General features: G+C 31.1%; 53 protein-coding genes (2 of these 53 only partly in view). 42 read left to right on the top strand and 11 right to left on the bottom strand.

Features of this window, described 5'->3' with window-relative positions:
* Nucleotides 1–828 carry the 5' portion of an NAD(P)/FAD-dependent oxidoreductase gene (locus BN3265_RS08155; protein ID WP_058991080.1) on the bottom strand. It extends 354 nt beyond the left edge of the window, so the window shows 828 of its 1182 coding nt (coding positions 1–828); its start codon is at nt 826–828; its stop codon lies off the left edge, out of view.
* A gap of 143 nt (nt 829–971) precedes the next feature.
* Between BN3265_RS08155 and BN3265_RS08150 the strand changes: the two genes are divergently transcribed.
* From BN3265_RS08150 to BN3265_RS08135, 4 genes are all read left to right on the top strand, one after another.
* A complete protein-coding gene (locus BN3265_RS08150) occupies nt 972–1463 on the top strand; it encodes an AMMECR1 domain-containing protein (RefSeq protein ID WP_058991079.1) in 492 nt (163 codons plus the stop codon).
* Nucleotides 1464–1473: 10 nt separating this feature from the next.
* Nucleotides 1474–1887 carry an EamA family transporter gene (locus BN3265_RS08145; protein WP_058991078.1) on the top strand — a complete coding sequence of 138 codons (414 nt, stop codon included), beginning with the start codon at nt 1474–1476 and terminating at the stop codon, nt 1885–1887.
* Nucleotides 1888–2217: 330 nt separating this feature from the next.
* Complete coding sequence (gene ileS, locus BN3265_RS08140; RefSeq protein WP_058991077.1) at nt 2218–5328, top strand: isoleucine--tRNA ligase; 3111 nt, start codon at nt 2218–2220, stop codon at nt 5326–5328.
* Between the two features lie 52 nt (nt 5329–5380).
* The gene (locus tag BN3265_RS08135) at nt 5381–5839 is read left to right on the top strand and encodes an NUDIX domain-containing protein (RefSeq protein WP_058991310.1); all 459 of its coding nucleotides are present in this window, start codon (nt 5381–5383) and stop codon (nt 5837–5839) included.
* Between the two features lie 304 nt (nt 5840–6143).
* Here the strand turns inward: BN3265_RS08135 and BN3265_RS08130 are convergent, their stop codons facing one another.
* The 3 genes from BN3265_RS08130 to BN3265_RS08120 are packed head-to-tail and all read right to left on the bottom strand — an operon-like array spanning nt 6144 to nt 8504.
* Nucleotides 6144–6848, bottom strand: a complete 705-nt coding sequence (locus tag BN3265_RS08130; protein ID WP_058991076.1) for an ABC transporter permease — start codon at nt 6846–6848, stop codon at nt 6144–6146.
* Between the two features lie 8 nt (nt 6849–6856).
* The gene (locus BN3265_RS08125) at nt 6857–7609 is read right to left on the bottom strand and encodes an ABC transporter permease (RefSeq protein WP_058991309.1); all 753 of its coding nucleotides are present in this window, start codon (nt 7607–7609) and stop codon (nt 6857–6859) included.
* A gap of 1 nt (nt 7610) precedes the next feature.
* On the bottom strand, nt 7611–8504 hold the full coding sequence (locus tag BN3265_RS08120) for an ABC transporter ATP-binding protein (RefSeq protein WP_058991075.1): 894 nt from the start codon (nt 8502–8504) through the stop codon (nt 7611–7613).
* Between the two features lie 124 nt (nt 8505–8628).
* Here BN3265_RS08120 and BN3265_RS08115 point away from each other — a divergent pair, with 124 nt between their 5' ends.
* From BN3265_RS08115 to BN3265_RS08085, 7 genes are all read left to right on the top strand, one after another.
* Nucleotides 8629–9324, top strand: a complete 696-nt coding sequence (locus tag BN3265_RS08115; RefSeq protein ID WP_058991074.1) for a response regulator transcription factor — start codon at nt 8629–8631, stop codon at nt 9322–9324.
* 2 nt (nt 9325–9326) lie between these two features.
* Nucleotides 9327–10622 (top strand): sensor histidine kinase, encoded by a 1296-nt coding sequence (locus BN3265_RS08110; RefSeq protein ID WP_058991073.1) that lies wholly within the window; start codon nt 9327–9329, stop codon nt 10620–10622.
* A gap of 104 nt (nt 10623–10726) precedes the next feature.
* Nucleotides 10727–11839 (top strand): ABC transporter ATP-binding protein, encoded by a 1113-nt coding sequence (locus tag BN3265_RS08105; protein WP_058991072.1) that lies wholly within the window; start codon nt 10727–10729, stop codon nt 11837–11839.
* On the top strand, nt 11832–12629 hold the full coding sequence (locus BN3265_RS08100) for an ABC transporter permease (protein WP_058991071.1): 798 nt from the start codon (nt 11832–11834) through the stop codon (nt 12627–12629). The genes BN3265_RS08105 and BN3265_RS08100 overlap by 8 nt, the downstream gene beginning before the upstream one ends.
* Nucleotides 12619–13416: an ABC transporter permease gene (locus BN3265_RS08095; protein ID WP_058991070.1), complete on the top strand. Its 798-nt coding sequence runs from the start codon at nt 12619–12621 to the stop codon at nt 13414–13416. Before BN3265_RS08100 ends, BN3265_RS08095 begins: the two co-directional genes overlap by 11 nt.
* Entirely contained in the window at nt 13413–14492 is a 1080-nt protein-coding gene (locus BN3265_RS08090; protein WP_058991069.1) for an ABC transporter substrate-binding protein, read from the top strand. Before BN3265_RS08095 ends, BN3265_RS08090 begins: the two co-directional genes overlap by 4 nt.
* Before the next feature lie 122 nt (nt 14493–14614).
* Nucleotides 14615–15796, top strand: coding sequence for a type III PLP-dependent enzyme domain-containing protein (locus BN3265_RS08085; RefSeq protein WP_058991068.1), 1182 nt, complete (start codon nt 14615–14617; stop codon nt 15794–15796).
* A 313-nt stretch (nt 15797–16109) separates the two neighbouring features.
* Here BN3265_RS08085 and BN3265_RS08080 read toward each other — a convergent pair whose 3' ends face one another.
* Nucleotides 16110–16823 carry a GntR family transcriptional regulator gene (locus tag BN3265_RS08080; RefSeq protein WP_058991067.1) on the bottom strand — a complete coding sequence of 238 codons (714 nt, stop codon included), beginning with the start codon at nt 16821–16823 and terminating at the stop codon, nt 16110–16112.
* A gap of 125 nt (nt 16824–16948) precedes the next feature.
* Here BN3265_RS08080 and BN3265_RS08075 point away from each other — a divergent pair, with 125 nt between their 5' ends.
* The 9 genes from BN3265_RS08075 (at nt 16949) to BN3265_RS08035 (ending at nt 23406) form a co-directional block, all read left to right on the top strand.
* A complete protein-coding gene (locus tag BN3265_RS08075; protein ID WP_058991066.1) occupies nt 16949–17170 on the top strand; it encodes a putative Se/S carrier protein in 222 nt (73 codons plus the stop codon).
* A 33-nt stretch (nt 17171–17203) separates the two neighbouring features.
* Entirely contained in the window at nt 17204–18349 is a 1146-nt protein-coding gene (locus tag BN3265_RS08070; protein ID WP_058991065.1) for a double-cubane-cluster-containing anaerobic reductase, read from the top strand.
* A 176-nt stretch (nt 18350–18525) separates the two neighbouring features.
* Complete coding sequence (gene moaA / locus BN3265_RS08065) at nt 18526–19473, top strand: GTP 3',8-cyclase MoaA (RefSeq protein WP_082664119.1); 948 nt, start codon at nt 18526–18528, stop codon at nt 19471–19473.
* A complete protein-coding gene (gene moaC, locus BN3265_RS08060; RefSeq protein ID WP_058991063.1) occupies nt 19474–19944 on the top strand; it encodes a cyclic pyranopterin monophosphate synthase MoaC in 471 nt (156 codons plus the stop codon). It begins immediately after the preceding gene.
* A complete protein-coding gene (locus BN3265_RS08055) occupies nt 19925–20416 on the top strand; it encodes a MogA/MoaB family molybdenum cofactor biosynthesis protein (RefSeq protein ID WP_058991062.1) in 492 nt (163 codons plus the stop codon). Before moaC ends, BN3265_RS08055 begins: the two co-directional genes overlap by 20 nt.
* A complete protein-coding gene (locus BN3265_RS08050) occupies nt 20403–20864 on the top strand; it encodes an MOSC domain-containing protein (RefSeq protein WP_058991061.1) in 462 nt (153 codons plus the stop codon). Before BN3265_RS08055 ends, BN3265_RS08050 begins: the two co-directional genes overlap by 14 nt.
* The gene (gene modA / locus BN3265_RS08045) at nt 20854–21702 is read left to right on the top strand and encodes a molybdate ABC transporter substrate-binding protein (RefSeq protein ID WP_058991060.1); all 849 of its coding nucleotides are present in this window, start codon (nt 20854–20856) and stop codon (nt 21700–21702) included. The genes BN3265_RS08050 and modA overlap by 11 nt, the downstream gene beginning before the upstream one ends.
* A gap of 2 nt (nt 21703–21704) precedes the next feature.
* Entirely contained in the window at nt 21705–22379 is a 675-nt protein-coding gene (gene modB / locus BN3265_RS08040; protein WP_058991059.1) for a molybdate ABC transporter permease subunit, read from the top strand.
* Nucleotides 22372–23406: a sulfate/molybdate ABC transporter ATP-binding protein gene (locus BN3265_RS08035; RefSeq protein WP_058991058.1), complete on the top strand. Its 1035-nt coding sequence runs from the start codon at nt 22372–22374 to the stop codon at nt 23404–23406. The genes modB and BN3265_RS08035 overlap by 8 nt, the downstream gene beginning before the upstream one ends.
* 965 nt (nt 23407–24371) lie before the next feature.
* On the opposite strand, the gene BN3265_RS08030 is transcribed toward BN3265_RS08035, so the two are convergent.
* Genes BN3265_RS08030 through selD form a run of 4 tightly spaced genes read right to left on the bottom strand, consistent with a single transcriptional unit; the run spans nt 24372 to nt 27377 of the window.
* Nucleotides 24372–25505 (bottom strand): aminotransferase class V-fold PLP-dependent enzyme, encoded by a 1134-nt coding sequence (locus tag BN3265_RS08030; protein WP_058991057.1) that lies wholly within the window; start codon nt 25503–25505, stop codon nt 24372–24374.
* Nucleotides 25492–25761, bottom strand: a complete 270-nt coding sequence (locus tag BN3265_RS08025) for a putative Se/S carrier protein (protein WP_058991056.1) — start codon at nt 25759–25761, stop codon at nt 25492–25494. Before BN3265_RS08025 ends, BN3265_RS08030 begins: the two co-directional genes overlap by 14 nt.
* The gene (gene yedF, locus BN3265_RS08020; protein ID WP_058991055.1) at nt 25761–26345 is read right to left on the bottom strand and encodes a sulfurtransferase-like selenium metabolism protein YedF; all 585 of its coding nucleotides are present in this window, start codon (nt 26343–26345) and stop codon (nt 25761–25763) included. Before yedF ends, BN3265_RS08025 begins: the two co-directional genes overlap by 1 nt.
* Nucleotides 26346–26357: 12 nt before the next feature.
* Nucleotides 26358–27377: a selenide, water dikinase SelD gene (gene selD / locus BN3265_RS08015; protein ID WP_058991054.1), complete on the bottom strand. Its 1020-nt coding sequence runs from the start codon at nt 27375–27377 to the stop codon at nt 26358–26360.
* A gap of 458 nt (nt 27378–27835) precedes the next feature.
* Here selD and dpaL point away from each other — a divergent pair, with 458 nt between their 5' ends.
* The 20 genes from dpaL to BN3265_RS07915 all read left to right on the top strand — a co-directional run bounded on the left by dpaL (nt 27836) and on the right by BN3265_RS07915 (nt 54693).
* Complete coding sequence (gene dpaL, locus BN3265_RS08010; RefSeq protein WP_058991053.1) at nt 27836–29080, top strand: diaminopropionate ammonia-lyase; 1245 nt, start codon at nt 27836–27838, stop codon at nt 29078–29080.
* 16 nt (nt 29081–29096) lie between these two features.
* Nucleotides 29097–30311 carry a knotted carbamoyltransferase YgeW gene (gene ygeW / locus BN3265_RS08005; protein WP_058991052.1) on the top strand — a complete coding sequence of 405 codons (1215 nt, stop codon included), beginning with the start codon at nt 29097–29099 and terminating at the stop codon, nt 30309–30311.
* Nucleotides 30312–30339: 28 nt separating this feature from the next.
* Complete coding sequence (locus BN3265_RS08000) at nt 30340–31659, top strand: YgeY family selenium metabolism-linked hydrolase (RefSeq protein ID WP_058991051.1); 1320 nt, start codon at nt 30340–30342, stop codon at nt 31657–31659.
* Between the two features lie 273 nt (nt 31660–31932).
* Complete coding sequence (ygfK, locus tag BN3265_RS07995) at nt 31933–34968, top strand: putative selenate reductase subunit YgfK (protein WP_058991050.1); 3036 nt, start codon at nt 31933–31935, stop codon at nt 34966–34968.
* 9 nt (nt 34969–34977) lie between these two features.
* Nucleotides 34978–36300 carry a putative aminohydrolase SsnA gene (ssnA, locus tag BN3265_RS07990; protein ID WP_058991049.1) on the top strand — a complete coding sequence of 441 codons (1323 nt, stop codon included), beginning with the start codon at nt 34978–34980 and terminating at the stop codon, nt 36298–36300.
* Nucleotides 36301–36507: 207 nt separating this feature from the next.
* Nucleotides 36508–37878, top strand: coding sequence for a uracil-xanthine permease family protein (locus tag BN3265_RS07985; RefSeq protein WP_058991048.1), 1371 nt, complete (start codon nt 36508–36510; stop codon nt 37876–37878).
* Between the two features lie 98 nt (nt 37879–37976).
* Nucleotides 37977–39383 (top strand): uracil-xanthine permease family protein, encoded by a 1407-nt coding sequence (locus BN3265_RS07980; RefSeq protein ID WP_058991047.1) that lies wholly within the window; start codon nt 37977–37979, stop codon nt 39381–39383.
* A gap of 338 nt (nt 39384–39721) precedes the next feature.
* Nucleotides 39722–42037 (top strand): xanthine dehydrogenase subunit XdhA, encoded by a 2316-nt coding sequence (xdhA, locus tag BN3265_RS07975; RefSeq protein WP_058991046.1) that lies wholly within the window; start codon nt 39722–39724, stop codon nt 42035–42037.
* Between the two features lie 12 nt (nt 42038–42049).
* Complete coding sequence (gene xdhB / locus BN3265_RS07970; RefSeq protein ID WP_058991045.1) at nt 42050–42934, top strand: xanthine dehydrogenase subunit XdhB; 885 nt, start codon at nt 42050–42052, stop codon at nt 42932–42934.
* Entirely contained in the window at nt 42927–43526 is a 600-nt protein-coding gene (xdhC, locus tag BN3265_RS07965) for a xanthine dehydrogenase subunit XdhC (RefSeq protein WP_058991044.1), read from the top strand. Before xdhB ends, xdhC begins: the two co-directional genes overlap by 8 nt.
* Nucleotides 43527–43540: 14 nt before the next feature.
* Entirely contained in the window at nt 43541–44914 is a 1374-nt protein-coding gene (gene hydA / locus BN3265_RS07960) for a dihydropyrimidinase (RefSeq protein ID WP_058991043.1), read from the top strand.
* A gap of 10 nt (nt 44915–44924) precedes the next feature.
* Nucleotides 44925–47561 (top strand): selenium-dependent xanthine dehydrogenase, encoded by a 2637-nt coding sequence (gene xdh / locus BN3265_RS07955; RefSeq protein ID WP_209436023.1) that lies wholly within the window; start codon nt 44925–44927, stop codon nt 47559–47561.
* Nucleotides 47562–47827: 266 nt separating this feature from the next.
* Nucleotides 47828–48535, top strand: a complete 708-nt coding sequence (yqeC, locus tag BN3265_RS07950; protein WP_148363012.1) for a selenium cofactor biosynthesis protein YqeC — start codon at nt 47828–47830, stop codon at nt 48533–48535.
* A complete protein-coding gene (locus BN3265_RS07945; RefSeq protein ID WP_058991042.1) occupies nt 48525–49097 on the top strand; it encodes a nucleotidyltransferase family protein in 573 nt (190 codons plus the stop codon). Before yqeC ends, BN3265_RS07945 begins: the two co-directional genes overlap by 11 nt.
* A complete protein-coding gene (gene yqeB / locus BN3265_RS07940) occupies nt 49084–49905 on the top strand; it encodes a selenium-dependent molybdenum cofactor biosynthesis protein YqeB (protein ID WP_058991041.1) in 822 nt (273 codons plus the stop codon). The genes BN3265_RS07945 and yqeB overlap by 14 nt, the downstream gene beginning before the upstream one ends.
* Nucleotides 49886–50662 (top strand): XdhC family protein, encoded by a 777-nt coding sequence (locus BN3265_RS07935; protein WP_058991040.1) that lies wholly within the window; start codon nt 49886–49888, stop codon nt 50660–50662. Before yqeB ends, BN3265_RS07935 begins: the two co-directional genes overlap by 20 nt.
* A 68-nt stretch (nt 50663–50730) precedes the next feature.
* Entirely contained in the window at nt 50731–51717 is a 987-nt protein-coding gene (locus tag BN3265_RS07930) for a molybdopterin-binding protein (RefSeq protein WP_082664118.1), read from the top strand.
* The gene (locus tag BN3265_RS07925) at nt 51714–52877 is read left to right on the top strand and encodes a M20 metallopeptidase family protein (protein ID WP_058991039.1); all 1164 of its coding nucleotides are present in this window, start codon (nt 51714–51716) and stop codon (nt 52875–52877) included. Before BN3265_RS07930 ends, BN3265_RS07925 begins: the two co-directional genes overlap by 4 nt.
* Before the next feature lie 8 nt (nt 52878–52885).
* On the top strand, nt 52886–53326 hold the full coding sequence (locus tag BN3265_RS07920) for a hypothetical protein (protein WP_058991038.1): 441 nt from the start codon (nt 52886–52888) through the stop codon (nt 53324–53326).
* Nucleotides 53327–53403: 77 nt separating this feature from the next.
* Nucleotides 53404–54693, top strand: coding sequence for a M18 family aminopeptidase (locus BN3265_RS07915; protein WP_058991037.1), 1290 nt, complete (start codon nt 53404–53406; stop codon nt 54691–54693).
* Between the two features lie 212 nt (nt 54694–54905).
* On the opposite strand, the gene BN3265_RS07910 is transcribed toward BN3265_RS07915, so the two are convergent.
* Nucleotides 54906–55310 (bottom strand): hypothetical protein, encoded by a 405-nt coding sequence (locus BN3265_RS07910; RefSeq protein WP_058991036.1) that lies wholly within the window; start codon nt 55308–55310, stop codon nt 54906–54908.
* 27 nt (nt 55311–55337) lie between these two features.
* Nucleotides 55338–55880, bottom strand: a complete 543-nt coding sequence (locus tag BN3265_RS07905) for a MarR family transcriptional regulator (protein ID WP_058991035.1) — start codon at nt 55878–55880, stop codon at nt 55338–55340.
* Between the two features lie 202 nt (nt 55881–56082).
* Between BN3265_RS07905 and BN3265_RS07900 the strand changes: the two genes are divergently transcribed.
* Both BN3265_RS07900 and BN3265_RS07895 read left to right on the top strand, forming a co-directional pair.
* Nucleotides 56083–57483, top strand: coding sequence for an APC family permease (locus BN3265_RS07900; RefSeq protein WP_058991034.1), 1401 nt, complete (start codon nt 56083–56085; stop codon nt 57481–57483).
* On the top strand, nt 57473–57671 hold the 5' end (the start) of the coding sequence (locus tag BN3265_RS07895) for a MalY/PatB family protein (RefSeq protein ID WP_058991033.1). It continues 1010 nt past the right edge of the window; only the first 199 of its 1209 coding nucleotides appear in the window; it begins with the start codon at nt 57473–57475; its stop codon lies off the right edge, out of view. Before BN3265_RS07900 ends, BN3265_RS07895 begins: the two co-directional genes overlap by 11 nt.

The raw sequence follows: 57671 nt of genomic DNA, 5'->3' as shown, positions 1-57671 counted from the left end.
ACAGTCTCCTGCTGCATAAACATTATCATCGCTTGTTTTTAAGTTTTCATTTACAAGGATTCCACGTTCAATTTCAAGTCCAGATTTTTCTGCGATTTCTAAATTATTTCTTACTCCTGTTTGAACTAAAATTGTATTTGCTTCGATTTCTTCTCCATCTTCAAGTTTTATTCCACAAACTTTACCGTCTTTTTCTAAAATTTCTGCAGTATTTTTTCCTGTAGAAGTTTTAATTCCTGCATCATTTAACTCTTTTTCTAACTTTTTGGAAAGTTCATTATCAAGTTGTTTTCCTAAAATATAGTCAAAAGTTTCAATAACTAGAACTTCACATCCTGTATTTTTTACAGAAAAAGCAGCTTCAAGACCCAAAAGTCCTCCACCAATTACTACAACTTTCTTGTTTTCTTTTATGTGGTTTTTGAAAGAATTTAAATCTTCAACACTTCTAATTGCAAAAACTCCATCGGCATCAATATTTTTTATTGGTGGTACAAATGGATGAGATCCTGTTGCTATAAGAGCTTTTCCATATTCAATCTCTTCTCCGTTTTTTAAAACTGCCTTTTTATTTTCAAGGTCAAGTTTTTCTACTTCACATTCAAGTTTTTCTTCTATATTATTTTTCCCATACCATTCTGGTTTTTTCACCAAAATTTCATCATTTGTAAAATCTTTACAAATTAATTCGGATAATTTTGTTCTCCAATAAGTATGGTCAGTTGCTTTTGAAATTATAATTATAGAAGAATCCTCTTCTTTTTTTCTAATTGTTTCAGCAGCCTTTAGGCCAGCTATTCCATTTCCAATAATTAAATAATCGTACATTTATTCTTCTCCTTTTGTTTATTTATTAACTAATATTTTTTCTCTTCCTATTAATTTACCCATTTTAAAATAATTTATCTATAAATTGGGTAAATTAATAAAGAAAAGAAAATAAAGAATTAAAATAAAGAAAGATTATTGGTATGGATGATTATGTAAAACTTGCTTATGATGCAATTGAATATTATTTAGAAAACAAAACTTATTTAAAGGATTTTGACGCAAAATTTAAGGAAAATTCAAACGGTATTAGGGTTGAAGTGAAAATTTGTGGAAGGCTTAAGGGGATTTCTGGATCAATTTTTCCAACTAGGAAAAATTTGGGCCTTGATATAATCCATGAAGCAGTAAACGCAGGATTTTTTGATTTAAAATTCAATCCGATTACAAAAGAAAATTTAAAAGATTTAGAGATAAAAGTTTTTGAATATTTTGATGTAGAAAAATTTAGATTTATTGAAGATTTTAAAGATTATGATGGGATAATGCTAACTTTTATGGAAGAAAATTATTATTTTTACAGAAAAGATTTTGATTCTGATATAGAAATGTTAGAAAAAGCCCTAGAAATTTCAAATGTTGACAGCTGGGATAATTTTTCTATTGATAAATTTAGGATTAAAATTCATCATTAAAGGAGGTATTATGTGGCTTTTACTTGCAATTTTCTCATCAATTTTTGCAGCTCTTACATCAATTTTGGCAAAGGTTGGAATTGATGGAGTAAATTCAAATCTTGCAACTGCAATTAGGACTTTTGTAGTTTTAATAATGAGCTGGGGCATGGTTTTTATTACTTCTTCGTTTTCTGGAATTTATAATATTAGCAAAAAATCCTGGGTATTTTTAATTTTATCAGGTCTTGCAACAGGCTTTAGTTGGCTTTGCTATTATGGCGCCTTAAAATATGGAAATGCCTCAAAAGTTGTTCCGATTGATAAAATGAGTGTGGTTTTGACTTTAATTCTTGCATTTTTATTTTTGGGCGAAGAATTTACTGTAAAATCTATCATTGGATGCATTTTAATTACAGCTGGGACACTTTTTATGGTTTTATAATATACTTTCTATTAATTTATAAATATATATTTTTTCATATAAAAATCAATTTGACTTTTTTCTTTAAAAATAGTAAATTAGTCAGTAGATATAAGCAATTAAAAGAAGAGTAGTTTTAAAAAATAATTTACAGAGAGGCCTTTAGGTGAAAGTGGCTATGCATTTTTTATTATGAAGATCATCTTTTAGCTTAATAAATGAAAAAATTAGTTTATTACGTAAGATAGGCGTTAACTTCATACTCAATTTTTGGGTGGACCGTCCCTTCTGGGGGCGTTTTTTTATTATAATTTATTTTAAAAGAAAAATTTATGAGAAAGAAAGGGAATTATGGCAAGTTTTAAATCATTAGATACAAAAAATACTAAACAAAGAGAACTTGATCTTTCCAAATACTGGGCAGATATCGACCTATTGGATAAGACTTTTACAACAAGAGAAGATGCAGATGAATATATAATTTATGACGGACCTCCAACTGCAAATGGAAAACCAGGAATTCACCACGTTATAGCAAGAACTTTGAAGGATATGACTTCAAGATATAAAAATATGATGGGCTTTAAGGTTTTGAAAAAAGCCGGATGGGATACACACGGCCTTCCTGTTGAAATCGAAGTTGAAAAAGAATTAGGTTTTACAGAAAAAGATCAAATCGAAGCTTACGGAGTTGAAAAATTCAATCAAAAATGTAAGGATTCAGTTTTTAAATATTCAGATATGTGGAGAGATATGTCAGATAGGATGGCTTTTCTTTACGACATGGACAATCCTTACATAACTTTGGACAATGATTATATAGAAACTGAATGGTGGCTATTAAATCAAGCTTTCAAAAAAGGATTAATTTATGAAGGGGCAAAAGTAATGCCATATTGCCCAAGATGTGGTACAGGTCTTGCAAGTCATGAAGTTGCTCAAGGCTATCAAATGGATAAGGCTATAACTTTAATTTGTAAATTTAAGAAAAAAGATGCCGAAAATGAATATTTCCTAGCTTGGACAACAACTCCATGGACTCTTCCATCAAACGTAGCTTTAACTGTTCATCCAGAACTTGACTATGTAAAAGTAAATGATAAAACTGATGGTTGCTATTATTATTTGGCAAAATCTTTGCTTGAAAAAGTTATGGCAGATCATGAGTATGAAGTTGTTGAAGAGATGAAGGGAAAAGACCTTGAATATGTTGAGTACGAACAACTACTTCCATATGTAAAGCCAGATGGCAAGGCATTTTTCCTAACTTGTGCTGATTATGTTTCAGCAGAAGACGGAACAGGAATTGTTCATACAGCTCCAGCCTTTGGTGAAGATGACTACCAACTTGGAAGAAAATATAATTTACCATTCGTTCAACCAGTAGACCTTGAAGGATGTTTTACAGAAACTCCTTGGAAGGGCAAATTTATTTTTGATACAAACGAAGAAATTTTCTTACACTTAAGAGATGAAGGAAAAGTTTATAAAAAACAAACAATCGAACACAATTATCCTCACTGTTGGAGATGTAAAACTCCACTTGTTTATTATGCAAAACCATCTTGGTATATAGAAATGAGCAAACTTTCTGAAAAAATGGTTGAAAATAATAACGGAGTTAATTGGTATCCACAAACAATCGGGGATAAAAGATTTGGAAATTGGCTTGAAAATGTAAAAGATTGGGCAATTTCAAGATCAAGATATTGGGGAACTCCACTAAATCTTTGGAGATGTGACGATTGTGGTCATGTTGAATCAATCGGTTCAAGAAAAGAATTGGCTGAAAAAGCAAGAGAAGATATAAGTGAAGATATAGAACTTCACAGACCATATGTTGATGATGTAACAATAACTTGTCCAGATTGTGGAAAAGTAATGCACAGGGTTCCAGATGTAATTGATGTTTGGTTTGACTCAGGAGCAATGCCATTTTCACAAGTTCATTATCCATTTGCAAAGGGAGAAGATTTAGATGATTATTTCCCAGCAGATTTTATCTGTGAAGGAATCGACCAAACAAGAGGATGGTTTTATTCACTAATGGCAATTTCAACAATTATTACAGGAAAGGCACCTTACAAAAATGTTTTGGTAAACGACTTGGTTGTTGATAAAAATGGACAAAAAATGTCAAAATCAAAAGGAAATACCCTAAATCCATTCGAATTATTTGATAAATATGGAGCAGATGCAGTAAGATTTTATTCTTTATATGTATCACCTTGTTGGGTTCCTACAAAATTTGACGAAAAAGGCCTAATCGAAGTTAAAAATAATTTCTTCAGAACAATTGAAAATGTTTATAATTTCTTTGTTCTTTATGCAAATACAGATAATATCGGTCTTGATGATATCAAAAATTTCAAAAATGTAGAACTTGAAGAAATCGACAAGTGGTTATATTCAAGATTAAATTCACTTTTAAAAGCTTATTACGAACAAATGGAATCTTTTGATTACAATAAGGTTGTTCATTTGGTAAATGATTTTGTTGTAGAAGATTTATCAAATTGGTATATAAGAAGAAATAGAAAGAGATTTTGGAGAGAAGATTTAACAGAATCCAAAAAAGCAGTTTATAAAACATGCTACGATGTTCTAGTAAGTCTTTCAAAAATGACAGCTCCAATAGCTCCATTTATTTCAGAAGAAATCTACAGAAATTTAACCGATGGACTTTCAGTTCATGTTGAAAAATTTGATGAGGTTAATGAAGATTTAATTGATGAAAAATTAGAAGAGAAAATGGATCTTGTAAGAAAAATGGTAACACTTGGTCGTGCATCAAGAGAAAAAGAATCAATCAAGGTTCGTCAACCTCTAGAAAAAATAATTGTAGATGGATCATTTAAAGATACAATCGGTGATTTAACAGGTTTAATCAAAGAAGAATTAAATATAAAAGAAGTTGAATTTGCAGATGATCTTTCAGACTTTATGGATTATTATCTAAAACCAAACTTCAGAAAAGTTGGACAAATTTTTGCTAAAAACGTGGGAGCTTTTGGAAAATTCTTGGCTGGTGTTGATGCAAAAGAATTTGTAGAAAAGGTTGAAAATTCTCCACAAGAAATCGAAATAAACGGAGAAAAATACACAGTTGAAAAAGATTATCTTGACGTAAGAATCCAAGCAAAAGAAGGATTTGATGTTGAAATGGACGGAAATGTCTTTGTAGTTTTGGATACAGAAATCACAGAAGATCTTAAAAAAGAAGGATACGCAAGAGAATTTGTATCAAAGATCCAAAACCTAAGAAAAGATAATGGCTATGAAGTTACAGATAGAATTGATATTTTCTACAGTGCAGACGATGAATTAAAAGCTGCCTTAAAAGAATTCGAAGAAGAAATCAAAAAAGAAACTTTGGCAGATACAATGGAAGTTAAAGAACTTGATACAGAAGATTTTGAACTAAACGACAAAAGCGTAAAAATTGAGCTTGAAAGAAAATAAAAACAAAAGGAAGTGAGGAAACTTGCTTCCTTTTTTTATGATTGGAGAAAAAATGAAAATTAGACTAATGAATATGGTAAAAATTTACGATGAAAAAAATAAAAAAGTCCTAGTATTAGATAAAAAGAAAAAATACGGCCGGGAAGGTCTCACCTTTCCTGGCGGAAAAGTTGAAAAAAACGAATCATTTGAAAATTCAGTAATAAGAGAGGCAAAAGAGGAGACAAATCTAGACATAAAAAATCCCAAACTTGTTGGAATAATAACATGGACCTTTACAAACGATGAGGGTGAATTTCAAAAAGATGTGGGACTTTTATATCAAACAAGTGATTTTTCTGGAAAATTAATTGAAGATAATAGGGAAGGAAAATTATTTTGGAAAGATTACGACGAATTTAAAAAAATGGATAAGATGAGCGAGTCGATGCCAGAGATTTTAAAAATTTATGATGGAAAATATAGGGAAATTTATTGGGATGTAGATGAGGATAGGAAAAAATTTCATTAATTTTTAATATAGGAACAAAATATCTTAACAAATCCAGAATAAATAAAAACTCTTACTAATATGTTAAAGTAAAATAATAAAATTGACTGAAAATCTTAGAAAGATTCAATAGATGATAAAATTCATTTACAGCTAAAGGACAGATTTATACCAAATAATTAAGCCTAGTAATAAATTTGATTTGACAAATATCCTAAGAGATTATTTTTAATTTTTAAATTTCATGTGTACAAACAAACTGACCTCAAAAGTTATAAAAATTAACTTTATGAGGTCAGTTTTTTTATGAAAAATATAGGAAAATTTATTTATTTTCATATTTTAAAAATCTCTTAGAAAAATATAAAAATATTATTATCTCTCCTATTGCAAAAAATCCTAATAAGGCTAGATCATGCGGACTTATAAATCTAAAGTTATTTGATTCAATTGCCAAAAAGCTAAGTCCAATTATTTTTAAAGATTTATAGGCAGTTGCAAAGCCAAACATTGTAAAAATTATTGACAGAAGAACTATTATTCCAAAAGATTTTATCCTTATAGATAAAGCTCCAAAAATTCCAATAAGAGGCAGAGATAAAAATATGCTAAGGATTGTATAGTAAAAATAAATTTTAAAGTTTACGCTTGGGAAATTCCCTATAAATTTTCCACCAAGATAAAAAAGTGCCAAAAAATATAATTGACAAAGGCTTATTATTATAAAGGCTAAAATTAATTTTCCTATTACAAATGATATATTTTTCTTTGGGCTTAATCTTATAAATTTTAGTCCTGCCTTGTGTTCTGTTGACCATAAACTTGCTATTATTATTGCAATTAATGGGATATAGAAAAATGAAAAGTAAAATAAACTTACTTGAGTCCAAAGGCTTTGCCAATTGTGAGTTAAGATTTCCCTATTTCCCATGTAATTTATAAGTCCAAAGGCATTGGCGAGTAGAGGAATTACAAGACTTACCAGCAAAATATTTATAAATTTTATTTTTTTAAATTCTAATTTTAACATTTTTCCTCCTAGTCCTTGTATAAGTTGTAAGATTTCATTGTCTTTATATAGTAAATGCTTGATATTAAAAAAATTAGGGCAATGATTAAGGTATAGAAATTTATTGGATTTAATACTTGAACAAATTTCCCTCCTTCTTTCACATAAGAAATATTTAAAAGACTTGCCATCCAAGCAAATGGATTTATAAAAGAGAGAATTTCAGATGTAAGCATGCTTATTACTCCAGTAAGACCTCCTACTATAGAAATAAATGATAGGGTGTAGACTTTTTTTGTTTTCATCTCTATTATCATAAAAAATCCCAAGAAAAATAAATTTATTATAAGAGCTGATATATTTACAATTAAAAATCTTAAAATCATTTCATTATTAAAAGTGAAATTTTTTGACTTCATTGCTAAAATAATAAAAGTTAAAGCTTCAATTATTTGTAAAAAAATTAGCCTAAGGGATAAATTTTTAAATTTTTTAAGAAGAATAGAATTAACTTTTTCTCCAAGAATTATTTGCATCTGCCACATCTTGTTTTTTTCTTCAATTTCAATTACCTTTTTTACAAGAGATGAAATTAGAATGGGGTTTATTAGTAGAGATATAAATAAATAAGTATCCATTATATAGGAAAGTGGGAGTTTACTTTCTAAAAAAGATTTTGAAAAACTTTGACCTGTTACTATTAGCATTTGTGAGATAAAAACTATTAATATTAAAAAATTTATCCCAAGCCTTTTGAATTTTTTTCTTTCTAAGTTTTTCATATTAGGACCTGCTTTCTTCAATAAATAATTTTTCAAGACTTTCTTTTTCTTCCTCAATCCTATAAATATCAAGCTTTCCATGTAAAAAGTTTACTATTTCTCCAATATCTTGGTTTGATTTTTTTCCTAAAATTATCTTTTTATCTTTTAAATAAGTCCCATCAAGATCTAAAAGTTCGAGAGCTTTCTTGTTATCAGATGTAACAATTGATATATATGGGGGATGAAGCCTCCTATATTCTTCTAGGCTTCCATTGTAGGTTAATTTTCCTTCTTTGAGGATACCAATGTGGGTTGAAATTTTTTCGATTTCATCAAGAATATGTGAAGAAATTAGGATACTTGTGGAAGTATTTTTTACAATATTTTTAAATAAATTTCTCATCTCTTCAATTCCTTGAGGATCAAGACCATTAATCGGTTCATCTAAGATTAAAAGTTTGGGATTTCCAATTAAGGCTATGGCAATTCCAAGTCTTTGCTTCATACCCAAAGAATATTCTCTAGCTTTCTTTTTTCCTACATTTTTAAGACCAACAAGGTCTAAAGTTTTTGAAATTTCTTTTTTGTCGACTCCCTTTAGACTTGAAATTATTTCTAGATTTTCGTAGCCTGTTAAATGGTCATAAAAGGAAGGATTTTCAATTAGACCACCAAGATTTTTATTGAAATCTTTTTGATTTTTTGAAGTTAATTCACATCCAAAAACTTTTATTTCTCCTCCATCTTTTTTTACAAGCCCAAGTATAAGCTTCATAAGAGTGGACTTTCCCGCTCCATTTTTTCCAATTAAACCGTAAATAGATTTTTCTTCGATTTCTAATGAGTCTATATCTAAGACTTTCTTCTTATTGTATGATTTTTCTAAATTTTTTATTTCCAGTATTTTTTTCATAATTTCCTCCTAAATATAAAATAACAGAAATAGATAAAAATAATCTTTAAAGTAGGTCACTTTTACATCACAAAATAAAATTAATTAAATAAGTGGTGTATAATTAGCTTAACGAGGTGGGGAAATGAATTTTAGAGAAAATTTTAGTATTTTAGTCGTCGATGATGAAAAAAATTTATTAGAAAATTTATATAACTTTTTAAAAGATAAGGGTTTTAAAAAAATTTACACTGCTAAAAATTTAAAGGAATCAAGATTTAAACTTGAAAATTTTAAAATTGACCTAATAGTTTTGGATTTAATGCTTCCAGATGGAAGTGGTTTTGACTTATTAAAGGAAGTTAGGAAAAATTCTGATTTAGCCGTTATAATTTTATCTGCCCTTGATGGAATTGATGATAGGAAAGAAGGTTTTGAAAATAAGGCCGATGATTATTTGGTAAAACCATTTTTCCCAGACGAGCTTTTATGGAGAATTGATGCAGTTTTAAGAAGAAGTAAAAAAATAAAAAATGAAGAAAAGATAAATTTAGGCAAGGTTATTTTTGATAAATCTAAGGGAATTGTTGAAAAAAATGGTAAAGAAATTGCCCTAACAGCCACACAATTTAAAATTCTTTCTTTTTTATCTGAAAATATGAATATGATAGTTTCAATTGATAGGATTTTAGATCATATTTGGAAAGATTCTTATGGCTATGAAAATACCTTAATAACTCACATATATAGGCTTCGTGAAAAACTTGAGGATAATCCAAGAGATCCAAAAATTTTAATTACAATAAAGGGACTTGGTTATAAGCTTGTTAATAAGGAGTAGAAATGTTTAATTATTTTTTAAAAAAATTTAAAAAAATAACCCTTAGAATTTTGTTTTTGATGTTTTTTCTAATATTTTTATTTATGATTTTTCTCTACATTAACTATAAATTAAGCAATAAATATCCAAAACCCAATGATGTTTATGCTTATGTGGAAAAAAATAAAACTCAGACTTATCTAAATGAAAAAAATAAGAAATTTTTAAAAGAAAAAAATATTTGGTCCATAAGACTTGATAAGGATGGAAAGGTTATAGAAAGTTTCAATAAACCAAAAAATCTTAAAGAAAAATTTGAACTTATTGATGTTGCAAGATTTACTAGATTTTATTTGGCTGACTATCCTGTTTTTACCTACATTGTTGGAGATGGTTTGATTTTATTTGCCTATCCAAAAAATTCTTTGGATAAATTTCCCTTCAACTATTATAATTACAAAAGCCTTGTTTTTAATTTTAAATTATTCTTATTTTTTGCACTTTTGTTTTTCTTATTAGTTTATATTTTTTATAGGATTGATATTAAAAATATCTTTAAAAATATCCTTCCATTTCAAAAAGCAATAGATAGGCTTTATGAAGATGATTATGAAAGCTTGGATGAAGATGGAGAATTAAAAGATTTGGCTATATCCATAAATAAGGCAAATGAAAAATACCATAATTTAAAAAAATCTCAAAATAAGTGGATTAGAGGCCTAAGTCATGATGTAAGAACTCCCCTTGCAAAAATTTCGTGGGAGCTAAGTAAAGAAAATAAGGAAAATCTTGATGTAGAAAATATGAAAGACCAAGTCCTAAAAATTTCAAATATTTTGGAAAGCCTAAATCTCACCTTATCACTTTCTAACATAGATAAAGAAAATTTTGCTGAAGAAAATCCCTTAAAAATAATCAGAAAACTTATAGTAGATAAATTAAATGAAAATCCAGATAGGGAAATTATTTTTGAAAATAAGGTGGAAAATAAAGATATAAAGCTTAAAATGGATGAAAATTTATTTTATAGGATGCTTGAAAATATTTTAAAAAATTCCCTAATTTATACAAATGGAAAAATTAAAGTTACAGTTTCAGATTCTAGCGAGAAGTTGACTATTAAAATTTTAGATCAAGGAGAAGGAGTATCTGAACAAATAATAGAAAAAATTAATAAGGAAGATTTGACCGATGTTACAAGACATGGTTTGGGTCTTTTTATTTCTAAACAAATTGCAGAATTACATGGTGGAAAATTTATTATAAAAAACAAAAATAAGGGCCTTGAAGTATCTTTTATCTTTAATTATACGAATTAAATTTTATTTTTATATTAAAGATAAAATCTTAAAAAATTCGATATTGTGAGTGTTTTTTAATTTTTTATGTTATACTTTTTAAAGAAACTAATGGAGGTGGTCTTGTGTGTGAAAATTTAGATAAATATTCTGTGGTTTTAAAGGATGTTTCTAAGTCTTTTGATGATGAAATGATTTTAAAATCTGTTGATTTGGAGCTTGAGAAGGGGAAATTTTATACGCTTTTGGGGCCTTCTGGTTGTGGGAAAACTACAATTTTAAATCTTATTGCGGGCTTTTTGGAAGCAAATTCTGGAGAGATTTATATTAATGGAGAAAATGTTTTGGATATTCCTGCAAGTAAGAGAAAGGTTAATACGGTTTTTCAAAATTATTCTCTTTTTCCTCACATGAATGTTTTTGATAATGTTGCCTTTGGTCTTGAAATTAAAAAAACTGACAAAAAAATTATAAAAAAGGAAGTTGAAAAGGCTCTTGATATGGTAAATTTGTCAGGATTTGAAAAACGTGAAGTTTCTCAAATGTCTGGTGGGCAAAAACAAAGGGTTGCAATTGCTCGCGCCCTTGTAAATAAACCTGATGTGCTTTTACTTGATGAGCCCTTGTCTGCTCTTGATATGAAACTTAGAAAATCCATGCAGGTTTTGCTTCGTGATTTGCAGTGGGAGCTTGGAATAACTTTTGTTTTTGTAACTCACGATCAAGAAGAGGCTCTTGCCATGAGCGATTGGATTTTTGTAATGGATAAGGGCGAAATTGTACAACAAGGAAGTCCAAAAGATATTTATGATGAGCCAATCAATCGCTATGTTGCTCAGTTTATTGGGGAAAGCAATATTTTAAAGGCAAGAATGGTTGATGATTATAAGGTTGAATTTGCAAATAAAACTTTCGCCTGCTCTGATGCTGGGATTAATAAAAATGAAAGGGTAGAAGTTGTAATTAGGCCTGAAGATATAAATGTTGTGTCAGTTGATGATGCTGATATTGTTGTAAATATCGACAACATTTTGTACAGGGGAGTTTTTAATGAATTGATTTGTTTTGATTCTTCTGAATTTAGGTGGAAAATTCACACAACGAGAAATTTTGAAGAAGGCGATGATATTGGAATAAAAATTGATGCAGAAAATATCCACGTTATGCGTTATAACGAAAGCGAGGATGATTTTGATAAAAGAATTGAAAAATATGCGATTGGAGAAGATGATGGCTAAAAAATACCAAAAATTATCTGCAATTTATTATTTGTGGATTTTAATTTTTATAATTGCACCTATCCTTCTTTTGGTTTACCAATCATTTTTTGATATTTATGGAAATTTCACCCTAGACAATTATATTTCCTATTTTTCAAATAAAAATTATATGATTATGACCTTCAATTCTCTTTTGACTGCATTTTTAATAACGGCCTTCACACTTTTGTGGGCCTATCCATTTTCATATTTTCTATCCAAGGCAAAAAACAAGGATTTTATCTTGCTTTTGGTAATTCTTCCGACTTGGATAAATTTAGTTTTAAAGGCTTACGCTTTTATTGGGCTTTTTAATAAAAACGGAAGTATTATGGGATTTTTGGGCCTTGCAAGCGAGGGGATTTTGTTTACAAATCCTGCCTTTATTTTGGTTGCTTCCTATGTTGAGCTTCCCTTTATGATAATTCCAATTTTTAGGGCCATAGATTCTATTCCAAATGAATATATAATTGCAAGCGAAGATTTGGGAGCAAGTAAGTTTCAAACTTTTAGAAAAATAATTCTTCCCCTTTCTATGGATGGAGTAATGGCTGCAAGTCAGGCTGTTTTTATTCCCTCCCTTTCACTTTTTCTTATAACCAGAATTATTGGAGGAAATAAAATTATAACACTCGGAACTGCAGTTGAAGAACATTATTTGGTTACTCAAAATTGGGGCATGGGTTCAACCATTGGCCTTGTTTTGATTTTTATGATGTTTGCAGTTATTTCTATTTTAAATAAAAAGGCGGTCAAAAATGGAAAATAAAAAAAATAGGCTAGGAAATTTGTATTTATTATTTATATTTATAGTAATGTACTTGCCCTTGGCTTTTTTAATTTTTTATTCATTTAATAGCGGGGGAAATATGAATGTTTTTGAAAGCTTTACCCTAAAATATTATAAAAAAGTTTTTGAAGACGAAAGGCTTATAAATATTGTAATAAATACCCTAATAATCGGACTTTTGTCGTCTTTAATTGCAACAATTATTGGGACACTTGGTGCAATTTCAATTTATTATATGAGAGATAAAAATTTAAAAAAGAAAGTTTTGAGCCTAAATTCAGTTTTGATGGTTTTGCCAGATGTAATGATGGGAGCATCATTTTTGATTTTATTTTCTTTTTTATTAAAAATTCCCATGGGTTTTTATACAGTTTTGCTATCCCATATTGCTTTTTCAATTCCAATTGTTGTTTTGATGGTTCTTCCAAGGCTTTACGCCCTAAATTCTGATATGATGAAGGCTGCGGAAGATTTGGGAGCAAATGATATTACAATTTTAAATAAAATTATCCTTCCAAATATTGCAAGCGGAATATTTGCGGGATTTTTTATGGCCCTTACCTATTCCTTAGATGATTTTGCTGTAACATTTTTTGTAACAGGGTCAGGATTTTCGACCCTTTCTGTAGAAATTTATTCGAGGGTAAGAACGGGAATTTCTCTAGAAATAAATGCCCTATCTTCAATGATTTTTATTTTGTCCTTGATTTTGGCAATTGGCTATTATGTCATACAAAGTAGAGAAGAAAAAAGGAGGGCAAGATGAACAAGGTTTACAAATTTTTTATAGGAATTTTGGGACTTACTCTTCTTTTATTTTTGGGACAAAAAAAATTAAATGCAAAAGAAAAAGACCAGGATTCAAAAAATATTTATTTTTATAATTGGGGCGATTATATTGATCCTGAAATTATAAAAGATTTTGAAAAAGAAACAGGCTATCACGTAATTTATGAAACTTTCGATTCAAACGAGGCTATGATGGCAAAAGTTGAGCAGGGGAAAACTTCCTACGATTTGGCTTTCCCGTCAGAATATACGGTTGAGATGATGAGAGATAAAAAACTTTTGAAAAAATTGGACCACAAAAAAATAAAGGGCCTTGATAATATTGACCAAAGATTTTTAAATTTATCTTATGATCCCAACAATGAATATTCAATTCCATATTTTTGGGGATCTTTTGGTATAATTTATAACAATAAAAAATACAAAAAAGAAGATTTTTCATCTTGGAAAAATTTGTGGGATAAAAAATTTGAAGGAGAAATTTTATCTTTTGATGGGGCAAGAGAAACTTTAGGAATTGGGCTTTTGGCAGAAGGAAGGTCTTTAAATGAAAAGGATGAAAAAGTTTTAAGACAAACGAAAGATGAATTGGTTGGTTTTATGGAAAATGTAAAGGCAATTCTTGCTGATGAAATCAGAATGTATATGGTTCAAGAAGAGGCTGATATAGCAATTACATTTTCAGGAGAAGCTTCAATGGCAGAATCTATAAATCCAAATCTTTCCTACACAATTCCAAAAGAAGGATCAAATATTTGGTTTGATACCATGGTTATCCCAAAAACTTCAAAAAATACCGAAGGTGCCTACGCCCTTATAAATTATCTTTTAAGGCCAGAAGTTGCAGCAAAAAATGCAGACTATGTTTGGTATCCAACTCCAAACAAAAAGGCAATGAAATATATTGATAAGAAAGCGAGAAATGATAAGACCTTGTATCCAGATGATGAAGATATAGAAAAATTAGAAGTTTTCAAAAATTTGGGCAAGGAAACAACAATTTTATACAATGATTTGTTTTTGGATTTAAAAATTTCTCCTAAAGCAGATTAAATTTTTCCTTGAAAATTTGCTACGAGTAAGTTTTCAAGGATTTTTTTAATTAATTTATTGTATAATAGATTTAAGAAGTAAATTTAAACTATAAAGAAAGGTTTTCATAATAGGAGAAAAATATGGGAGAAAAAAATATTAATGATTTTGTAAGAGAAAATGCCCCTTGTTATGTTTATCAAAAGGATGTGATTGATAAATCTTGTAAGATTTTAAAGGAAAAATTTAAAAATGTTGAATTTTTATATTCAATCAAGGCAAATCCTTTTATGCCAGTTATAAAAACAATTAAAGAAAATGGAATTGGTTCTGATGCAGCATCAAGCAATGAAGTTTTAATGTCGATTGAAGCTGGTATGGAAAAAAATCAAATTTATTATTCTGCCCCAGGAAAAACTATGGAAGATTTGGAAAAAACCTGGGATAAGTGTATTTTTATTGCAGATTCTTTTCACGAACTTGATTTGTTGGATAAGCTTGCAAAAGATCACGGAGAAATTTTGGAAGTTGGTTTGAGAGTAAATCCAAATTATTCAATGAAAGATAAAAAAGCTCACCCAAGTAAGTTTGGTGTTGATGAGGATAAAATTTTTGATTTTTCTTGGAAATATAAAAATTTAAAACTTATAGGAGTTCATGTTCACGTTCAAAGTCAAATTCTTGATACAAAGCTCCTTTCAAACTACTACAAAAATACCTACAATTTGGCACTTAAATTTTCAAAATTATACTTTGTTGATTTGAAATTTATAAATTTTGGGTCTGGAATTGGTGTTTCATATGATAAGAAAAATGAAAAAGATGTGAATTTGGATATTTTGTCAAAAACTATAAAAGATTTGTACGAAAAAAATAAAAAAGAGCTTGGAGCAAAGTTTTTAATTGAAAGCGGAAGATTTTTGGTAATGGATTCGGGTACATACTACACACCTGTAATTGACAAAAAATATTCTCAAGGGAAAACCTATCTTGTCGTAAAAAATGCTATGAATGGTTTTGTTAAGGCTTCAATGAAAGAAATGTTGAAAGATGCCTTGGGCAAAGAATGTGAAAGAGGCTTTGAGCCACTTTATACAGGAATTAATCAATGTGAATTTGAAATTATTGGAAATTCTTTGGAAAAAGAAAAAGTAGATATTGGTGGCCACTTGTGCACAAGCCTAGATTTGTTGGCAAGAGATATTGAATTAAAAAAGGCAGAGATTGGAGATATTTTAAAAATTACAAATGCAGGAGCCTATTCCTACAGTCTTTCAATTTTAAATTTCGCAAGCCACGATTTTCCAAAAGAATTTTTGATTTAAAAAGTGTAAAAATAAAAAGGACTTTTTGAAAAAATCCTTAGAACGTAGACAAAGTCAGTTTAATAATTCACTAATAATTCAAAAATAAAATTAAGCTAAAACCCATCTCGACTAGATAAATATGCCTTGATTTGGCATATTTATCCCTAAAACTAAATGCGAAAGCACGAAGAAGTTTGCGTAGCAAATATGTTTTAGTGTGAGTGAAACGAACGCACGGAGAAATCTCATGAGATTTCTCGACTCACTACGTTCGCTCGAAATGGGAAAATTTTTAGTTTGTCAACAGACTGAGGGCTTATTCAAAAGTCCTTTATTTTATTTGATCTTCTATATCTTCAAATACCATATCTTTGGAAAGTTTTTCTATTGTATTTATGGTTGATTTCCAATTTTTTACAAGGGCAGCCCTTGCTTTTTCAAGATTTTTTTCTTTTAAGGCATCAATTATATCATTATGTTCATTATAAGTTGTGAAATTTTCTTCACCGGCTTCAAAAAAATGAATTTCCATTCTTTCAACTCTTCTTTTTAGCTTGTCGACAATTGGTTTTATTTCTACATTGCCAGAAAGTTCAATAAAAGCATTGTGAAATTCGTTATCTTTTTTTATGGTTTTTAATTGGTCATTTTTTCTGTGAAAATATTTAATGTCTTCATTTAAATCTTCGATTTTTTCTATGAATTTATCGTCAATTTTGTCAAAAGATTCAATAAGGGCAAGCTCCTCCAAACTATAAATAATTGGATAAATATCTTCTGCCTCGCCAGGATTAATTGGAGCAACAATAGTCCAGCGATTTGCCTTGGTCATGACTAAGCCCTCGCTTTCAAGTTGCAACAAGGCTTCTCTTACTGGAGTTCTAGAAATTCCTAAATCATCTGAAAGTTCTTGAACCCTAAGTCTTTCGCAAGGTTTAAGTTCTCCATTTATAATTCTTTTTGCAAGCAAATTGTAAGCTTCATCTTTTACAAAAGTCCTGCTAATTTTTTTTATCTTAACTTTATTTTTATCTTTTTCACTCATAAATTCCTCTTTTTTAAATTATTCCATACAAAAATATTATAACAGAAATATAATTTTGCACAAACGTTTTATTGAAAAGCTTAAAGTGATATGTTATACTCTACATATAAATAATGGAGGAAAATATGAAACTTGTTGCAGGATTTGAAACGACCAGCGAAGCTCTTTTGATGGAAAATTTTTGTAAAAATAAAAATATAAAAGGGGACATGATTCCAGTTCCCGAAGAATTTGGGGCGGGTTGTGGTTTAGCTTTCAGATTTCAAAGTGCAAATTTTGAAAAAATAAAAAAAATCCTCGATGAGGAAAATATTTCATATAAAATTTTAAAAGTTTTAGATATATAATTAATCCTAGGAAATTTTATATAAGGAGAAATTATGAAATTAGTAAAAGATTTACCAGAAGTTTTTGAAGAATTTGCTGATCAAAGAAAAAATTCTTTTTTGGAAGTAAAAAAAATAAAAGATAGTGGAAGGCCAGTTGTTGGTATGTATTGTACATATTTTCCAAGAGAAATCGCCCAAGCAGCAGGGGCAAGAACCGTTTCTCTTTGCTCAACTTCTGATGAAACTATAAGTGAAGCAGAAAAAGATTTGCCAGTAAATCTTTGTACCTTGATAAAATCATCTTATGGTTTTGCCAAAACTGATAAGTGTCCGTTTTTTCATTTTTCAGATTTGGTAATAGGTGAAACAACTTGTGATGGAAAACAAAAAATGTATGAACTTATGGGAGAATTTAAACCAGTTCATGTGATGAATCTTCCTCATAATCAAGGCGAAGATGCCCTTAATCTTTGGGAAAAAGAAGTTGTTAGGGTAAAAGAAAAAATTGAAGATACTTTTGGAGTAGAAATTTCTGATGAAAATTTAGAAAAAGAGATAAAACTTGAAAATGAGATCAGAAAAGCCTTTAAAAAACTTGCAGGAACAATGGCAAATGATCCAACCCCTATGTCAGGTTATGATTATTTTAAAGTTTTGTACGGGTCAACTTTTAAATTTGACAGGGAAAATCTTCCAGATGAGCTTAATAAATTGGCAGAAAAAATCATGGCAGAATATGACGAAAATCGTCCAAAAAAACCAAGGATTTTAATAACAGGTTGCCCAATCGGTGGAGCAACTGAAAAAGTTATAAAAGCCGTTGAAGATAACGGGGGAGTAGTTGTAAGTTATGAAAATTGTACGGGCGAGAAAAATTACGATAGGCTAGTTGAAGAAGGTACAGAAAATCCTCTAAAGGCTCTTGCAAAAAGATATATTGATATTGGATGTTCTGTGATGAGCCCAAATGAAAATAGGTTTGACCTTCTTGATAGGTTAATTGATAAGTACAAGGTCGACGGGGTTTTGGATGTAGAACTTCAATCTTGCCACACTTATGCAATCGAAACATCTTCTGTAAGAAAATTTGTAACAGATGAGAAAAATATTCCTTATATATCATTGGAAACAGATTTTTCAAAGACGGATATAGGACAAATAAATACAAGAATTGCAGCTTTTATAGAAATGCTTTAGGCTAATTGTGAACTTGTTGTAAAAGGGCAAATTTTTATTTTTTATTAAATTGGGTAAAAATTTGTCCAAAGCAAGTTCACTTTTATTTTGAAAAATTTTAGTTTTTCTAAGATTTTTGTGAAAATGTTTTATTAAAAAAAGATAGTATATTGTAAATATAGAAAGTAGTTGATTATATGCTAGATAGATACGAAAGAAAAATAGATTATTTGAGAATTTCTCTTACAGACCGTTGCAATTATAGGTGCAAATATTGTATGCCAGATGGTCTTTCTTGTAAAAAAAATCATGAAGATATGCTGACTTTAGAAGAGATTAACGAAATTAGCAAAATTTTTGTAAAAAAAGGAATCAAAAAAATCAGACTTACCGGTGGCGAGCCTTTGGTTAGAAAAAATGTAGAGACTTTGGTAAAAATGCTTGCTGAAATTGATGGACTAGAAGATTTGGCAATGACAACAAACGGATATTTTTTAAAAGAGAAGGCAGAAATTTTGTGGAAAAATGGACTAAAAAGATTAAATATTTCTCTTGATAGCCTAGATTTTCAAAAATATAAAATGATGAGCCAGGGCGGAGATTTAGAAAAAGTTCTTGATGCAATAAAATACGCCAAAAATTTTGGCTATGTTATAAAAATAAATACTGTTTTAATTAGAGGATTTAATGATGGGGAAATTTATGATCTTATAAAATTTTCCAAAGAAAATGACCTACAATTAAGATTTATTGAGCTAATGCCAATAGGTGGGACAGCAGATTTTTCAAAAGATAAATTTATTTCAAGTGATGAGATTATAAAAAAACTAAATCTTATTCCAATAGAAAATTCTGACAAAAATTCACCGACAAGCCTTTACAAAGTCCCAGATTTTGATTACACACTTGGACTTATTGAGCCATTAAGTCATAAATTTTGCTCTACTTGCAACAGATTAAGACTTACAGCAGACGGAAAAATTAGACCTTGTCTTCATTCGGATTTGGAAATAGATTTAAAAAAAGCGATAAGAGAAAATAAAGATATAGAAAAATTAATTGATGAAGCTCTTATGAAAAAACCTAAAAGACATCATTTGGAAAAAGAAGTTATAAAAGAATCCATGTATAGGATAGGAGGATAAATGTTTACACATTTAGATAAAAACGGCAGGGGGCAAATGGTTGATATTTCTCAAAAAGAAATCAGCCAAAGAGAAGCCATAGCCAAGGGTTCAATTGAACTTAAAAAAGAAACGATAGAAGCTATAAAAAATGAAAAAATAAAAAAGGGAGATGTTCTTGCAATTGCCCAAGTTGCAGCGATCCAAGCAGTGAAAAATACATCTTCAATAATTCCTATGGCCCATCCACTTTTGTTAAATGGAATAAATGTAGATTTTAATTTTGAGGGAAATTTATTATTCTGTGAGGTTAAAGTTAAGTGCCAGGGAAAAACTGGAGTTGAAATGGAAGCTCTGACGGGAGTTTCTGCTGGGCTTTTGACAGTTTATGATATGTGCAAGGCTCTTGATAAGTCTATGACCATAAAAGATATATATTTAGTAAAAAAATCAGGAGGAAAATCTGGACTTTATGAAAGAGAAAATTTATAATTACGCCTTTGTGGTAATTTCTGATACCAGATCAAGCGGCGAAAATAAGGATGGATGCATTGATGCTTGTGCAAAAACAATGCCAGAAAATTATAAGATGGTTTATAAATCTATAATAAATGACGATTTGGAAAATATTGAAAATGAATTGAATAAATTGGTTGGTGAAAACATCCAATTAATTTTAACATCTGGTGGGACTGGACTTTCAAAAAGAGACAACACACCAGAGGCAAGTTTAAAAGTAATAGAAAAACAAACGCCAGGCATAAGCGAGGCAATAAGATTAATTTCAAAAGAAAAAACTCACATGTGGGCCTTATCAAGGGCAGTTTCTGGAATAAAAAATAATTCTTTAATTATAAATTTGCCAGGATCTCCCAAGGCTGTCACAGAAAGTATAGAAGGAATTTTGCCATTTTTAAGCCATGGCTTAGATATATTAGAAGGGGATAACAGTGGACACAAATAAGAAAGCAACAGTCTTATCAATAAATATTTCAAAAACAAAGGGAGTGAGAAAGGAACAGATAGGTCAAGGTTTATTTAAAAGAGATTTTGGGCTAGAAAATGATGCCCACGCAGGAAAGTGGCACAGGCAAGTGAGTCTTTTGGCAGTAGAATCAATTAGAAAAATGGAAAATGAAAATCGTAAATTTTCTTTTGGAGATTTTGCAGAAAATATTACCACACAAGGAATTGTTTTGCACGAGCTTCCTATTGGAGAAAAATTAAAAATTGGCGATTGTGTTTTGGAAGTTAGTCAAATTGGTAAGGAATGTCACAAGGGTTGCGCCATAAAACAAAGTGTTGGAAAGTGTATTATGCCTTATGAGGGAATTTTTGCAAAAGTAATTAAAGAAGGCGTGATAAAAACTGGAGATGAAATTAAAATTTTAGGAGGAAAAAATGAATTTTAAAAAAATCGCAATGACAGCTCTAGCAGGAGCAATGCTAATCGGTACAGTAGGATGTGCAAACAAAAATGCTAATGACAATAAGTCAAATGAGCCTATGTCAAGTTCAAATGTAGCTAAATCAAATGAAAATACAGACAAGGAGAAAAAAGACCTTGTAGTATTTGCAGCAGCTTCAATGACAGAAGCTTTGGAAGAATTAAAAACAGAATTTGAAAAAGAAAATCCAAATCTTAATTTAACATTTAACTTTGATTCATCAGGAACATTAAAAACACAAATTGATTCAGGAGCAGACTGTGATGTATTTGTTTCAGCAGCTCAAAAACAAATGGATGAACTTGAAGACGAAGATAAAATAGATAAAGAAACAAGATTTGATTTGCTTGAAAATGAAGTGACTCTTGCGGTAGCAGAAGGAAATGAAAAAGGAATCAAAGATTTTAAAGATCTTGAAAAAAGAGATGTTGAAAAAATTGCCCTCGGAAATTCTGATGTTCCAGTTGGTCAATATTCAGAAGAAATTCTTAAAAATTTAGGAATTTGGGATAAAATCCAAGATAAAGTTACTTTCGGTTCAAACGTAAAAGAAGTTACATCATGGGTTAGCGAAAAGGCAGCTGATTGTGGAATAGTTTATAAAACTGACGCAAAAACAGCAGGACTTGAAACAGTAGCAGTGGCTGATGATTCAATGCTTGAAAATAAAGTAATTTATCCAGCAGCTCTTCTTAAAAATTCTAAAAATCCAGAAGAAGGCAAAAAATATCTAGAATTTTTACAAGGCAAAAAAGCATCAGAAGTTTTAGATAAATATGGATTTAAGCCATTAAGTAAATAATCATGGACCTTTATCCATTATATAATTCAATAAGGATTGCAAGTATATCATCAGTAATAATATTTTTTCTTGGTATATTTGCCGCCTACTATATTAAAAAACTACCTGCAAAAGTAAAGGGGGCAATCGATGTGGTATTAACCCTACCCTTGGTCTTGCCTCCTACTGTTGTAGGATTTTTTCTAATTAAAATTTTAGGACCAAATTCAGGACTTGGGAAAATTTTTGTAGATTATTTTAAATTTCCACTTATTATGAATTGGTATTCAGCAATTTTTGCAACAGTTATAGTTACCTTTCCCTTGATGTATAGGACAACAAGAGGAGCCTTTGAAGCTTACAATGAAAATTTAACCTACGCTGCTCAAACTTTGGGAAAGTCAAATACTTGGATTTTTTGGAAAGTTTTGATGCCAAATTGCAAAAAAGGAATAATGGCAGGTTTAGTTTTATCCTTTGCAAGAGCCCTTGGAGAATATGGAGCAACTTCAATGGTAAGCGGCTACACTCCAGGAAAAACTGCAACAATTTCAACAAGTGTCTATCAATTTTGGAGAATTGGTCAAGACGAAATCGCATATAAATGGGTCATGATAAATGTTCTAATTTCATTTATAGTCCTTGTTGCCATAAATTTTTTGGAAGATACAAAAGAGGGGGAGAAGGCCCATGCTTGAAGTTGATATCAAAAAAAATTTTGAAAATTTTAAGCTTGATGCAAAATTTACAAACGAAGAAGGAATTTTGGGGATTTTGGGAGCGTCAGGTTCTGGCAAAAGTTTGACCCTAAAAGCCATAGCAGGAATAATAAAACCAGATTGTGGAAAAATAATTTTAAATGGTAGGATCCTTTTTGATAAAGATAAAAAAATAAATATACCAACCAAGGACAGAAAAGTTGCCTACCTTTTTCAAGATTACGCACTTTTTCCAAATATGACAGTTTATGAAAATATTAAAACTGGATTTAGGGGAAAAAATAAAAATTTTGAAAAAATAATAAATAAAAAATTAGAAGAACTCCACATAGACCATATAAAAAACAAACGTCCAGATATGATTTCCGGTGGAGAAAAACAAAGAACGGCTCTTGCAAGAATTTTGGTAAATGAACCAGAAATTCTTTTGTTAGACGAACCATATTCAGCGATTGATGGATATTTGAGATGGTCAATTGAGCTTGAAGTTAGAAAAATTATAGAAGAATACAAAATTCCAACCCTTTTTGTATCCCACGATAGGGACGAGATTTATAGGATGTGCGATGATATAGTTGTAATGACAAAAGGAAAATCAGAGTCTAAAAAAAGAACCAAGGAACTTTTCCACAATCCAGAAACAATAGCAGCAGCAGAGCTATCAGGTTGCAAAAATTTCTCAGAAATTGAAAAAATCGGAGAAAATTCCTATAAATTGAAAGCCTGGGATCTTGATTTAGATTTAGAAAAAGATTATAAAGAAAAATTTATAGGTATAAGAGGCCATGATGTAGAAATTTCTAAAAATAAAAAAGAAAAAAATTCATACGAGTTAGAAATATTAAAAGAAATAGAACAAACTTTTAATATGTGTCTAATAATAAGAAAAAAAGACGGCCAAGGCCAAATTACCGTATTTTTGGACAAGGAAAAATGGAAGAATTTAAAAAACGAGAAAAATTTATATTTTAATTTGAGAGAAGATAAAATAATGTTTTTAAAATAAAAATAAATTTTAAAAAATCTCATGATATAGAAAAAATAGACTGTTGTAAAATGATGACTATTCATATTTTTTGCGATGTTCTCTTTTTTGTTTTATAAAATAAAAAGTAAAAACTTCAGCAACTAAAAAAAGCACATACTCACCCATCTCGACCTTTTGGAGAGATCTCCTTCAAAAACTAAGATAAAAGATAGAGCGTGCATTCAAAAAATAACCCGATATATATTACAAATATAAAATAAAACACAAGCTAAAATCAACAAAAGAGATCTCTCGACTAGGCTCGAGATGGGTTATGCGAGTATATACTTTTATACTTCGAATAAATTTAAATAAAATTTAAATAAACTCACTTTTTTATAATAAATTAGCAATTTTAAAAAGAAATTTAATAATTAAAACCAAAAAATAAAACTTTAGCAATTAAAAAAAGCACACACTCACCCATCTCGACCTTGTGGAGAGATCTCCTTCAAAAACTAAGACGAAAGAAATAGTAAGCATTTTAAAATATAATCCAATATATATAATACCAAGTATAAATGAAAATATAAGCCGAAATCAACAAAAGAGATCTCTCGACTAGGCTCGAGATGGGTTATGCGAGATATACTTTTATACTTTGAATAAGATTAAACTAGATTTCAATAAAATAAAATATATTTTAAAAAATCAATTTGACTCATTACATTCGCTCGAGATGGGGTAGATATGTCTATATTTTTAAACTTCGAATAAAATATAATAAAAGAAACTTATAGTTATTTTTAAATTTCAGTATCAAAATTGAAAAATAATATTTCTATCACTTAAAACCTAAAAATAAAAACTTCAGCAATTAAAAAAAGCACACACTCACCCATCTCGACCTTGTGGAGAGATCTCCTTCAAAAACTAAGACAATAAATAGTGCATTCAAATAAGTATTTTAAAAAATCTATAACTGAAAAAAAGCTAGGTCTCGCCTAGCTTCTTTCTTTTGCTATATTTTTCACAGCTTCTATCGTTTTTTCTATTTCTTCTTTTGTGTTATAAAATGACAGGCTCATCCTTACTATGCCTTGTTTTTTTGTTCCCATTTTTTCGTGAAAAAGTGGGGCACAATGGCTGCCTGCTCTTACGCAAATCTCATAATCATCCCAAAGTTTCATTGCTATATAATTTGCAGGAATATTGCCTATATTAAACGAAACTATTGGCACGTGCTTTAAATTTATATTTGAATAAAATTTTATCCCCTTAATATCTTTTAAGCCATCATATAAAATTTTTGTAAGCTCATTTATATCCTTATGAGGATTTTTTTCCAAAAATTCTACAGCTGCCTTTAATCCTGCAAAGGAATGAACATTTGCAGTTCCTGGCTCAAATAAATCTGGCAATATGTGGGGTTGGGTTTTTGAAAATGAATCAAAACCAGATCCTCCAGCAAAAACTTGCCTAAATTCAAAATCCCCATTTACAATAAATCCGCCCGTTCCTTGGGGAGCGTGAAGGCCTTTGTGGCCTGTGAATAAAAATATTGAATTATCATATTTTTTTATATCAAAAGGCAGGTATCCTGCAACTTGGGCTCCGTCAATTATTAATTTCAAATCATTTTTCTTACAAATTTCATAAGCCCTATCAAGGTCTGTCAAAACTCCCGAAACATTTGATGCTCCTGTAATGACTAAAGCCTTGGTGTTTTTTTTGACCAATTTTTCGATTTTTTCAAGATCAAGGCTAAAATCATCTTTTATTCCAATAAAAGAAATTTCTGTCCCATCTTTTACCAAACCATAAAGGGGTCTTAAAACTGAATTGTGCTCTGAAAGACTTGTTATTATATGGTCATTTTTATTAAATAGAGATTTTATAACAAAATTTAGGGCGAAAGTTATATTTTGACACAAAACAACATTTAGGGGATTATCCATGCCAAAATAAGCCCCAACTTTTTTTCTTGTTTGCATCAATAAATCCAAAGCATCAAGGCTAACCTTGTAGGCTCCTCTTGATGGATTTCCAAAAGATTTTGAATTTATAGCATTATAAACTGCCCTTGCGACTGATTCGTCCTTGTCGATTGTTGTTGCAGCATTATCAAGATAAATCATAGGCTCTAACCTCTGGCTTTCTCTCGTTTTCTTTGTAAACAAGCAGGTATTTTTCATCAAAATTCAGCTTATTTTTTGAAAAAATTTCCCTTACTTTCTCATCAAATTTTTTCTCATACCTAAGACAAAGCCCACAACCTGCGTCAATTTCTGGCAAAAGAGGGACTAGCCTTGCCCTTATATTTTCACTTTCGACTTTACTAAGGGCAAGATAGGCAAAATTTGATGATTTGAAAGTATAAATAACATATTCCATTATGGTCTTATTGTGTGATGGGTTCTCATTAGTGAAGAAATTTCATACATATTTGAAATTCTTCCAACCTTTAATTCTTCTTTTACTCCATAGTGGTCAAGACAAAGTCCGCATGAAATTATATCTACTCCGTTATCAGCAAGTTTTTTCAAATCTTCAATGGTATTTTCTCTTTGTGTTGTCAAAAATACTCCCTTGTTGTAGCAAATTACATATTTTGGAAGAACATCTGCCTCAGTTATTGAAACTAAGAAACTTTCCAAAAGAGATTTTGAAAAATCTTTATCTCCATCACCAATTTTATCAGAATCAAAAACTACAACATATGAAGATGATAGGCTTTCTCCCTTATCTTTTTTCTCTGTTTCTTCATCATTTTTCTTAAATGTTAATTTAAAAACCTCGTCTTCTTTTTCTTCGATTTCAACATCAAAGCCTGTTTCTTTGGCAAGTTTTTTCAAATTTTCTACAGCAATATCTTCATTTACAAGTACATAAAAATTTTCTGCACCATTTTTAATTTCTCTTTTTGCCATAATTACAGGCATTGGACATTCGATTCCTCTAGCATCAATTTCTTTCATTTTTTTACTCCTTTATTCTACAAATATTGATTTATCATATTTTTTACTAATTTGACCAACGATTTTTGCATCAATCTTATTTTTTCTTAACTCTTCCAAGGCATTTTTTGCATCATCTTTATTAATACTTACCAAAAGTCCTCCGGATGTTTGAGGATCGTATAAAACTTCCTCAAGTGCAAAGTCATCGACAAGAAATTCTACCCTATCTTCCATATGCATCCTATTTCTTTGACCTCCCTTGGTAAAGACGAATTCGCTTGCAGCTTTTTTTGCCCCATCAAGGATTGGGATATTTTTAGAATCAATTATGGCGGAATATTTATCGCCAAGCATTTCTGATAAGTGGCCCATAAAAGAAAAACCAGTAACATCGGTAGCTGATCTTATCCTATATTTTTCCAAAATTTCCTTGGCATATTTATTTAAAAATATCATGGAAGAAATAGCCTTATCCATCTCTTTTTGCCCAAGAATATCAATTCCATAAGCATTTGTAACAAGAGTTACTCCCAAGGGTTTTGTCAAAATCAAAAGATCTTTTTCATTTGGCGTATTGTTTTTCCAAACCTTATCAATATCAACTTTTCCTGTAACTGAAAGTCCGTACTTTATTTTTGGATCGTGGATAGAATGACCACCAACAAGAGATGCACCAGCTTCTATAACCTTACTAGCACCACCTTGAAGAATTTTTTTCAAAATATCTATATTTTCATCTTCAGGAAACAAAACAATATTTAGTCCACAAATTGGATCAGCTCCCATAGCATAAATATCTGATAGGGCATTTGTAGCTGCAATTTGCCCAAAAATATAGGGATCAGAAACCATAGGTGGAAAAAAATCTAGGGTGGTTACGATTCCATTATTTTTATCGACTCTTACCAAAGCAGAATCATCCATGGTATCGTATCCAATTAAAACATCATCTCTTTTAAAATTTTTAATAGAAGATAAGGTCTCGCCTAGACTTTCTTGGGGAATTTTTGCGTTGCAACCCCCGCAAACTTCTAGTTCTATATTTGACATATCTACCTACTTTCTATAATTATTGAATTTTAAGTATTATATCTAAATTATACTATAGGAAAAATTTTATAAAAGAAAAATCCTAATTTAAAAAAATAAAAGGCGAAAAAATACAGACTTTTGACAAACTGAATTTCACCCATTTCGAGCGAACGTAGTGAGTCGAGAAATCTCATGAGATCTCTCCATGCGTTCGTTTCACTCGCTTAGTCGAGATGGGTTTTAGCGTAATTTTATTTTTAAATCATTAATGAATCATTAAACTGACTTTGTCTACGCTCTGAATTTTTTTACAAAAAAATAAAAAGTTTCTTAAAAATTTTAAAAAATAAATTCGTAAAATATTTTAAAGTGCAAGTTTAAAAACTTTTTTTGAAAACATTTTTAAAAAAGCTTGCATTTTGATGTGTGATATGTTACTATAATACCAGAAGCAGTTCTAGAAAGGAGAAAAAAGATTGAAAGAGAGTTTTAATATAGTTTTAAACGAAAGAAATTTGGAAGATTTAGCTGATTTAAGTTTTATTAATGAGGAAGAATCTTCAAAAGCTCAAAAATTTCACGCGAGCTTTCCCCAATATTCTGTAACACCTTTAAAAAGATTAAACAATCTTGCAGATTTATTTGGTGTTGAGGATATTTTTGTCAAAGATGAATCATTAAGATTTGGTCTCAATGCTTTTAAAGTTTTGGGAGGATCTTATGCTATGGCAAAATACATAGCCCAAAAACTTGATATGGACTTGGAAGACTTACCATACGAGAAATTGATTTCACCTGAAATCAAAGAAAAATTAGGCAAGGTAACTTTTATAACAGCAACAGACGGAAATCACGGTAGAGGAGTTGCTTGGACAAGTCAACAATTAGAACAAGATTGTGTAGTTTTGATGCCAGATGGATCAGCTCTTGAAAGAAGAGATAATATCAGAAAAACTGGAGCAAAATGTGACATCATGGAAGGCTTAAACTACGATGCTTGCGTAAGACTTGCCAACAAATATGCTGAAGAAAAAGGCTATATAATGGTACAAGATACAGCATGGGAAGGATACGAGGAAATTCCAACATGGATTATCCAAGGCTATTCAACACTTGCTATGGAAGCTTATGACCAATTAAAAGAAGTAGGAAAAAAACCAACTCACATCTTTTTACAAGCAGGAGTAGGATCTTTTGCAACAGGAGTAACAGGATTTTTCTCAGATGAATACAAGGGAAGTGAAAAACCTTTTATAGGACTCATAGAACCAGAAAAAGCAAATTGTAACTATCTAACAGCAAAAATAAATGACGGTAAAATCCACAATGTTGAAGGTGAAATGAACACAATCATGGCAGGCCTTGCTTGTGGGGAACCTGTAACAGTAGGATATCCAATTTTAAAATCTTATGTTGATGCATTTTTATCAGTTCCAGACAGCTCAGCTGCAAGAGGAATGAGAATTTTAGGAAATCCAATCGGAGATGACGAAAGAGTTATTTCTGGAGAATCTGGAGCAGCTACACTTGGAGCTATTAGTGAAATCTTACAAAGAGAAGATTTAAAAGATATAAAAGAAAAATTACAATTAGATGAAAATTCAGTAATATTATTTATCTCAACAGAAGGCGATACAGACTTCGAACACTATAGAAAAGTAGTTTGGGATGGATATTATACAAACGATGAAAAATTTGAATATAAAAAAATAATAAGATAATAAAAAGGAGAAATAAATGACACAAGATATCAACAAATTATTAGAAAAATTAGAAAGCTTAGATTTTGAAAACTTATACCACGATGATTTTTTCCACACATGGGATAAATCACAAGACGAACTTGAAGCAATATTTACAGTTGCTGATACATTAAGAGCTATGAGAGAAAAAAATATTTCTCCAAAAATCTTTGACTCAGGACTTGCTATTTCATTATTTAGAGATAACTCAACAAGAACAAGATTTTCATACGCATCAGCTGCAAATATGCTAGGACTTGAAGTTCAAGACTTAGACGAAGGAAAATCACAACAAGCTCACGGCGAAACTGTAAAAGAAACAGCTAACATGATTTCATTTATGGCTGATACAGTTGGAATAAGAGATGATATGTATATAGGTAAAGGCTACAAATATATGAAAGACTTTGCTGAATATGTACAAGAAGGATATGATCACGGCGTTCTTGAACAAAGACCACACCTTGTAAATCTTCAATGCGATATTGACCATCCAACTCAAGCTATGGCAGATTTACTTCACGTTATCCACGAATTTGGTGGAATTGAAAATCTTAAAGGCAAAAAAGTTGCTATGACTTGGGCTTATTCTCCATCTTATGGTAAACCACTTTCAGTTCCACAAGGAATTTCAGGTTTATTTACAAGATTTGGAATGGATGTAGTTTTAGCTCATCCAGAAGGATATGAAATAATGCCAGAAGTTGAAGAAATCGCAGAAGAAAATGCTAAAAAATACGGCGGAAGCTTTACAAAAACAAATTCAATGGAAGAAGCTTTCAAAGATGCTGATATAGTTTATCCAAAATCTTGGGCTCCATTTGCAGCTATGGAAGAAAGAACAGATCTTTATGCAAAAGGAGATCAAAAAGGAATTGATGAACTTGAACAAAGACTTCTTGAACAAAATAAAGAACACATGGACTGGGCTTGTACAGAAGATATGATGAAACTTACAAAAGACGGAAAAGCTCTATACATGCACTGTCTTCCAGCAGATATAACAGGACTTTCATGTGAAGATGGAGAAGTTGATGAATCTGTATTTGATAGATATAGAGATCCACTTTATAAAGAAGCAAGCTTTAAACCATATATAATTGCTGCAATGATCTTCTTACAAAAAGTTAAAGATCCTAAAGCTACAATTGAAAAATTAATTGAAGCTAACAAAGAAAGATTAGTTGACAAAGAAGACGAAAATAAATAAGAATTTTAAATTTTAAAAGGAGATTTAAATGACAGAAATTAATTATGATTTAGTAAAAGAAACTGCACAAAAATATTCAGAAGATATGAACGCTTTCTTGAGAGATTTAATCCTAAAACACGGTGAATCTTGTGAAGAAGGACCAAAAGCAAAAAGAATCAAAGAAGAAATGGAAAAAGTAGGCTTTGATAAGGCTTGGATTGATGGTCAAGGAAACGTACTTGGAGAAATGGGTACAGGCGAAAAACAAATCGCTTTCGATGCTCATATCGATACAGTAGGAATCGGAAATAGAGAAAATTGGGAATTCGATCCATACGAAGGATTTGAAGATGAAAATCTTATAGGTGGACGTGGTGGTTCTGACCAATTAGGCGGAATTGTATCAGCAGTTTATGGTGCAAAAATCATGAAAGATTTAGGATTTTTAAACGATAAATTTAGAGTTTTAGTTACAGGAACAGTTCAAGAAGAAGACTGTGACGGAAACTGCTGGTTATATATGATTGAAGATGAAGGAATAAAACCTGACTTTGTAGTTTCAACAGAACCAACAGATGGTGGAATCTACAGAGGACAAAGAGGAAGAATGGAAATTCGTGTAGAAGTTGAAGGAGTTTCATGCCACGGTTCAGCTCCAGAAAGAGGAGACAACGCAATTTATAAAATGGCAAAAATCCTTAACGAAATCGAACAACTAAACGAAAACCCAGCAGATGATTCAGTAGAAATCAAGGGTCTTGTAAAAATGCTTGACGAAAAATACAACCCAGACTACAAAGAAGCAAACTTCTTAGGACGTGGAACAGTTACAACAAGTCAAATCTTCTTTACTTCACCATCAAGATGTGCAGTTGCAGATTCATGTGCAATCTCACTTGATAGAAGAATGACAGCTGGAGAAACTTGGGAATCTTGTATAAAAGAAATTGAAGACCTACCATCAGCTAAAAAATTCGGTGCAAAAGTTACAATGTATGATTACGAAAGACCATCATGGACAGGCCTAAGCAAAAAACAAGAATGCTACTTCCCAACATGGGTAATTCCAGAAGATCACGAAGTAACAACAGCATTAGAAAGAGCTTATAAGGGTCTTTATGGTGATAAGAGAATTGCACCAAATGTAGAAAAAGAAATTGAAAAGAGAAAGAATTTACCATTAACAGATAAATGGACATTCTCAACAAACGGTGTTGCAATAATGGGAAGACACAATATCCCAGTAATAGGATTTGGACCAGGAGCAGAAGACCAAGCTCACGCTCCAAACGAAGTTACATTCAAACAAGATTTAGTAACTTGTGCAGCAACATACGCAGTTCTTCCACTTGAATATATAAAATAATTTTAAATAATATCAAGAAAGGCTAGTCCTTTCTTGATATAAATTTATAACTTTATATAAATGATTTATAGCTTAAATTATTTTCTAAAATTTAATTTTAATGAGCCATTTGCACATTTGGCGGAAGGCTCGATTTTTAAGAAAATATATTAAAATTAAAAGAGAGGGAAGTTCTCCTACCCTCATCTTTAAAATTTTTTATAAAAAAATTATAAGGCGAGAAAACGCTATTATAATCAATCGTTAAATAAAAAACCATAAAAGGAGTAAAAAATGAGTGAATTTATGAGACCTATACCTTTTAAAGACCTAATTGATTGGGCTTTGGAAGAATATAAGAACGAAGGTTCTATTTTTGGAATTAAAAAAGAAAAATTCTACAAAAATGAATCTGGAAAAATGCTAAAAACAGTTTTTGGCGATGAGATCTCATCAGCAGTTGGTCCTGCAGCAGGTCCTCAATCTCAACTTGCCCAAAATATTCTTGTTTCATACCTAACAGGAGCAAGATTTATTGAGCTAAAAACAGTTCAAAAACTTGACGGTGAAGATATACAAAAGGCTGTTGCAAAACCATGTATAAACTCAGAAGATGAGTGCTATAACTGTGAATGGTCAACAGAGCTTACAGTAAAAGAGGCTTATGACGAATATGTAAAAGCATATTTTGCAATTATTGCCTTGGCAAAAGAGCTAAATCTTTCTGATAAAAAAGATTTTGCCTACAATATGTCAGTAGGTTATGACCTTGAAGGAATAAAATCTGAAAAAGTTGATACATACATTGAAAATTTAAGAAATGCTGAGGATACTGATGTATTTAAAGAATGTAAAGCATATCTTGAAGAAAATATTGATAAATTTTCAAACTTCAATAAGGATGACATAGAAAATATTAGCACAAATGTTTGTGACTCTATAACTCTTTCAACCCTCCACGGTTGTCCTGCAGAAGAAATTGAAAAAATTGCATCTTATTTAATAGACGATAAAAAAATGTCTACATTTATTAAATGTAACCCTACAATGTTAGGATATGAATATGCAAGAAAAACCCTTGATGATATGGGCTTTGATTATATTTCTTTTACAGACCACCACTTTAAAAACGACCTTCAATATGAAGATGCGGTTGTTATGATTGAAAGATTATTAGATCTTGCAAAGAAAAATGACCTTGCTTTTGGTGTAAAACTTACAAATACTTTCCCAGTTGATGTAAAAAGAAATGAACTTCCAGCTGAGGAAATGTATATGTCAGGAAGATCTCTTCTTCCACTAACAGTTTCTATGGCAGCTATGCTTTCAGAAAAATTTGATGGAAAACTTCCAATGTCATATTCTGGTGGGGCTGATGCTAAAAATATTAAAGAAATTTTTGAAGCCTTGGGCCAACCAATAACAGTTGCAACAACAATTCTTAAACCAGGTGGATATTTAAGATTTAACCAATTGGCAAAAGAAACTGAAGATTTATTAAGTGATAAAGTTCACGATGTTGATGTTGAAAAAACTATAAAACTTAGAGATAAGACCATAAGCGAATGGGTTAATAATAAATTATATAGAGAAAAAGTTGGATCAAGAAAAACAAATTCACCTCTTCCACTTACAGATTGCTACAAAGCTCCTTGTAAGGATGGAGGATGTCCAATTGAACAACAAATTCCTGAATATTTAAAATTAGTTGCAAATGGAGAATATGATAAGGCAATTGAAGTTATTGCTATGGATAATACAGCTCCAACAATTTTGGGAGAACTTTGTGCTCATTATTGTCAAGATCATTGTACAAGAGTTGACTACGAAAAGAGCCTTCAAATTAGAGAAATGAAACTAATAGCTGCTAACAAGGCTCAAGAAAAATATTTAGAAAATATAAAAGAAGTAGATTTAAAATCAGACAAAAAAGTTCTTGTTATAGGAGCAGGTCCTGGTGGAATTGCTGCAGCATCATATTTAAGAAGAAATGGAATGGATGTTACAGTAAGAGAAAAATTATCAAAACCTTACGGAATTGTAAGCCACGTTATTCCAGAGTTTAGAATTTCTGACGAACAAATCGAAAGAGATTACCAAATTGCTGTAAAACAAGGTGTAAAATTTGTTTTTGATTCTGAAGTAAAAGAATCTTACGAAGAATTGAAAAAAGATTATGATTATATAATTGCTGCCACAGGTGCTTGGGAGAAAGGAAGATCTCCAGTAAAAGAAGGAAGCGAAAATATCCTTGATGCTCTTGATTTCTTATGGGATGTAAGAATGAATGGCAAGGCAAATGTTGGTAAAAAAGTTGCAGTTGTAGGTGCAGGAGATGTAGCTATGGATTGTACAAGAACTGCAGCAAGACTTGACGGAGTTGAAAGCGTAGCTTTAGTTTACAGAAGAACAGAAGCTTACATGCCTGCAACTCAAGAAGAAGTAAACGATGTAAAAGAAGAAGGCCACAAGATTTATGAACTAGTTGCCCCATACGCATATGATGGAAAAGTTTTAAAATGTGAAAAAATGGAACTTGGTGAATTTGATGAGTCTGGAAGAAGATCAATAAATTCAACAGGAGAAAAACTTGACCTTGAATTTGATACAGTAATTGGAGCAACAGGTGCAAGAGTTGATACAAGTGCTTTCAAAGAAAATAATATTAACCTAGATGACTGGGGCAATGTAAAAACTACAGAAAATTACGAGACAAATATTGATAATGTTTATGTAATTGGAGATTGTAGAGCTGGAGCAAGCACTATTGTAAAAGCAATGGGAGAAGCTAAAGCAGTTTGCCTTGATATCTTATCAAAAGAAAATCTAGAAAATGATTTCGAAAAATTTGAAAAACTTGAAGACAATAAAATTATTTACGAAAAAAGAGGAAGACTTCAAGAAAAAATCGACAACGAAAACGAAGGTTGTAGATGCCTAAAATGTGATCAAATCTGTGAAATGTGTACAGAAGTTTGTCCAAACAGAGCAAACGTAGCTATAAAAGTTGAAGGATTTGATAATCTTCACCAAATAATCCATTTAGATGGAATGTGTAACGAATGTGGAAACTGTGGATTCTACTGTCCACACGCAGGACGTCCTTACAAAGATAAACTTACAGTATTTTGGACAAAAGAAGACTTTGATGATTCAACAAATACAGGTTTCCTAAAAGATGGTAATAAATATCTAGTTAGACTTGAAAACGGCAAAGTAATAGAAGTAGAAAACTTGGATGATTTGTCAGAAAATAGGGCAAAATTAATAAAAGCAATCGAAGAAAACTATGCTTATTATATTAAGCCAACAGAAATTTTAAACTCATAAGGAGATAAGATGATATTATCAAATTGCCTAATAATTACAAACGATGAGAACAATAATTTTTATGAAAATGGCGCAGTTTATATCAAGGACAAATTAATAGAAGATGTTGGAGAAAATCAGGATATTTTAAATAAATATCCTGATGAAGAAGTAATTGATCTAAAAGGAAAACTTCTTATGCCAGGAATGATATGTGCTCACTCACACATTTATTCAGCTTACGCAAGAGGAGCGGCATTTTCAAAACCAACAGATAATTTCTTTAATGTTTTAGAAAATCAATGGTGGACTCTTGATAGGGAACTTACAACAGAAGATGTAAGATTAAATGCCCTAACAACTTATATGGAATCAATAGCAAACGGAGTGACAACAGTAGTTGACCACCATTCAGGACCAAATTCTGTAGAAAATTCCCTCTTTACCCTTGCAGATGCAGCAAAAGAAGTAGGAATTAGAACAAATCTTTGCTACGAGCTTTCAGATCGTGACGGAGAAGAAATTAGAGATAGGGAAATAAAAGAAAACGTAGAGTGGATCAAACATTCTCAAAAAGAAAATGATGATATGCTAAGAGGATTATTTGGACTTCACGCATCATTTACCCTTTCAGATGAATCATTAGAAAAAGCTCTCGATGCAATGGATGGAGTTTATAATGGTTTCCATGTTCACATTGCAGAAGGAATCGAGGACCAATGGGATTGCCAAAGAAAATATGGCAAAAGAATTGTAGAAAGACTAAATGATTTTGGCATAATAAACGAAAATACCCTTGCTATCCACTGTGTTCATATAAACGGAAGAGAAATGGATATATTAAAGAAAAATAATACTCCAGTAATTTTCAATCCAGAATCAAATATGAACAATGCTGTAGGAGTTCCTCCAGTAAATAGATTTTTTGAAAAAGGATTAAAAGTAGGAATAGGAACAGATGCCTATACAAACGATATGTTTGAATCAATGAAAGTTGCAAATATAATCCAAGCTCACAACACTCAAGATCCTACAAAAGGATTTGGAGAAACCTTGGAAATGCAATTTAAAAATAACCCTGATATAGTTTCCCACTTCCTAAACAATGAAGTAGGAAGAATTAAAAAGGGAGCCTATGCAGATTTAATTACAATAAATTATGATCCATACACTCCAATCAACAAAGATAATTGGGGCGGACACAGCCTTTTCGGTTTAACAGGAAGACTTGTAAATGATACAATAATCAACGGAAAATTTGTTATGAAAGATAAAGTAATAACAAGAGTTGACCAAGCAAAAATCCACGCAGATTCAAGACAAAGAGCTGCAAAAATTTGGAAAAATCTTTAAAATTTATTAAGCTAGTTTATTTTTTTAAACTAGCTTAATAAATAAAATTCTTATTTAAATATTTTATGAACTTATTTTAAAAATATAAGGAAAATTTTTTTATCAATTTATTTGTTTAAATTATAAGTAAATGTATCATATTATTGGAGTTTAAAAAATTCTAATATAGGATATATAAAAAATTTATATCAAAAAAAAGGAGATGAGATGGAAAAAAAAGAAAAAAACACAAACACGTCCTTGTTTGATATGGATGCAAATCCCAGTTTAAAAAGGAGCTTGCCAATTGCCCTCCAACACTTATTGGCAATGATAGTAGGTAATACCCTTCCGGCAATCGTTCTTACAGGACAATTAGCAAATACAGAATTTGCCCTATCAAGCCAAGATGCAGTTTATTTGATTCAAGCTGGAATGTTTGTAGCCGCAATAGCAACACTTTTGCAATTATACCCAGTATTTAAAGTAGGAGCAAAACTTCCGGTAATTATGGGAGTTAGTTTTGCTTATATTCCAGTTTTGACATCAATAGGATTAAAATATGGAATAGGAGCAGTTTATGGAGCTCAATTAGTCGGTGGTCTTGTTGCCTTTGTGGTAGGAATGAATATAAAAAGAATTTATAAATATTTTCCACCAATGGTTTCAGGAACTGTAGTATTGACAATTGGACTTTCCCTTTATTCTGTTGCTTTAAATTATATGGCAGGAGGAAATGGAAATCCTAATCAAGGAGATTTGGTTTATTGGGGTGTAGCATTTTTAACTTTAGCAGTAACACTTTGCTGCAATATGTTTGGAAAAGGAATTATAAAACTTGCAGCAATTTTAATAGGAATTGGTGTAGGATATGTAGCATCAATATTTTTTGGAATAGTTCATTTTGATGGCGTAAAAGAAGCAGCTTGGCTAACCTTACCAAGAATAATGCCATTTAAATTAGAATTTCCAATCGATGCAGTTATTACAATGTCAGTAATGTTTGTTGTAAATTCAATTCAAGCAGTAGGAGATTTATCTTCAACAACAGCAGGAGGTCTTAATAGAGTTCCAACAGGAGATGAGCTTGAAGGAGGAATAAAAGCAAATGGATTAGCATCAGTTATTGGTGCATTGATAGGTGGAATGCCAACAGCAACCTACAGCCAAAACGTAGGAATAGTTTCACTTACAAAAGTTGTTGCAAGAAAAGTTTTTGCAATCACAGCAAGCCTTATTCTTGTTGCAGGATTTATTCCAAAATTTGGAGCTTTGATGCTATCAGTTCCACAGGCAGTAATTGGTGGAGCAACTATTACAGTTTTTGCACAAATTACAATGAGTGGAATGAAACTGATAATGTCAGATGAAATGAGTTCAAGAAATGTAACAATAGTAGGACTAGGAATAGCCCTTGGTATGGGAATTGTTCAATTAGGTGATCATGCTTTAGCACAATTTCCAGAATGGTTTAGAATGGTATTTACATCCTCACCAGTAGTTTTAGCAACTTTAGTAGTTTTCTTACTAAATATAATAATGCCAAAGAAAACTATAGCAGAAGAAGAAGCTGAAAGAAAGGCGATGGATGATAAATAAAAATAATTTTGATTTAAGAACAAAATTATTAATAAGGGGAGTTTTAAAATGACTCCCCTCCTTATGGAAAAATAAAAAATAAAAAAGAAGGAAAAATTATGGAAAAAGATAAAAAATTTACAGGTCTTTTTAGTTTTGAAGGAGACGTAACAACAAAAGAAGCGTTACCTTTAGCTTTTCAGCACGTAGTAGCCATGATTGCAAGTTGTATTACACCACCAATAATGCTTGCAGGAGCAAGTGGTCTTTCACCAAAAGATACAATGATTTTAATTCAAATAGCTTTAATAGGATCTGCACTTACAACTTTATTGATGATTTATCCAATTAAAATTATAGGGTCAAGACTTCCTATGATATTTGGGGTTTCATTTGCGTATGTACCTACAATGATTGGTCTTGCCAATCAATTTGGAGCCCGAGGCTCCGCAGAGGTTGTGGCAATAGTTTTGGGAGCGCAAATTGTTGGAGGAATTTGTTCAATACTTTTTGGACTAGGATTAAAATACATAATGCCACTTTTCCCACCACTAGTTTCAGGAACAGTAGTTTTAGTAATAGGACTTTCACTTTATCCTGTAGCAATGAATTATATGGGTGGAGCAGGAAGCGTAGAAGTTGCAGGCTGGGGAGCTTGGCAAAATTGGTTAGTCGGAGGAATAACTTTAATATTAGGACTTGGATTTACACATTTTGGAAAAGGAATGTTTAAACTTGCAAATGTATTATTTGCTATGATTATTGGATTCATAATATCAATGTTTTTTGGAATGGTAGATTTTTCTCCAGTAAAAGAAGCAGGTTGGATTTCAGTTGTAGAACCATTTCACTTTGGAATTTCTTTTGAGCCATCAGCAATAATTTCAATTACAATTATTTTTATAGTAACTGCAATAGAAGGAATAGGAGATATGACCTCTACAACCGTTGGTGGTATGGATAGGATTCCTACACCAAAAGAATTAAGAGGTGGAATTGTTGGATATGGTGCTGCAAACTTAGTTGGAGCGATTTTTGGATGTCTTCCAACAGCAACATTTTCACAAAATGCTGGAGTTGTTTCAATAAATAAGGTAGTAAATAAAAAAGTATTTACCCTAGCATCTTTGATAATTTTAGTATCAGGACTTGTTCCAAAATTATCATCAATTCTTACAACAATTCCTTATCCAGTTTTGGGAGGAGCAACACTTTCAATTTTTGCTGCTATAACAATGAACGGAATTAGAATGATCACAAGCCAACCTCTAAGTGCAAGAAATACTTCAATAGTTGGAGTTTCTGTAGCTTTAGGTGTAGGATTTACTACAGTTGCAGCAAGCGCACAAAATGCTGGCGTTATGTTTATGCCAGAAGAATTAGCAGTAGCAATCGGGTCATCACCAGTTGTACTTGCAGCAATTTCTGCAGTATTAATGAATTTAATTATTCCAGAAAAAGAAGAAGACAAGGCGAAAGAAGATTCACTTGCAAATCTTGAAATTAAAGAATTAGAAGAAGAGTAAAAAATAAAAGCTTAAAATCTTCAAAAAAATAGATTTTTTATTGAATTATTTAAAAAGAATTATTTTAAATAAATTTCAAATAAAATTCACTATTTTTTAGGAAAATAAAGATTTTAAGCTTTATTTTTTTTGCCAAATGAATAATAAATTAAAATTTTTAAAAAAATGAAAAAAATATGGGGGAAATTTGGAAAAAAATTTTTTAAAAAAAATCACTCAAAACCTTGAAAACGATTAGTCACTTGTGGTAATATATTATATACAATATACAATTACAAAGCTAAATGTAATTGATGTACATAAAAGGAAAATGCTTTAAAACATTTTAGGAGGTTAAAATGTACGTAGGAAAAAGTGTTAAAAGAGTTGACGCATATGATAAGGTAACAGGACGTGCAAAATATACAGAAGATTTAATAATAAATGGTGCTTATGTAGCAAAAATTTTGCACTCAACAATTGGTCATGGAAAGGTTATCTCAATTGATACAAAAAAAGCGGAAGAAGTTGAGGGAGTAGTTAAAATTATTACTTGTTTTGATGTTCCAAAACATTCATTCCCAACAGCAGGCCATCCTTGGTCAACTGATAAAAATCACCAAGACGTTGCTGATAGAAGATTATTAAATGAACATGTTAGATATTATGGTGACGATGTAGCTGTAGTTATTGCAGAAAATGAAGTTTCAGCAAGTCAAGCTTTAAAATTAATTGAAGTTGAATACGAAGAATATGATGTGGTTTTAGATCCGATTGAATCAATGAATAATGGATTAAGACCAATTCACGATGAATTTCCTGATAATATTTTGGGTCATACCAAAAATCACAGGGGAAATTATGACGAAGCGATAAAAGAAGAAGGACTTATTAAAGTTGAAGGTTGGTATGAAACTCCAATCGTTCAACATGCCCACATAGAAAATGGAATTGCTTGTGCTTATGAAGAACAAGGAAAAATTGTAGTTATTGCTTCAACTCAAATTCCTCACATTGTAAGACGTGTTTGCGGTCAAGCTTTGGGAATTGGCTGGGGAAAAATCAGAATTGTAAAACCATATATAGGCGGAGGTTTTGGTAACAAGCAAGATGCTTTGTACGAACCATTAGCAGCTTATCTTACAACTCAAGTTGGAGGTCATCCTGTAAAACTTGATACATCCAGAGAAGAAACTTTTGTTTCAACAAGAACCAGACACTCACAAAAACTTCATATAATTTCTTATGTAAGAGCTGACGGAACTTTTGCTGCAAGAAAATTAGAGTTATTTTCTAACAATGGTGCTTATGCATCTCACGGTCACTCTATAGCTGCCAAGGGAACAAATTGTTTCCACCAATTATATCCTTGTGATAACACACAAGCTGATGGATACACAGTTTATACAAACCTACCAACAGCAGGAGCTATGAGAGGATATGGTATTCCACAAACTATGTTTGCTTTTGAATCTCACCTTGATGATGTTGCAAAAGCTTTAGATATGGATCCATTAGAATTAAGAATGCAAAATATTATGCAAAAAGGTTTTATCGATGGATTTTCAAGAAATGAAAACTATTACGATTCTTTCAGAGAAGCAATTTCTGTTGGAAGAAAAGCTATTGATTATGATAAAAAGATAGAAGAATATAAAAATCAAACTGGAAATATAAGAAGAGGAATTGGACTTGCTGCATTTTGGTATAACACAGCAGTTTATCCAATTTCATTAGAATCTTCTTCTTGTAGGATGGTTTTAAACCAAGATGGTTCAGTTCAATTGCAACTTGGAGAAACTGAAATCGGCCAAGGTGGAGATACAGCATTTTCACAAATGGCAGCAGATGCTATCGGCGTAAAAATGGAAGATGTTCATATAGTTTCAACCCAAGATACGGATGTAACTCCATTTGGTTTAGGAGCCTACGCTTCAAGACAAACATTTGTATCAAGTTTTTCTATCACAAATACAGCTAGAGTATTTAAAGATAAAATATTAAATAGGGCAAGTAAAATTTTGGAATTTACTCCACACAATCTAGATCTTGTAGATAGTATGGTAATAAATAAAATAACTAAAAAACCATTATTATCTTTAGGAGAACTTGCAACAGAAGCCTTGTATGATACTCTTGATAGTGAACATATTTCTGCAGAAGAAACTTTTACAATAAGAAACAATGCTTTTTCATTTGGATGTACCTTTGCAGAAGTTGAAGTTGATATTTCTCTTGGAAAAGTTAAAATTTTAAGACTTGTAAATGTTCACGATTGTGGAAAACTTATAAATCCAAGACTTGCAGAAGCTCAAGTTCATGGAGGAATGAGTATGGCAGTAGGTTTTGGTCTTTCAGAAGAATTAAAATATAACGAAAAGGGAAAAATTTTAAATGATAACCTTCTTGATTATAAATTATCTACAACCATGGACCATCCACACTTTGAAGCATACTTTATAGAAAACCCTTCACCAGTTTCACCATATAATACAAAATCACTTGGTGAGCCACCAACATGTTCACCAGCTCCAGCATTAAGAAATGCAATTTTAAATGCAACGGGAGTACAAGTTAACAAATGTCCAATGACACCACACGTTTTGTTCCCACTTTTCAAAGAAGCTGGACTAATAGAAAATGACTATGAAAAAGACATGGAATATGATGCTTAAAGGAGAAAAATTATGTATGATGTAAAAAGAATTTATGAAGCCTATACAATTGATGAGGCTATAAAATTAAAAAAAGAACATCCTGAAGCAAGATATATAGCTGGTGGTTCTGATGTTTTGGTAAAAATCAGAGAAGGAAAAATGGCAGGCCTTGAGCTTATCTCACTTTATCTTATAGATGAGCTTAGGGGAGTAAGTATGGAAGAAGATGGAACAATTAGAGTAGGATCTTTAACCAGCTTTACCCATATTACAAATGATCCAATAATTCAAAAACACTTAAAAACTTTGGGAGAAGCAGTTGATACTGCGGGTGGCCCTCAACTTAGAAATATTGCTACAATTGGTGGAAATATTTGTAACGCAGCTCCATCAGCAGATTCTTGTACAACAGTTATGGCATATGATGCTATAATTGAATTAAAAGGAGAAAATGGATACAGGGATGTTCCAGTAAAAGATTTTTATATAAAATATGCAACAGTTGACATAAGAGAAACTGAAATTGTTACAGCAATAAAAATCAAAAAAGAATCCTATGAAAATCATTATGGACACTATTTTAAATATGCAATGAGAAATGCAATGGATATTGCAACATCAGCTGCATCAGCAAATGTAAAATTTGATGAAGATGGAAATGTAGAAGAAGTAAGGGTTGCATATGGAGTTGCAGCAGCTATTCCGGTTAGAGCCAATGAAGCTGAAAAATCTTTAGTAGGAAGAAAATTAACAGATAATAATATAAATGTTTTTGCAAAAAAAGCCCTTGATGAACTATCACCAAGAGATTCTTGGAGAGCATCAAAAGCCCTAAGAACACAAATACTTTATGAAATAACAACAAGATGTTTAAAAGAAATTAGAAAAGAACACGAGGAGGGATTAAATGCATAGCAGAGAATATGGACCATATGGCCCAAAACCAGAAGAAAAACTACATTACGAACCTCAATATAAGGTTATAAAATGTAGGATAAATGGAATAAGGGTTACAAAAATGGTTGATGTGAGAGCGTCACTTACAGATTTTTTAAGAAATGAATTTGCCCTAACAAGTGTAAAAAAAGGATGCGAAGTTGGAGAATGTGGAGCTTGTGCAGTTTTAATTGATGGAGAAAGTTTTAACTCCTGTATATATCTTGCAATTTGGGCAGAAGGAAAAGATATTTGGACAACTGAAGGACTAACTGCATCAGACGGATCACTTTCAATAATCCAACAAGCCTTTGTTGATGAGGCAGCAGTTCAATGTGGTTTTTGTACACCAGGTTTTATAGTTTCAGCAACAGAAATAATTGCAAGAGGAAAATATTATACAATTGATGAGCTTAGAAAAGAGCTTGCAAATCATATGTGTAGGTGTACAGGATATGAAAATATCTTGCTTGCAGTACAAAAAGCAAATAATATTGAAAATGGTTTTGAACAACTAGAAGAACATGTTGTAAATGAAATAAAAGAAGAAGACAAAAAAGATTATATGTAAAAGCGGGTGAAGGCGTGTCAATATTGATCAAAAACGGAACGGTAGTTCTAGATGAAAAAATAGAAAATTTTGATATTTATATAGAAGATGAAAAAATTAAAAAAATAGGGAAAAATTTAAACCTAAGTGCTGATAAAATAATTGATGCCAAGGATAAAATTGTTACGGCTGGTGGAGTAGACGTCCACACCCACATGTCCTTGGATTTGGGAAAATTTGTTGCTTGCGACGATTTTTATACGGGAACAGTAGCAGCAAGCCACGGAGCAACTACCACAATTTGCGATCATATTGGAGCTTTGGAAAAAGGAGCAAGCCTTCAAAAATTAATTGACCACTACCATGATATAGCAGATGGAAAAGCCGTAATAGATTATTCTTTCCACGGTGCCATGTATGAGGTCAATGATGAATTAATAGAAGAAATAGAAGATTTAATGGATGAGGGAATCCCATCCATTAAAATCTATTCAACCTATGCTGGAAAACTTGAAGATGATGAGATTTTAAGAGTTTTGAAAAAAGCAAAAGAAGTTGGAACAATAGTTTGTGTTCATTGTGAAAACGATGGGCTCATAAAAGAATTAAGAAAAGAGGCGATTGAAGCTGGTAATCTTTCCCCAAAATATCACGCCCTAACAAGACCTAATGAAAGCGAGGCAGAAACAATAAATAGACTTGCCTATCTTTCAAAAGTTGCAGGAGATCCAAAACTTTATATAGTTCATACATCAACCAAAGAAGGACTTGATGAAATAAAAGCGGCAAGGGCTAGGGGACTTAAAAATATTTATTGTGAAACTTGCACCCAATATCTAGTCTATGATGAAAGTAAATATATGGAAAATCCAAACGAGGAAGCTGTTAAATATATTTGTGCACCTCCCCTTAGAAAAAAAGCTGATATCGAGGCCTTGTGGGAAGGTATAAAAAATAAAGACGTCGATGTAATAGCAACTGACCATTGCCCATTTATCTATGAAAGTGAGAAAAAACCTTACGCTGATGATTTTACAAAAGCACCAGGAGGAATTCCTGGAGTTGAAGAGAGAATGGAAGTTGTTTTGACTGAAGGTTTAAAAAGAAATATAAAACTTGAAAGATTGACAGATCTTTTGTGTAAAAATCCAGCAGAAATTTTTGGATTTTCTGATAAAAAGGGAAGTTTAGAAGAAAACAAAGACGCAGACATAGGAATATTTTCCAAAAAATCTTATACAATAACAGAAGAAAACAGACATTCCAAATGTGATTACACAAGTTATGAAGGATACAAAACTAAAGTAAAAGTTGATACTGTTATTTCAAAAGGGAAAATTATTTTGGATGAAAATGGATACTATGCCGAGGAAGGTATGGGTAAGTTTATAAAAAGAAAATTAAGATAAGGAAATACAAATGACAAATAATGAAACGATTTTAATAGGAAAAGAAATACAAGGACAGGATCCATTTATTGTAAAAGTAAATGGGAAAACTTATAAGACATACGAAGATAAATCTTTGTTAAGATTTTTAAGAGATGATTTGAAATTATTTTCTGTTAAGGACGGTTGTAGCCAAGGAGCTTGTGGAACTTGTACAGTTATAGTTGGAAATATTCACAAAAAAGCTTGTATAGTTAGACTTTCAAAACTTAATGGAGAAGAAGTTATAACCAACGAAGGTCTATCTCAAAAAGAAAAAGATGCCTTTACATATGCCTTCACCAAGGCGGGAGCTGTTCAATGTGGATTTTGTATTCCTGGAATGGTTATGAGCGGAGCAAGTTTAATAAGAACAAATCCAGACCCAACAGAAAAAGAAATTAGAGAAGCTATCAAAGGAAATATTTGTAGATGTACAGGCTACAAAAAAATCGTTGATGGAATAATTTTAGCTGGAAAAATTTTAAGAGGCGAAGAAGAAATAAAGAATGAAGAAAGTGAATCCTTTGTTGGAGCTAGAGCCGACAGAATTGATGCTAAAGAAAAAATTCTTGGAACAGGAACTTATGCAGATGATATAGAACTTCCAAATATGGCCTATGGTTCTTGTGTAAGAAGCAAATTCCCAAGAGCAAGACTTTTAAGCCTTGATACAAGCGAAGCGGAAAAACTTGATGGAGTTGTTGGAGTTCTTACAGCAAAAGATTTACCAGTTCAAAAAGTTGGACACATCCAAAGAGATTGGCCAGTATTTATTGACGTTGGACAAACTACAGCCTCTCTTGCAGATGCTTTTTGCTTTGTGGTTGCTGAAGATGAAAAAACTTTGGAAAAGGCAAAAAAGCTTGTAAAAGTTGAACTTGAAGAATTAGAACCAGTAAGCTCAATCAAAGAAGCAATGGCAGAAGATGCCCCACAAGTTCACGAAGGCGTTGACAATCTTTGCCAACAAAGACACGTTACTCGTGGAGATGCAAAAAAAGCTTTGGAAAATTCAAAATATACAGCAACTTTTACCTACAAAACTCCTCTAGGAGAACACGCATATCTTGAACCAGAATGTTGTGTGGCAGAACCATACAAAGACGGAGTAAGAGTTTATTCATCCGACCAATCAGTTTATGATACAAGAAGAGAATTATCAATAATGTTTGATTGGGAAGATACTCCAGAAAGAATTGTTGTAGAAAATCCATTTGTCGGTGGAGGTTTTGGTGGAAAAGAAGATATGAGTGTTCAACCACCAGCAGCCCTTGCAGCTTATCTTTTCAAAAGACCTGTAAAACATAAATTTACAAGAGATGAATCATTAAGATGGCATCCAAAACGCCACCCAATGGAAGGAACTTTTACAATCGGTTGTGATGAAAATGGAATTTTCCAAGGAATGGAATGTGAAATTTATTTTGATACAGGAGCTTATGCTTCACTTTGTGGACCAGTTTTGGAAAGAGCTTGTACTCACTCAGTAGGTCCTTATAATTATCAAAATACAGACATAAGAGGATATGGATATTATACAAATAATCCCCCAGCAGGAGCCTTCAGAGGTTTTGGAGTTTGCCAATCAAATTTTGCAATGGAATCAAATATAAATGTTTTGGCAGAAAAAGTTGGAATTTCTCCATGGGAAATAAGATATAGAAATGCAATCAAACCAGGCGAAGTTCTTCCAAACGGACAAATCGCTGACAGATCAACCGCTCTTGTTGAATGTCTTGATGCTGTAAAAGATATTTATGAAAAAAATAAAGATCATGCAGGAATTGCAGTTGCTATGAAAAACGCAGGAGTTGGTGTTGGTCTAAAAGATATCGGTAGGGTAAAAATTGTTGTTGATAAAGATATGATAAAAGTATTTTCTGGAGCAACTTGTATAGGTCAAGGTGTTGGTACAATTATTTTACAAATGATTGGAAAGGCAACAGGACTTCCATATCACAAAATAAAAATTATGCCACCAAATACTTTGACAAGTCCAGATTCTGGAACAACATCAGGTTCAAGACATACTCTTATAACTGGTGAGGCTGCAAAAAAATGTGCAGAACAACTTGCCAAAGATTTAGAAAACCATAGCCTTGAAGAGCTTGATAAAAAAGAATATTTTTATGAATATGATGACCCAACAGATCCACTAGGATCAGATAAACCAAATCCAAAATCACACATTGCCTACGGCTTTGCAGCTCACGTTGCAATTTTAGATGATGATGGAAAAGTTACAGATGTTTATGCTGCTCACGATTCTGGAAAAGTTGTAAACCCTACAACAATTGAAGGACAAATCGAAGGTGGAGTTATAATGAGTCTTGGTTATGCTTTGACAGAAGATTTGAAGGTTCAAAATTCTGTTTTAAAAGCAAAATATGGAACAATGGGCTTGTGGAAAGCACCAGATGCTCCAAATATTCATCCAATTTTAATTGAAAAAGATGAATTATTAGACCTTGCCTATGGGGCAAAAGGAATTGGAGAAATTGCAACAATTCCAACAGCACCAGCAGTTCAAGGGGCATATTATGCAAAAGACCACGACCTAAGATTGGAACTTCCATTAAGAGATACAGCTTATGCTAAAAAGAAAAAGAAAATTATAAAAAAATAGGAGAATAAGGATTGTGAATTTTGCAGTACCAGAGTGTCGACAAAATATAGATTTAAGCAATATTTTATTTTAAAATAAAATAAAGCTAGAACCCATCTCGACCGAGCAAAGCGAGTGGAGAGATCTCATAAGATTTCTCTCTACAATCTAAGATTGATTTGGATAATAACTAAAAATCAAGTTAGCTTAGCTAGTTGAATGCGATAAGTTTATATTTTGTAAAAAATCTGGGACTGTGTCTTTCACAGTCCTTAATTTTTATTATTATGGAAAAAAATTTAGATGAGATTTTAAAAATTAAAAAAAATGATGTGATTTCTATAACAGGATCTGGTGGCAAGACTTCTCTTATGTTTTATCTTGCAAATATTTTAAAGAAAAAGGGTTCGGTTTTAATCACTACTTCTACAAAAATAAAAGTCCCAGAAAAAGACCAGGTTGATGAACTTTTTTTATCTTTTGATTCTTATGAAAAAAAAGATTTTAAAAATAAAATTGTAGGAATTGGTCAAAAACTTGATGGGGTTAATAAATTAAAGTCAATTGGAGAAGATAAGATAAAAATTATCGCAAAAGACTTTGATTATATTATAATAGAAGCAGATGGATGTAGAAATCTTCCCCTAAAATTTTGGAAGCAATATGAGCCATTTATTTATGATTTTACAAAAAAAGTCATTGGAATTTTTTCTATTAAAGTTTATGGCAAAGAAATTTCTTCTGATTTTATTTATAATTTTGATGAATTTAGGTCAAATATTAAAAATGATTTTGTTGATGAAGAAGTTTTTGAAAAACTTATAAAATCTGGAATGTTTAAGAATTTTCGTGGGGAAAAATTTGTTTTCTTTAACCAAGTAGATAGCCTTTTTGAGAAAAATCAGGCAAAAGGGGTAATAAGATACTTAAGAGAGAAAATAAATTTGAATTATTTTTACGGATCAATTTTAAAGGAGAAATATTATGAAAATTAGTGCAATTATTATGGCGTCAGGTCTTTCTAGGAGAATGGGAGAAAATAAGCTTTTACTTGATTTTAAGGGTGATAAACTTTATGAATGGACTTTTGATTTGGTAGAAGAAATTGATTTTGATGATGTTATCCTTGTTTCATCTTATGATGAAATTCTTGATGATGCTAAAAAAAGAGGATTTAAGGCGATTTTCAATGACAACAACGAGGTTGGAAAATCTGCATCAATTAAGCTTGGAGTTTTAAATTGTGATAAGGATTCTGCTATGATGTTTTTTGTAGCTGATCAACCTTTATTAAAAGTTGAAACTGTAAATAAATTAATTGAAAAATATAAGGAAAATCAATTGATTACCTATCCAAGAACTGAAAAAAGAAGAGGAGCTCCTGTAATTTTCTCACCAGAATACAGGGAAGGGCTTTTGTCTTTAGATTTTGACCAAGGTGGAATGATTTTGGTTAAGGATGACAATAAAAATGAAGTTAAAATCGATGATGTGAAAGAACTTTGGGATATTGATACTTACAAAAATTTGGAGGAATTAGAAGATGCCTCTAAATAATATAGTTGTTTTTAGGGGCGGCGGTGACGTTGCTACTGGATCTATCCAAAAATTATTTAGGACTGGATTTAAGGTTTTGGTTTTGGAGATGGAAAAACCTCTTTGTATAAGAAGGTATGTTTCAGCTGCCCAAGCAATTTTTGATGGTGAGGTTAAAATTGAAGATTTTACAGCTAGAAAAGTAGAAAATCTTGATCAAATTAAAAAAGCCTGGGATGAAAATGTAGTTCCAGTTTATGTCGATCCAAAGGCTGAAATTTTAGAAGAAATAAAACCAATGGCAGTGGTTGATGGAACTCTTGCCAAAAAAAATATTGGAACAAATAAAAATATGGCTGATATTACAATAGCTCTTGGACCAGGATATGAGGCTGGTGTTGATGTTGATTATGTAATTGAAACAAACAGGGGACACGATCTTGGTAGGTTAATTTTTGAAGGTTTTGCAGAAAAAAATACGGGAATTCCTGGAAATATTAAAGGCTTTACAAGTGAAAGAATTTTAAGAGCAGTAGATGAGGGAGAAATCCAAGTTATAGAAGATATTGGATCAGTTGTAAAAAAAGACCAAGTTGTGGCTTTAGTAAATGGAAAAGAAATAAAATCAAAACTTGATGGAATGGTTAGGGGGATGATTGGAGATGGGTCTTTTGTTACAAAGGATTTAAAAATCGGAGATGTTGACCCAAGAGTTATTCCCAAAAATGCAAAAACTATTTCTGATAAGGCAAGACTTATTGGAGGGGGATGCCTTGAGGCTATTCTTATAGGAAAAAGGAGAATTGAAAATGGACATACAAATTCTTAAAGATATTGTAGAAAAACTTGATGGAGGAGAAAATGTTGCCTTGGTAATTCTTACAGAAACCAAAGGCTCTGCTCCAGGCAAGGACAATTCTTCTATGGCAGTTTTTGAAAATGGAGAAATTTCTGGAACAATTGGCGGCGGTCCTATAGAATTTGACCTTATAAAACAAGCAAAAAAAGCCCTAGAAGAAGATGAGGAAAGATCTTTTGATTATACTTTAAATGAAAAGCAAGAGGTGAAAATGTCTTGTGGAGGAAGAAACAAGGGTTATATCAAAATTTTTAGGGCAAATCCCAGTTTGATTATTTTTGGGGCAGGCCATGTTGGACAAAAGCTTGCAAGAGTTGCTGTAAATACAAATTTTGACGTGACTGTAGTTGACCAAAGAGAAGATTTCAAAGATAAAAAAGATTTGGCAAATATAAGAGAATTTGTAGTTTCAAATCCAAAAGATTTTGCTTCAAACCATAAATTTAATAAAAATACCTATATTTTAATTTGTACACCAGATTATGACGAGGAAGTTTTGGAAAATGTAATCGACAAAGATTACAAATTCCTTGGTATGATTGGTTCAAAAAGAAAGGTAAAAAGAGTTTTTGATAATTTGAAAGAAAAGGGGATAAAAGAAGACCTAATAAAAAAAGTTCATGCCCCAGTAGGCTATGATATTGATGATGGAAGTGTCGAAGAAATTGCAATTTCAATTCTATCCTTGATGATTTCAATTAAAAACAATAAAGTAATAGAAAATTAAAAACATTCACAAACCATTAATTATTTTATTGGTTTGTGATTTTTTTGAAAAATTTTACAGGAGAGTTTATGCTGAAAAAAATAAAAGTAGAAGATGCAGTGGGTCATGTGCTTTTTCATGATTTAACTGGAATAAAAGCTGATGGCTTTAAGGGGGTTCTTTTTAAAAGAGGCCATGTAATCCAAAAAGAAGATATAGAAAAATTAAAAGATATTGGCAAGGAAAATCTCTTTGTCGGTGAACTTGATCCGGGATTTGTTCACGAAGAAGATGCAATAAGGGAAGTTTCTGATGATTTGATTGGAGAAAATATTTCCTATTCAAATCCATCAGAAGGAAAAATTGGCTTTAAAAGTAAGACCTATGGACTTTTTCTTATAAACAGAAAGGGACTTTTTGACCTAAATATGGAAGGGGATTATACCTTTGCAACAATTCCTTCTTATTCAATTGTAAACGAGGGAGATAATTTGGTTGGAGGTAGGATTGTGCCTCTTTTTACCGAAGAAAATCAGGTTAAGAATATTAAAAAAATTGCCAAAAAATATGAGCCGATTTTTCAAGTGAAAAAATTTCAAAAATTAAAAGTTGGTGTAATTATTACTGGAAATGAAGTTTTTACAGGAAGAATAAAGGATATGTTTGAACCTGTAATTAGGGAAAAATTATCCCACTTTGACCACGAATTACTTGGAATTGAAAAATGTCCGGATGACAGGGAATATATAGAAAAAGTTTGTAGAAAATATCTTGAAGAAGACGCTGACCTTGTTGTATTTTCTGGTGGAATGAGTGTAGATCCTGACGATATTACTCCATTAACCATAAAGGATTTATCCGATAAATTTATTATCCAAGGCATGCCAGTCCAACCTGGAAATATGCTTACAGTTGGCATGAAGGGAAAAACTTATTTGGTAGGAGTTCCTGGAGCAAGTATGCATGCAAAATTTACAAGTTTTGATATGTTTTTGCCAAGAATTTTTGCAAAAATCGACCTTAAAAAAGAAGATTTTATTGAACTTGGAGAGGGAGGACTTTTAAACAGGAAATGATAAAAATTTCGAAAGAAGATTTAGAAGAAATAATAAAAATTAGACACGATATCCACATGCATCCAGAAGTTTCAGAAAATGAATTTAGGACAACAAAAATAATAAGGGACTTTCTGGAAAAAATTGACGGGATAGAAATTATAGATTTTCCAATAAAAACGGGCCTAATTGCAAGGCTTAAGACTGGGAAAAAGGGAGAAGTTATTGGTCTTAGGGCAGATATCGATGCTCTTTTACAAAAAGAAGAAACTGAAATTTCCTACAAATCAAAAAACGACAAGGTAATGCATGCTTGTGGCCACGATTATCATACCTCAGTCGTCCTTGCTATAGCCAAACTTTTATCAAAAAATAAGGAAAAATTAAAGGGCGATGTGGTTTTTATTTTCCAAAAATCAGAGGAAATAACTACAGGAGCCAAGGAATATTTGGACAAGGGTCTTTTTGAAAAGGTAAAAATTGACAAGATTTTGGGCCTTCACAATTGGCCAGAAATTGACTATGGCAAGGTAATTTTAAAAAAAGGTTCTCTTATGAGCACAAAGGTTAATTTCAAAATTGAAATTATAGGAAAAGGCCAACACGGTTCCATGCCACATTTAAATATTGATCCAATTGTCTGTGCTTCAAATATAGTTATGGCCCTTCAAACAATTATTTCAAGAAACACAAATCCATTTGATTCCACAGTTTTGTCAGTAAATTCCATAAATGGAGGTTCAGAAAATAATTTAGTTGTAGATAGGACCCATCTATCTGCAACGATCAGATCACTTTCAGAAAAATCACTGGAAAAGTCTGTAAAAAGAATGGAAGAAATTGTAAAAAATATAGCCTGTGCCTATGAGTGTAAGTATGAAATAAAATACACAGAAAAAATTCCCCTTCTATATAATCCAGAAGAAATGTACGAAAAAGTTTTTAAATCAGCAAAAGAAATTTTGGGAGAAGAAAATATAATAAAAGAAGGCCAAACCATGGCAAGTGAAGACTTTGCCTTTTATATGGAAAAAGTCCCAGGATTTTTCTATTGGTTTGGAAGTGGAGAAGAAAATCGCAAAAAAGAAGCCCTCCACAGCAAGAATTTCTACTGTTCAGATTTGGCGATAAAGCCAGCTGTAGAAGTAATGGCAAATGCAGTTTTGGATTTACAAAAATAGGAGAGGTCATGTTAAAAAATAAAAAATACTACAATCTAGTAAAAAAACAATTAGAAAAAGATAAAATTTTAGAAAATTTTGAAAAAATAAACGGGAAAATTACAAATGTAATGGAAATAGATGTGATAAGTCTTCCAAAAAATTTAAAGCTTGACCAAAAAGAAGACCATGAAAATGGAATATATGCCTTTGGGGCAAGTTTTTTAAATAGAGAATATGAAGTAGGTATCCTTCTTGATATAAAAGATTTAAACCCCCTATCCCCATTTTGGCTAGAAAAAGAAAAGAAAAATATAAATAAGGAAGATTTGAAATTTTTCCTAGAAAGCCTAGGAGAAAACATAGAAGAAGGAAAAACAAATTTTCCGATTTTTGTCTTCTACAACAATAAAAACAAATTATCCATAAGCCCTCAAGCTATAGATCCTTTGGATATACTAAAAAAATAATAAAAGTACAATCTCAATACAAAGATAATTAGATTATTTAAAATTGATAACTATAATATATAAAAAAGGAGTAAATTATGGGAAAATTAGTAGATGAATTATTAGACTTTATTGATAAGTCGCCATGTTCATATTTCACAATAGAAAATGCAAAGAAATTACTAAAAGAAAATTCTTTTGTAGAAAATAATTTGGCAGAAGATTTGAAACTTGAAGCTGGATCAAATGGATTTGTAGTAAACAATGATTCTGCAATAATTGCATATAGGATAGCAGAGAAAAAAGATGAAGATACATTTTTTAAAATAGTAGGTTCTCACTCTGATTCACCTGGTTTTAGGATAAAAACAAATCCTATAATGAAAAATGAAAATATAATAAAACTTAATACCGAAGTTTATGGTGGTCCAATTATTTATACATGGTTTGACAGACCCTTAAGCCTTGCAGGAAGAGTAAGTACAAAAAGTGAAAATCCATTAAAACCACAAGTTCAACTCTTAAATATTGACAGAGATTTGTTAATAATACCAAGTCTTGCAATTCACATGAATAGGGAAACAAATAAGGGTTTTGAATTTAATCCACAAATCCATACTCTTCCTATAATGATGATTGATAATAATGAAAAAATGGATAGTGATGCTCTTTTAAAAGTGATAGCAGAAGAATTAAATATCAATCCATCAGATATAATCGACTATGACCTTTATTTATATGACAGACAAAAGGGAAGTAAACTTGGAGTAAATAATGAATTTATTTCAGTGGGTAGACAAGATAATTTAACCATGGCTTTTACAAGTCTTAAGGCTTTGGTTGATACAAAACCAAAATCTGGAATAAATATAGCAATAATAACTGACAACGAAGAAGTAGGATCTAGGACAATTCAAGGAGCCGATTCACCCTTTATAGTAAACACCCTAGAAAGAATTTCCCTAGCACTTGGATTTAATAGGGAAAAATTCCTAGAAATGCAAGAAAGATCCTTCATGCTTTCAGCAGACTTGGCCCATGCAGTCCATCCAAACTTTACAGAAAAAGCAGACCCAACCAATAGACCAAAAATGGGAGAAGGAATTGTAATAAAATATGCAGCAAATAAATCCTATACATCAGACGGATACTCAGCTGCAGTTGTAAAAAGTTTATGCGAAAATAAAAAAATCAAATATCAAGAATTTTTCAATAGATCAGATAAAAGCGGCGGCTCAACCATAGGACCTATCACATCAAGCCACCTAAATGTAAGGGCTTGTGATGTAGGAAGTCCAATTCTTTCAATGCATTCAATAAGAGAGCTTGGAAGTGTAGAAGATGTAGACAACGCCTATGATTTATTTTCAGCAATGTATGAAAGATAATTTTAAAGGTCATCTTGCAAAATAGTAAACTGACCCCCAAAAGTTAGTTTTTATTTCTAACTTTTGAAGGTCAGTTTAATTTCCTTATCTTTTTTATTTCGGGACTTTTGCAACTTATTTTTTATCTCTAACTCCTTTAAAAATAATATATCTGTAACAAATTTATTAGATAAGAATAATTATTTTATTATTAGTTTTAGAGTGAATAGCTCTTATTTTTTTGCTCTTTTATCCAAAAAATATCTAAACTCCTTGTAGACTAAAGATAAAATATAAGCACCAGTTAACATATATAAATTAAAAGAAATAGATTTAAATCCCTTAAAATCATTTACATCCATATCCAAAGCTACTAATACCATAGACAAAATCATTATTAAAATAATAGTAAAAATTACCGTAATTAAAAATTGTCTTTTATATTTTTTTGATTTATATAAGTCAAAATGATCAGAAAAAAGCAAGGTAACAAAAATAAAAACCAAATCACCAATCAAAAGAAGTCCCCCGCTCATATTTGTAGCCAAAAAACTTCCCCCCATAGCTAAATACAAAACAAATAAAATTAAAACCCTAAAAAGATTAGGTTTAAAAATTTTAATCAATTTTTTTATCATAAAATCCTCCTAAAATAAATAAAAATTTTAATTGTATTTTTCGATTTCTTCTCTGAGTAAATTAGTATATTCCTCACAGATATCATCAAAAGCAACTAGTTGATCTACGGAAAATTTTCTTAATAATCTTTTTCTTGATTTTAATATATTTATATTATCAAATTTTTTGTGGTTAATTACAATTTTATCACCATCTGAGCTTGTAAATAAATGGAATATCTTACCATTTTCTTTGGAGTTTTTTCTATATACTAAATCTTGTTTCATTAATTTTCTTACAGTTTGAGAAATGGCAGAAGTTGTTCTCTTCCAATTTTTTGCAAGTTCTGTAACTGTTATTCCCGGACAATCATGAATTTGCGTTAATATGTGAACTTCTATCATAGTTAATTCAGGCCCAACTTCATAACTTCTTCTCGTATTAAAATAATTGGAAAATTCTAAAATAAAGTCATACATGGGGTCTAAAAGTTTAGATAACTCATCATATTTTTTGTTAGCAATATCATCATCGTCTTCTAGTGAAGCCCAATTTCCAATAATTTCATTTTCATATATATTTTTTTTCATAATACACCTCATTATAATAGTACTACATAATTTAATATTGAGCAATCCTTCATAGTTAAAACCTTTAACTATAATTTACAATCTAATTAAACAAAATATAAAAAAATTTCAAATTTATATTGACACAAACGATTTCTTAGATTATACTATAAATAGATTAAGTACTTAACTATTAATACTATAATTTTAAAAGGGGTGTATTATGAGTGAAAATGTAAAAAAACTTAACCTGTGGAATATAGTTGGTTTAGGTTTAGGTGGAGCGATAGGTACAGGTATATTTGTACTTTTAGGTTTTGGTATTCAATATACTGGTAGATCTATACTTCCTGTAGTAATGATAGGTTGTTTTTTCATGTTACTTGCATACTGGTATAACTTAGTAATGCCTTCTATTTTTATACTAGAAGGTGGGGACTATAGTATGAAAGCTATGTTATTTAATCCTACCTTTTCGGGTGTAGCAGCTTTCATTACAGTTATAAATGGATTTGCCATGTCTAGTTATGCAATAGCAATAACAGATTATTTGGGTGTTCTTTGGCCTCAGGTTAAAAATTATTATAGATTGGTTTCTTTTATAATTATTATCGTTTTCTTTCTATCAACTTTAGGTGGATCTAGATTTATAACAATTCTTGAAAATGGAGTAACTATAGTTTTAGTAGCATCATTAGTAATGTTTATATTATTTGGTGTACCTGAAGTTAATTTTTCTCAATTTTTTGATCCTAATTATGATGGTGGATTTTTTAGAGGAGGATTTAGTGGATTTATAAGTGCGATTGCTGTAATGGGCTGGGCTTGTCAAGGTACTACTATGGCTCCGGTTTCAATGGCTGCTGTAACAAAAAATCCAAAAAGAAACATTACATTGGGTATAATAATAATTACATTTATATTATCATTAGTTTATGGACTTATGGCGTATGTTGCAGGTGGAGTTTTACCATTTGACAAAATAGCTGGACAAAATTTAAGTGTAACTGCTGAAGTTATACTACCAAGAGGTTTATTTTTATTTTTTGTAGTTGGTGGAGGTATTGGAGCAATTGCTTCTTCATTATTAGGAGGTTTAGCAATGGTTAGATACCCATTAATACATATAGCAGAAGATGGATGGCTTCCAGAAATATTTAAGAAAAAAACCAAAAAAGGATATCCAGTATATGTTTACGCGGTATTCTATATAATTTCTCTTATTCCTATTTTAACAGGAATGGCATTAGATGCAGCTGTTTCATTAGTTATGATTCCATCAATGCTAATGAACATTTATATGAACTTGGGTTGTTTAACAATTCCAAAAAAATATCCAGAACAATGGGCCAATAGAAGCATAAAAATGAATAAAGTTTTTTATGATATATGTTGTGTACTCGGATCAATTTGTGCAGGAATAGTTGCATTTAATCTATTTAAAGATTTAAAACAACAAGATGCTATTATAGCAACGATAATGTTAGTTACTATATTTTTCTTGTCATGGCTTAGATTAAAACAAGGAGCTGTTAGCAAGGAACATTTAGAAAAAAATAAAAAAGAAATTGTAAGAAAAGCATTAGAAGCTGAAAAAACATTAGGAGGAAATTATGAAGTTTAAATTTGACGAAATGCTTGAAAGACATGGTAAAGATGCTATTGCTGTTGATGGGCTGGGAACTGTTCCTGGTATGAGTCCTGATAAACCAAAGGATGGTTTTGATGCTATTCCTATGTGGGTTGCTGATATGAATTTTGCTACTGCTCCATCTATTCAAGATGCTATTATAGAAAGGGTAAAACATCCTG

Origin of the sequence: Anaerococcus rubeinfantis (assembly GCF_001487145.1) — a bacterium.
Taxonomy (GTDB): domain Bacteria; phylum Bacillota; class Clostridia; order Tissierellales; family Peptoniphilaceae; genus Anaerococcus; species Anaerococcus rubeinfantis.
This window is presented reverse-complemented; position numbering and strand designations above follow the sequence as displayed.

What these genes read in the sequence shown, in the direction of transcription:
- BN3265_RS08150 (WP_058991079.1), top strand. Translation starts at nt 972, where the DNA reads ATGGATGATTATGTAAAACTTGCTTATGATGCAATTGAATATTATTTA.
- BN3265_RS08145 (WP_058991078.1), top strand. Translation starts at nt 1,474, where the DNA reads ATGTGGCTTTTACTTGCAATTTTCTCATCAATTTTTGCAGCTCTTACA.
- ileS (WP_058991077.1), top strand. Translation starts at nt 2,218, where the DNA reads ATGGCAAGTTTTAAATCATTAGATACAAAAAATACTAAACAAAGAGAA.
- BN3265_RS08135 (WP_058991310.1), top strand. Translation starts at nt 5,381, where the DNA reads ATGAAAATTAGACTAATGAATATGGTAAAAATTTACGATGAAAAAAAT.
- BN3265_RS08130 (WP_058991076.1), bottom strand. Translation starts at nt 6,848, where the DNA reads ATGTTAAAATTAGAATTTAAAAAAATAAAATTTATAAATATTTTGCTG.
- BN3265_RS08125 (WP_058991309.1), bottom strand. Translation starts at nt 7,609, where the DNA reads ATGAAAAACTTAGAAAGAAAAAAATTCAAAAGGCTTGGGATAAATTTT.
- BN3265_RS08120 (WP_058991075.1), bottom strand. Translation starts at nt 8,504, where the DNA reads ATGAAAAAAATACTGGAAATAAAAAATTTAGAAAAATCATACAATAAG.
- BN3265_RS08115 (WP_058991074.1), top strand. Translation starts at nt 8,629, where the DNA reads ATGAATTTTAGAGAAAATTTTAGTATTTTAGTCGTCGATGATGAAAAA.
- BN3265_RS08110 (WP_058991073.1), top strand. Translation starts at nt 9,327, where the DNA reads ATGTTTAATTATTTTTTAAAAAAATTTAAAAAAATAACCCTTAGAATT.
- BN3265_RS08100 (WP_058991071.1), top strand. Translation starts at nt 11,832, where the DNA reads ATGGCTAAAAAATACCAAAAATTATCTGCAATTTATTATTTGTGGATT.
- BN3265_RS08095 (WP_058991070.1), top strand. Translation starts at nt 12,619, where the DNA reads ATGGAAAATAAAAAAAATAGGCTAGGAAATTTGTATTTATTATTTATA.
- BN3265_RS08090 (WP_058991069.1), top strand. Translation starts at nt 13,413, where the DNA reads ATGAACAAGGTTTACAAATTTTTTATAGGAATTTTGGGACTTACTCTT.
- BN3265_RS08085 (WP_058991068.1), top strand. Translation starts at nt 14,615, where the DNA reads ATGGGAGAAAAAAATATTAATGATTTTGTAAGAGAAAATGCCCCTTGT.
- BN3265_RS08080 (WP_058991067.1), bottom strand. Translation starts at nt 16,823, where the DNA reads ATGAGTGAAAAAGATAAAAATAAAGTTAAGATAAAAAAAATTAGCAGG.
- BN3265_RS08075 (WP_058991066.1), top strand. Translation starts at nt 16,949, where the DNA reads ATGAAACTTGTTGCAGGATTTGAAACGACCAGCGAAGCTCTTTTGATG.
- BN3265_RS08070 (WP_058991065.1), top strand. Translation starts at nt 17,204, where the DNA reads ATGAAATTAGTAAAAGATTTACCAGAAGTTTTTGAAGAATTTGCTGAT.
- moaA (WP_082664119.1), top strand. Translation starts at nt 18,526, where the DNA reads ATGCTAGATAGATACGAAAGAAAAATAGATTATTTGAGAATTTCTCTT.
- moaC (WP_058991063.1), top strand. Translation starts at nt 19,474, where the DNA reads ATGTTTACACATTTAGATAAAAACGGCAGGGGGCAAATGGTTGATATT.
- BN3265_RS08055 (WP_058991062.1), top strand. Translation starts at nt 19,925, where the DNA reads ATGAAAGAGAAAATTTATAATTACGCCTTTGTGGTAATTTCTGATACC.
- modA (WP_058991060.1), top strand. Translation starts at nt 20,854, where the DNA reads ATGAATTTTAAAAAAATCGCAATGACAGCTCTAGCAGGAGCAATGCTA.
- modB (WP_058991059.1), top strand. Translation starts at nt 21,705, where the DNA reads ATGGACCTTTATCCATTATATAATTCAATAAGGATTGCAAGTATATCA.
- BN3265_RS08035 (WP_058991058.1), top strand. Translation starts at nt 22,372, where the DNA reads ATGCTTGAAGTTGATATCAAAAAAAATTTTGAAAATTTTAAGCTTGAT.
- BN3265_RS08030 (WP_058991057.1), bottom strand. Translation starts at nt 25,505, where the DNA reads ATGATTTATCTTGATAATGCTGCAACAACAATCGACAAGGACGAATCA.
- BN3265_RS08025 (WP_058991056.1), bottom strand. Translation starts at nt 25,761, where the DNA reads ATGGAATATGTTATTTATACTTTCAAATCATCAAATTTTGCCTATCTT.
- yedF (WP_058991055.1), bottom strand. Translation starts at nt 26,345, where the DNA reads ATGAAAGAAATTGATGCTAGAGGAATCGAATGTCCAATGCCTGTAATT.
- selD (WP_058991054.1), bottom strand. Translation starts at nt 27,377, where the DNA reads ATGTCAAATATAGAACTAGAAGTTTGCGGGGGTTGCAACGCAAAAATT.
- ygeW (WP_058991052.1), top strand. Translation starts at nt 29,097, where the DNA reads ATGACACAAGATATCAACAAATTATTAGAAAAATTAGAAAGCTTAGAT.
- BN3265_RS08000 (WP_058991051.1), top strand. Translation starts at nt 30,340, where the DNA reads ATGACAGAAATTAATTATGATTTAGTAAAAGAAACTGCACAAAAATAT.
- ygfK (WP_058991050.1), top strand. Translation starts at nt 31,933, where the DNA reads ATGAGTGAATTTATGAGACCTATACCTTTTAAAGACCTAATTGATTGG.
- ssnA (WP_058991049.1), top strand. Translation starts at nt 34,978, where the DNA reads ATGATATTATCAAATTGCCTAATAATTACAAACGATGAGAACAATAAT.
- BN3265_RS07985 (WP_058991048.1), top strand. Translation starts at nt 36,508, where the DNA reads ATGGAAAAAAAAGAAAAAAACACAAACACGTCCTTGTTTGATATGGAT.
- BN3265_RS07980 (WP_058991047.1), top strand. Translation starts at nt 37,977, where the DNA reads ATGGAAAAAGATAAAAAATTTACAGGTCTTTTTAGTTTTGAAGGAGAC.
- xdhA (WP_058991046.1), top strand. Translation starts at nt 39,722, where the DNA reads ATGTACGTAGGAAAAAGTGTTAAAAGAGTTGACGCATATGATAAGGTA.
- xdhB (WP_058991045.1), top strand. Translation starts at nt 42,050, where the DNA reads ATGTATGATGTAAAAAGAATTTATGAAGCCTATACAATTGATGAGGCT.
- xdhC (WP_058991044.1), top strand. Translation starts at nt 42,927, where the DNA reads ATGCATAGCAGAGAATATGGACCATATGGCCCAAAACCAGAAGAAAAA.
- xdh (WP_209436023.1), top strand. Translation starts at nt 44,925, where the DNA reads ATGACAAATAATGAAACGATTTTAATAGGAAAAGAAATACAAGGACAG.
- yqeC (WP_148363012.1), top strand. Translation starts at nt 47,828, where the DNA reads ATGGAAAAAAATTTAGATGAGATTTTAAAAATTAAAAAAAATGATGTG.
- BN3265_RS07945 (WP_058991042.1), top strand. Translation starts at nt 48,525, where the DNA reads ATGAAAATTAGTGCAATTATTATGGCGTCAGGTCTTTCTAGGAGAATG.
- yqeB (WP_058991041.1), top strand. Translation starts at nt 49,084, where the DNA reads ATGCCTCTAAATAATATAGTTGTTTTTAGGGGCGGCGGTGACGTTGCT.
- BN3265_RS07935 (WP_058991040.1), top strand. Translation starts at nt 49,886, where the DNA reads ATGGACATACAAATTCTTAAAGATATTGTAGAAAAACTTGATGGAGGA.
- BN3265_RS07930 (WP_082664118.1), top strand. Translation starts at nt 50,731, where the DNA reads ATGCTGAAAAAAATAAAAGTAGAAGATGCAGTGGGTCATGTGCTTTTT.
- BN3265_RS07925 (WP_058991039.1), top strand. Translation starts at nt 51,714, where the DNA reads ATGATAAAAATTTCGAAAGAAGATTTAGAAGAAATAATAAAAATTAGA.
- BN3265_RS07920 (WP_058991038.1), top strand. Translation starts at nt 52,886, where the DNA reads ATGTTAAAAAATAAAAAATACTACAATCTAGTAAAAAAACAATTAGAA.
- BN3265_RS07915 (WP_058991037.1), top strand. Translation starts at nt 53,404, where the DNA reads ATGGGAAAATTAGTAGATGAATTATTAGACTTTATTGATAAGTCGCCA.
- BN3265_RS07910 (WP_058991036.1), bottom strand. Translation starts at nt 55,310, where the DNA reads ATGATAAAAAAATTGATTAAAATTTTTAAACCTAATCTTTTTAGGGTT.
- BN3265_RS07905 (WP_058991035.1), bottom strand. Translation starts at nt 55,880, where the DNA reads ATGAAAAAAAATATATATGAAAATGAAATTATTGGAAATTGGGCTTCA.
- BN3265_RS07900 (WP_058991034.1), top strand. Translation starts at nt 56,083, where the DNA reads ATGAGTGAAAATGTAAAAAAACTTAACCTGTGGAATATAGTTGGTTTA.